Source organism: Cupriavidus sp. GW821-FHT07C08 (assembly GCF_059419025.1).
This window is the reverse complement of the sequence record NZ_JBWKQZ010000035.1, coordinates 57672-103029: the sequence shown is the minus strand read 5'-3', so window position 1 is coordinate 103029 and position 45358 is coordinate 57672. Positions and strand designations below refer to the sequence as shown.

The 45358-nt window shown below is 67.0% G+C and carries 47 protein-coding genes and 1 pseudogene; 27 read left to right on the top strand and 21 right to left on the bottom strand.

Annotated elements, in window-relative coordinates:
* Nucleotides 1-184: 184 nt before the first annotated feature.
* From AC07UK_RS32735 to AC07UK_RS32705, 7 genes are all read left to right on the top strand, one after another.
* Nucleotides 185-2236 carry a hypothetical protein gene (locus tag AC07UK_RS32735; RefSeq protein WP_494687342.1) on the top strand — a complete coding sequence of 684 codons (2052 nt, stop codon included), beginning with the start codon at nucleotides 185-187 and terminating at the stop codon, nucleotides 2234-2236.
* Between the two features lie 84 nt (nucleotides 2237-2320).
* Nucleotides 2321-2554: a hypothetical protein gene (locus tag AC07UK_RS32730; RefSeq protein WP_436223542.1), complete on the top strand. Its 234-nt coding sequence runs from the start codon at nucleotides 2321-2323 to the stop codon at nucleotides 2552-2554.
* A 49-nt stretch (nucleotides 2555-2603) separates the two neighbouring features.
* Nucleotides 2604-4760 carry a phosphocholine-specific phospholipase C gene (locus tag AC07UK_RS32725; RefSeq protein WP_494687341.1) on the top strand — a complete coding sequence of 719 codons (2157 nt, stop codon included), beginning with the start codon at nucleotides 2604-2606 and terminating at the stop codon, nucleotides 4758-4760.
* A gap of 148 nt (nucleotides 4761-4908) precedes the next feature.
* The gene (locus AC07UK_RS32720) at nucleotides 4909-5796 is read left to right on the top strand and encodes a LysR substrate-binding domain-containing protein (protein ID WP_436223544.1); all 888 of its coding nucleotides are present in this window, start codon (nucleotides 4909-4911) and stop codon (nucleotides 5794-5796) included.
* 124 nt (nucleotides 5797-5920) lie between these two features.
* On the top strand, nucleotides 5921-6622 hold the full coding sequence (locus AC07UK_RS32715; protein WP_436223545.1) for an HAD family hydrolase: 702 nt from the start codon (nucleotides 5921-5923) through the stop codon (nucleotides 6620-6622).
* A gap of 4 nt (nucleotides 6623-6626) precedes the next feature.
* Entirely contained in the window at nucleotides 6627-7649 is a 1023-nt protein-coding gene (locus AC07UK_RS32710) for a M14 family zinc carboxypeptidase (protein ID WP_436223546.1), read from the top strand.
* On the top strand, nucleotides 7646-8407 hold the full coding sequence (locus AC07UK_RS32705) for an alpha/beta fold hydrolase (RefSeq protein ID WP_436223547.1): 762 nt from the start codon (nucleotides 7646-7648) through the stop codon (nucleotides 8405-8407). Before AC07UK_RS32710 ends, AC07UK_RS32705 begins: the two co-directional genes overlap by 4 nt.
* On the opposite strand, the gene AC07UK_RS32700 is transcribed toward AC07UK_RS32705, so the two are convergent.
* The 4 genes from AC07UK_RS32700 to AC07UK_RS32685 form a co-directional block, all read right to left on the bottom strand.
* Nucleotides 8393-8980 carry a TetR/AcrR family transcriptional regulator gene (locus AC07UK_RS32700; RefSeq protein WP_436223548.1) on the bottom strand — a complete coding sequence of 196 codons (588 nt, stop codon included), beginning with the start codon at nucleotides 8978-8980 and terminating at the stop codon, nucleotides 8393-8395. The two genes, AC07UK_RS32705 and AC07UK_RS32700, sit on opposite strands and share 15 nt — an antisense overlap.
* 208 nt (nucleotides 8981-9188) lie before the next feature.
* The gene (locus tag AC07UK_RS32695; RefSeq protein ID WP_436223549.1) at nucleotides 9189-9659 is read right to left on the bottom strand and encodes a copper resistance protein CopQ; all 471 of its coding nucleotides are present in this window, start codon (nucleotides 9657-9659) and stop codon (nucleotides 9189-9191) included.
* A gap of 412 nt (nucleotides 9660-10071) precedes the next feature.
* A complete protein-coding gene (locus tag AC07UK_RS32690; protein WP_058697051.1) occupies nucleotides 10072-10638 on the bottom strand; it encodes a TetR/AcrR family transcriptional regulator in 567 nt (188 codons plus the stop codon).
* A 273-nt stretch (nucleotides 10639-10911) separates the two neighbouring features.
* On the bottom strand, nucleotides 10912-11307 hold the full coding sequence (locus AC07UK_RS32685; RefSeq protein ID WP_436223550.1) for a hypothetical protein: 396 nt from the start codon (nucleotides 11305-11307) through the stop codon (nucleotides 10912-10914).
* A 379-nt stretch (nucleotides 11308-11686) separates the two neighbouring features.
* On the opposite strand from AC07UK_RS32685, the gene AC07UK_RS32680 reads away from it, so the two are divergent.
* The 5 genes from AC07UK_RS32680 (at nucleotide 11687) to AC07UK_RS32660 (ending at nucleotide 14701) form a co-directional block, all read left to right on the top strand.
* Nucleotides 11687-12691, top strand: a complete 1005-nt coding sequence (locus tag AC07UK_RS32680; protein WP_436223551.1) for an alpha/beta hydrolase — start codon at nucleotides 11687-11689, stop codon at nucleotides 12689-12691.
* A 183-nt stretch (nucleotides 12692-12874) separates the two neighbouring features.
* Complete coding sequence (locus AC07UK_RS32675; protein ID WP_114130647.1) at nucleotides 12875-13159, top strand: hypothetical protein; 285 nt, start codon at nucleotides 12875-12877, stop codon at nucleotides 13157-13159.
* Between the two features lie 89 nt (nucleotides 13160-13248).
* A complete protein-coding gene (locus AC07UK_RS32670) occupies nucleotides 13249-13941 on the top strand; it encodes an alpha/beta hydrolase (RefSeq protein ID WP_494687340.1) in 693 nt (230 codons plus the stop codon).
* Nucleotides 13942-14001: 60 nt separating this feature from the next.
* Nucleotides 14002-14370, top strand: a complete 369-nt coding sequence (locus AC07UK_RS32665) for a hypothetical protein (protein WP_436223553.1) — start codon at nucleotides 14002-14004, stop codon at nucleotides 14368-14370.
* A gap of 97 nt (nucleotides 14371-14467) precedes the next feature.
* Nucleotides 14468-14701, top strand: a complete 234-nt coding sequence (locus tag AC07UK_RS32660) for a hypothetical protein (protein ID WP_436223554.1) — start codon at nucleotides 14468-14470, stop codon at nucleotides 14699-14701.
* Nucleotides 14702-14934: 233 nt separating this feature from the next.
* Here AC07UK_RS32660 and AC07UK_RS32655 read toward each other — a convergent pair whose 3' ends face one another.
* The 3 genes from AC07UK_RS32655 to AC07UK_RS32645 form a co-directional block, all read right to left on the bottom strand.
* Nucleotides 14935-15606, bottom strand: a complete 672-nt coding sequence (locus tag AC07UK_RS32655; RefSeq protein WP_494687345.1) for a DUF2827 family protein — start codon at nucleotides 15604-15606, stop codon at nucleotides 14935-14937.
* A gap of 284 nt (nucleotides 15607-15890) precedes the next feature.
* Nucleotides 15891-16685, bottom strand: a complete 795-nt coding sequence (locus tag AC07UK_RS32650) for a molybdate ABC transporter substrate-binding protein (RefSeq protein ID WP_494687339.1) — start codon at nucleotides 16683-16685, stop codon at nucleotides 15891-15893.
* A gap of 134 nt (nucleotides 16686-16819) precedes the next feature.
* Entirely contained in the window at nucleotides 16820-17083 is a 264-nt protein-coding gene (locus AC07UK_RS32645) for a LysR family transcriptional regulator (RefSeq protein WP_436223556.1), read from the bottom strand.
* Between the two features lie 122 nt (nucleotides 17084-17205).
* Here AC07UK_RS32645 and AC07UK_RS32640 point away from each other — a divergent pair, with 122 nt between their 5' ends.
* The 4 genes from AC07UK_RS32640 (at nucleotide 17206) to AC07UK_RS32625 (ending at nucleotide 21332) form a co-directional block, all read left to right on the top strand.
* Complete coding sequence (locus AC07UK_RS32640) at nucleotides 17206-18168, top strand: Bug family tripartite tricarboxylate transporter substrate binding protein (RefSeq protein WP_436223557.1); 963 nt, start codon at nucleotides 17206-17208, stop codon at nucleotides 18166-18168.
* 752 nt (nucleotides 18169-18920) lie between these two features.
* Entirely contained in the window at nucleotides 18921-19355 is a 435-nt protein-coding gene (locus AC07UK_RS32635; RefSeq protein ID WP_436223558.1) for a CopG family transcriptional regulator, read from the top strand.
* Between the two features lie 52 nt (nucleotides 19356-19407).
* Complete coding sequence (locus AC07UK_RS32630) at nucleotides 19408-20598, top strand: extracellular catalytic domain type 1 short-chain-length polyhydroxyalkanoate depolymerase (protein ID WP_436223559.1); 1191 nt, start codon at nucleotides 19408-19410, stop codon at nucleotides 20596-20598.
* Nucleotides 20599-20846: 248 nt separating this feature from the next.
* Nucleotides 20847-21332, top strand: coding sequence for a methyl-accepting chemotaxis protein I (locus AC07UK_RS32625; protein WP_436223560.1), 486 nt, complete (start codon nucleotides 20847-20849; stop codon nucleotides 21330-21332).
* On the opposite strand, the gene AC07UK_RS32620 is transcribed toward AC07UK_RS32625, so the two are convergent.
* Nucleotides 21239-22390, bottom strand: coding sequence for an AGE family epimerase/isomerase (locus AC07UK_RS32620; RefSeq protein ID WP_494687338.1), 1152 nt, complete (start codon nucleotides 22388-22390; stop codon nucleotides 21239-21241). The genes AC07UK_RS32625 and AC07UK_RS32620 overlap by 94 nt on opposite strands.
* 138 nt (nucleotides 22391-22528) lie before the next feature.
* Here AC07UK_RS32620 and AC07UK_RS32615 point away from each other — a divergent pair, with 138 nt between their 5' ends.
* The 3 genes from AC07UK_RS32615 to AC07UK_RS32605 all read left to right on the top strand — a co-directional run bounded on the left by AC07UK_RS32615 (nucleotide 22529) and on the right by AC07UK_RS32605 (nucleotide 23591).
* Nucleotides 22529-22777: a hypothetical protein gene (locus AC07UK_RS32615; protein ID WP_436223562.1), complete on the top strand. Its 249-nt coding sequence runs from the start codon at nucleotides 22529-22531 to the stop codon at nucleotides 22775-22777.
* Between the two features lie 239 nt (nucleotides 22778-23016).
* Nucleotides 23017-23295 (top strand): hypothetical protein, encoded by a 279-nt coding sequence (locus tag AC07UK_RS32610; protein WP_013952779.1) that lies wholly within the window; start codon nucleotides 23017-23019, stop codon nucleotides 23293-23295.
* Nucleotides 23296-23318: 23 nt separating this feature from the next.
* Complete coding sequence (locus AC07UK_RS32605) at nucleotides 23319-23591, top strand: DUF6566 family protein (RefSeq protein WP_211981222.1); 273 nt, start codon at nucleotides 23319-23321, stop codon at nucleotides 23589-23591.
* Between the two features lie 26 nt (nucleotides 23592-23617).
* Here the strand turns inward: AC07UK_RS32605 and AC07UK_RS32600 are convergent, their stop codons facing one another.
* Complete coding sequence (locus tag AC07UK_RS32600) at nucleotides 23618-25252, bottom strand: acyl-CoA synthetase (RefSeq protein WP_436223564.1); 1635 nt, start codon at nucleotides 25250-25252, stop codon at nucleotides 23618-23620.
* A 268-nt stretch (nucleotides 25253-25520) separates the two neighbouring features.
* Between AC07UK_RS32600 and AC07UK_RS32595 the strand changes: the two genes are divergently transcribed.
* The 5 genes from AC07UK_RS32595 to AC07UK_RS32575 all read left to right on the top strand — a co-directional run bounded on the left by AC07UK_RS32595 (nucleotide 25521) and on the right by AC07UK_RS32575 (nucleotide 31559).
* Nucleotides 25521-26225 carry a Crp/Fnr family transcriptional regulator gene (locus tag AC07UK_RS32595; RefSeq protein ID WP_436223565.1) on the top strand — a complete coding sequence of 235 codons (705 nt, stop codon included), beginning with the start codon at nucleotides 25521-25523 and terminating at the stop codon, nucleotides 26223-26225.
* Nucleotides 26226-26349: 124 nt separating this feature from the next.
* Nucleotides 26350-26991: an AraC family transcriptional regulator gene (locus tag AC07UK_RS32590; protein WP_436223566.1), complete on the top strand. Its 642-nt coding sequence runs from the start codon at nucleotides 26350-26352 to the stop codon at nucleotides 26989-26991.
* A gap of 192 nt (nucleotides 26992-27183) precedes the next feature.
* Entirely contained in the window at nucleotides 27184-28785 is a 1602-nt protein-coding gene (locus AC07UK_RS32585) for a hypothetical protein (RefSeq protein WP_494687337.1), read from the top strand.
* Between the two features lie 306 nt (nucleotides 28786-29091).
* The gene (locus AC07UK_RS32580) at nucleotides 29092-29727 is read left to right on the top strand and encodes a response regulator (protein WP_436223568.1); all 636 of its coding nucleotides are present in this window, start codon (nucleotides 29092-29094) and stop codon (nucleotides 29725-29727) included.
* Nucleotides 29727-31559 (top strand): ATP-binding response regulator, encoded by a 1833-nt coding sequence (locus AC07UK_RS32575; RefSeq protein ID WP_494687336.1) that lies wholly within the window; start codon nucleotides 29727-29729, stop codon nucleotides 31557-31559. Before AC07UK_RS32580 ends, AC07UK_RS32575 begins: the two co-directional genes overlap by 1 nt.
* Nucleotides 31560-31592: 33 nt before the next feature.
* On the opposite strand, the gene AC07UK_RS32570 is transcribed toward AC07UK_RS32575, so the two are convergent.
* From AC07UK_RS32570 to AC07UK_RS32550, 5 genes are all read right to left on the bottom strand, one after another.
* The gene (locus tag AC07UK_RS32570) at nucleotides 31593-31760 is read right to left on the bottom strand and encodes a hypothetical protein (protein WP_010812488.1); all 168 of its coding nucleotides are present in this window, start codon (nucleotides 31758-31760) and stop codon (nucleotides 31593-31595) included.
* A gap of 265 nt (nucleotides 31761-32025) precedes the next feature.
* Nucleotides 32026-32448 carry a VOC family protein gene (locus AC07UK_RS32565; protein ID WP_013952771.1) on the bottom strand — a complete coding sequence of 141 codons (423 nt, stop codon included), beginning with the start codon at nucleotides 32446-32448 and terminating at the stop codon, nucleotides 32026-32028.
* Nucleotides 32449-32477: 29 nt separating this feature from the next.
* Nucleotides 32478-33593, bottom strand: coding sequence for an NADH:flavin oxidoreductase/NADH oxidase (locus AC07UK_RS32560; RefSeq protein ID WP_436223570.1), 1116 nt, complete (start codon nucleotides 33591-33593; stop codon nucleotides 32478-32480).
* Between the two features lie 81 nt (nucleotides 33594-33674).
* Nucleotides 33675-35021, bottom strand: coding sequence for an MFS transporter (locus AC07UK_RS32555; RefSeq protein WP_436223571.1), 1347 nt, complete (start codon nucleotides 35019-35021; stop codon nucleotides 33675-33677).
* 236 nt (nucleotides 35022-35257) lie between these two features.
* Nucleotides 35258-36025, bottom strand: a complete 768-nt coding sequence (locus AC07UK_RS32550) for an SDR family NAD(P)-dependent oxidoreductase (protein WP_436223572.1) — start codon at nucleotides 36023-36025, stop codon at nucleotides 35258-35260.
* Nucleotides 36026-36188: 163 nt separating this feature from the next.
* On the opposite strand from AC07UK_RS32550, the gene AC07UK_RS32545 reads away from it, so the two are divergent.
* Both AC07UK_RS32545 and AC07UK_RS32540 read left to right on the top strand, forming a co-directional pair.
* Nucleotides 36189-36782: a TetR/AcrR family transcriptional regulator gene (locus tag AC07UK_RS32545; protein ID WP_436223573.1), complete on the top strand. Its 594-nt coding sequence runs from the start codon at nucleotides 36189-36191 to the stop codon at nucleotides 36780-36782.
* 104 nt (nucleotides 36783-36886) lie between these two features.
* Nucleotides 36887-38191, top strand: coding sequence for an MFS transporter (locus tag AC07UK_RS32540; protein ID WP_436223574.1), 1305 nt, complete (start codon nucleotides 36887-36889; stop codon nucleotides 38189-38191).
* Between the two features lie 26 nt (nucleotides 38192-38217).
* On the opposite strand, the gene AC07UK_RS32535 is transcribed toward AC07UK_RS32540, so the two are convergent.
* From AC07UK_RS32535 to AC07UK_RS32510, 6 genes and pseudogenes are all read right to left on the bottom strand, one after another.
* A complete protein-coding gene (locus AC07UK_RS32535) occupies nucleotides 38218-40071 on the bottom strand; it encodes an alpha-L-fucosidase (RefSeq protein ID WP_436223575.1) in 1854 nt (617 codons plus the stop codon).
* A gap of 18 nt (nucleotides 40072-40089) precedes the next feature.
* Entirely contained in the window at nucleotides 40090-41121 is a 1032-nt protein-coding gene (locus tag AC07UK_RS32530) for a porin (protein ID WP_436225309.1), read from the bottom strand.
* A gap of 137 nt (nucleotides 41122-41258) precedes the next feature.
* A complete protein-coding gene (locus tag AC07UK_RS32525; protein ID WP_436223576.1) occupies nucleotides 41259-41597 on the bottom strand; it encodes an L-rhamnose mutarotase in 339 nt (112 codons plus the stop codon).
* A 25-nt stretch (nucleotides 41598-41622) separates the two neighbouring features.
* Complete coding sequence (locus AC07UK_RS32520; RefSeq protein WP_436223577.1) at nucleotides 41623-42399, bottom strand: SDR family oxidoreductase; 777 nt, start codon at nucleotides 42397-42399, stop codon at nucleotides 41623-41625.
* Nucleotides 42400-42426: 27 nt separating this feature from the next.
* Nucleotides 42427-43305, bottom strand: coding sequence for an L-fucono-1,5-lactonase (locus AC07UK_RS32515; protein ID WP_436223578.1), 879 nt, complete (start codon nucleotides 43303-43305; stop codon nucleotides 42427-42429).
* Between the two features lie 2 nt (nucleotides 43306-43307).
* A pseudogene (locus AC07UK_RS32510) lies at nucleotides 43308-43934 on the bottom strand (enolase C-terminal domain-like protein); the annotation flags it as partial.
* 11 nt (nucleotides 43935-43945) lie between these two features.
* On the opposite strand from AC07UK_RS32510, the gene AC07UK_RS32505 reads away from it, so the two are divergent.
* Entirely contained in the window at nucleotides 43946-44323 is a 378-nt protein-coding gene (locus tag AC07UK_RS32505) for an IclR family transcriptional regulator domain-containing protein (protein WP_494687344.1), read from the top strand.
* Between the two features lie 121 nt (nucleotides 44324-44444).
* Here the strand turns inward: AC07UK_RS32505 and AC07UK_RS32500 are convergent, their stop codons facing one another.
* The gene (locus tag AC07UK_RS32500; RefSeq protein ID WP_494687335.1) at nucleotides 44445-45182 is read right to left on the bottom strand and encodes a helix-turn-helix domain-containing protein; all 738 of its coding nucleotides are present in this window, start codon (nucleotides 45180-45182) and stop codon (nucleotides 44445-44447) included.
* Nucleotides 45183-45358 lie beyond the last annotated feature (176 nt).

The window sequence follows — 45358 nt, the reverse complement described above, 5'->3', positions numbered from 1 at the left end:
TTCTTAGCACGCTGGCGCCACCCTTACCCCAAGAATCCGAATAGCCCCATCAGCATTCTTTGCCCCGCTGTCACCACGGTGACAACCCCGGTTCTTACTCTGCGAGCGCATTGCGGCAAACGCAATCGGCCATGCGGCACCTGCCGCCGGCACACAACAACGCAGATGAACAGGGGAATCAAAGATGGCAGGGAACCTTGCACCGGGCAGGCTGGCGGGGATGGCGCGCGGCCGTGTGCTGGCCGGCACCGTGATCGCCGCACTGGCAGCAACACTGGCCGGCTGCGGCGGCGGCGATGACGCCGCGCCGACAGCCGCACCGAACGACACCACCATCAAGACCCCGCCGCCTGTCGCTGCAGGCGGCCCGCGCGTGCTGCTGGTCGGCGTGGACGGCGCCACCTATGCCCAGGTGCAGGGCGCGCTCCTGCGGCGTGAGCTGCCCAACCTGGCCCGGCTGAACCTGGTGCCCACCGCCACCGGCGGCATGCCCGGCACCATCACCGCGCAGCCGCCGCTGGACGCGCCCAGCTGGGCCACGGTGCTGACCGGCGCCTGGGCCAACCGCCACGGCATCGAAGACGATACCGGCAGCACCGCACTGCAGGCCCCTACCGTATTCCGCTACCTGCGCGCGGCCGGCAAAGCCGGCCTGCAGCAAGCCGCATCCACCAGTTCGGGGGCGCTGCCGGGCCTGCTCAAGGCCGAGCAGGAAGCTGGCATGCTCGATACGCTGGTTGACTGCGCCGGGGTCGACAGCTGCGTCACGCAGAACGCCGTGCGGCAGGTGCAGTCCGGCTATGGCGTGGTGTTTGCGCAGTACAGCGCGCCGGCACAGGCGGCAGAAGCCGGTGGCTTTGGCAACGGCGCCTATGCCACGGCCCTCGCCGGCATCGACAAGGCGCTGGGCGAGCTGCTCGGCGCCGTCGCCGCGCGCCACCAGGGGCAGCCGGCCGAAGACTGGCTGGTGATGGTCACCACCAGCCACGGCCTGGATGCCACCGGCGCCACCACCACGGTGCCAACGGTGGAGAACCGCACCGCCTTCCTCGCCACCAACAAGACGCTCAACGGCGCGCTGGCCAGACCTGGCGCAGCAGCGCCGGACACCCCGGCGGACCTGTCCGCGCTGCCGACCGAAGCCGATCTGGTCCCCACCGTGCTGGCCCACGCCGGCGTGGTGCTTGACCCGGCCACCACGCGGCTGGACGGTTCGGCGCTGACCACCGCCACCGCGGGCGTGCGCGCCATCGGCGCGAGCATCAGCCAGTACAACGACGCCATCACGCTGAGCTGGCAAAACCCGACCGAAGCCTTCGGCGTCACCCGCGTCCTGCGCGACGGCGTGCAGATCGCCTCGCTGGGACCGGAGGTGCGGCAGTTCACCGACAAGGCCTTCAACATGGCCACGGGCCTGTACCAGTTCAACTACACGCTGGTGCGCAATGACGTGCCGGTGTCGTACCTGGCGCAGATCCACTACGTCAAGCCGGTCACGCTGGCGCCGACGCTGCTCAATGGCCTGGCCACGTACTTCAGCCTCGACAGCAAGCCGTTCGCCGACGCGAAGAACGCCGCCACGCTCGGCCCGTGGGTGGCAAGCCTTGATGGCGGCACGCTGGCTGCCGACAACTTCAGCGGCCAGTCGCTGCAGCTGGACTCGCGTGTCGACAGCTACAAGCTGGCTTACAACGCTGCCGATATCACGCAAAGCCCGCAATTCACCATCGGCTTCTGGTTCCGCACCGACTGCACCCAGGGCAACGGCACCGGCGAGCCCATCCTGTCCAACAAGAACTACATCTCGGGCGCCAACCCCGGCATTGCCGTCGCGCTGTTCGGCAGTTGCGAGATCCGCTTCAACCTGGGCAGCGGCGGCGGCAAGCGCGACGACATCAACGGCATGAAGGTGTCGGCCAACCAGTGGGCCTACCTGGCGCTGTCGGTCGATGCGGCAGCCAAACGCTTCAGCGCCTATGTCATCGATCCGGTGCTGGGCGTGCAGAAGACCGAGAACAAGGCCATCGCCAATACCGACGTTACCAAGCTGGCCGGGCTCGGCACCGGCTGGGGCGTGAACGACGATGCCACGCACAACTACGTGGGCAACAACCCCGGCGCGCTCAAGGGCGTGATGGGCTTCAACGACCTGGCGATGTGGACGCGCGTGCTGTCGCTGGACGAGCTGAAGGCCATCACCGGCGCACGCCAGCCGCTGTCCACGCTGAATCCATAAATCCGGCCGGAGCCCGTTTCGTCATGGAACGGGTTCCTAACAGAACCTTACCCTCCCCCGCCCGATCTGCAGGAGATTGACACCATGACTTTCCGACCTTCCACCCTGGCGCGGCCGCACTGGCTCGCCGCCGTGCTGATGTGCGCAGCGCTCACCGCCTGCGGCGGCGACTCCGGCGAAAGCCCCACCGGCTCGCCCAACGCGGCACCAACCACGCCGGGTGCCCCGGGCACCGGCGGCAACCCCGGCCAGGGGAATGGCAGCGACCGGCCGGGCGAGACGCCCGCCGTGAAGCCGCAACTGCGCTGCGCGCCCTGAAGCCGGGCCTGGCCCGTCTCCCCTCCCGAAACCACCCGGCACAGAATCCATGAACCCGCAAAGCAGACGCAACTTCCTCAAGCTCGCCGGCGGCAGCGCCGCCGCCACCGCCGCGCTGGCGGCCTTCCCGCCGTCCATCCGCCGTGCGCTGGCAATCCCGGCCAACAACGCCACCGGCACCATCCGCGACGTCGAGCACGTGGTCATCCTGATGCAGGAAAACCGCTCGTTCGACAATTACTTCGGCACGCTGCGCGGCGTGCGCGGCTTTGGCGACCGCTTCCCGATCCCGCTGGCAGGCGGCCTGAACGTCTGGCAGCAGACCTATACCAACGGCAGCACCACCCGCACCGTGCTGCCCTACCACCTCGACAGCAGCGCCGGCAATGCGCAGCGCGTCAGCGGCACGCCGCACTCGTACCCGGATGCGCAGAACGCCTGGGACCTGGGCCGCATGAACAAGTGGCCGACCTACAAGCAGACCCAGTCGATGGGCTACTACACCGAGGCCGAACTGGACTTCCAGGTGGCGCTGGCCAATGCCTTCACCCTCTGCGACGCCTACCATTGCAGCTTCCATGGTGGCACCAACTCCAACCGCCTGTTCCACTGGACCGGCACCAACGACCCCGGCGGCGCCAACGGCGGGCCGGTGATCGACAACAGCGGCGACTCGTTCACGGGGTCGGCCCCGCCCTACACCTGGAAGACCTACCCGGAGCGCCTGGAAGCCGCCGGCGTGAGCTGGAAGGTCTACCAGAACATGCCGGACAACTTCACCGACAACCCGCTCGCGGGTTTCAAGCAATACCGCGACGCCAACGCCGCGCGCGGCAACCAGGCCAACGGCAGTCCCTACCCGGCATACACCAGCGCCGACGACGCCATCAGCCCGCTGCTCAAGGGCGTGGCCAACACCATGCCTGACGGCGGCTTCCTGCAATCGCTGCGCGACGACGTTGCCGCGGGCAAGCTGCCGCAGGTGTCGTGGATCGTGGCGCCGGCGACGTACTCGGAGCACCCCGGGCCTTCCAGCCCGGTGCAGGGCGCCTGGTATACGCAAGAGGTGCTGAATGCCCTGACCGCCAACCCGGCGGTGTGGAGCAAGACCGTGCTGCTGATCAACTTTGACGAGAACGACGGCTACTTCGACCACGTGCCGCCGCCGTGCGCGCCCGCCTACGACGGCGACACGCTGGCTGGCGCCACCACGCTCGACCCGCAACAGGTCAGGCCGGAATACCACGTCGACAGGCACCCCTACGGCCCCGGCCCGCGCGTGCCGATGTACGTGGTCTCGCCATGGAGCCGCGGCGGCTGGGTCAACTCGCAGGTGTCCGACCACACCTCGGTGCTGCGCTTCCTGGAAGCCCGCTTTGGCGTGGCCGAGACCAATATCAGCAGCTTCCGCCGCGCGGTGGCGGGCGATTTGACCTCGGCCTTCAACTTCGTCAGCCCGAACACCAACCCGCTGCCCACGCTGCCCAGCCGCGACAAGGCCAGCGCCGATGCCATCCGCACCGCGCAAGGCGTGCTGCCGCAAGTGCCGCTGCCATCGGCCAGCAGCCAGCAGATGCCGCAGCAGGACCCCGGCACGCGCCCGTCGCGCGCCCTGCCCTATGAGCTGCACGTGAGCGCCCGCGAAGACGCCCGCGACCAGCGCGCGGTGTGGCTGCTGTTCAGCAACACCGGCACGGCGGCGGCAGTGTTCCACGTCTACGACCGCCTGCACCTGGACCGCGTGCCGCGCCGCTACATGGTCGAGCCGGGCAAGGAACTGCATGGCAGCTGGGACGTCTTTGCCAGCGACGACGGCAAGTACGACCTGTGGGTGCTTGGCCCCAACGGCTTCCACCGCGCCTTCCGCGGCAATGTGGGGGCCGTGACCGCGGCGGGTGCCAGCGCGCCGGAGATCCGGGTCTGCTATGACATCGCCAATGCCGCGGTGTACGTGGACATGATCAACACCGGCAGCGCCCCCTGCACCTTCACCGTGCAGCCCAACGCCTACCGCACCGACGGTCCCTGGACCTACGAGGTGCCGGCCGGCATGCAGCTGCAGCAGCACTGGCCCGTGGCCCGCCAGGGCAACTGGTACGACTTCACCGTCACCACCGCGCAAGGCGGCTTCACGCGCCGCTTCGCCGGGCGCATCGAAACCGGCAAGGACAGCGTGTCCGATCCGGCGATGGGCCTCAACGGCTGACGCGCGAGTCGCCTGACGGGCAGCGCTGCGCCCGCCCCCGGCCGCTCCGGCCGCGGGCGGGCGTAGCCGTTTTGTCATATTGGCCCGCTAGACTGCGCGGTCGTCCGGGACCTGTCCGGGCTGCCCCCCAACTTACCTGCGGATGACCATGCTCGGCGACCTGCTGATGACCTTTTTCGAAGTGGCGCGCCAGGGCAGCATCACCATGGCGGCCCGCCAGCTGCGCATCAGCCAGCCCACCGTCACCGGCCGCATCCGCCAGCTGGAAGAGACCTACGGCGTGGAACTGTTCCACCGCCGCGCCAGCCGCGTCGACCTGAGCGACGTGGGCGTGGCGCTGATGCCGGTGGTCGAGCAATTGATGCAGCAGGAAGGCAATGCCGACTACCTGCTGCGCAACGCCGGCAACCTGCGCTTCGGCAACCTGCGCATCGGCGCCACCGGCCCCTACTACATCCTGCGCGCGGTGGCGGCGTTCCGGCAACGCTACCCGGCGATCGACGTCAGCCTGGACATCGGCAATTCGCAGCAGATGCTGGAGGCGCTGTTCGAGTACCGCATCGACGCCGCGGTGTCGTCGCATCCGGTGGACGATGACCGGCTTGCCTGCATCCGGCTGGCGTCGGACCCGATGGTGCTGGTGGTCCATCCGGACCATGCGCTGGCGCGGCTGCCGCAGGTCGAGCTACCGCAACTGCGCGGCTGCCACCTGCTGGTGCGCGAGCACGGCTCGATGACGCGCAAGGCCACCGAGACGGCGCTGGCCGCGTGCGGGCTGGAGCTGCCGCCGCACACCGTGATCGGCAGCCGCGAAGCCATCTACGAGGCCATCCGCCAAGGCCTGGGCGCCAGCGTGGTGCCGCTGGGCGAGGTCCCGCGCGACCCGCTGCTGCGCGTGGTGCCGTTCGCACAAGGCGCGCCGGTGCTGCATGAATACCTATACTGCCTGCAGAGCCGGCGCGAGACGCGGCTGGTCGGCGCCTTCCTGGACTGCGTGGCGCTGGACGAGCCGACCGCCGCCCCCCACGCCGCCTGACACCCGCATGCTTGCCGCGCCAGATAAAGCGCCAATGCCGGTATTGGAAAACTTGGGTCCTTCATCACCGCGCGGTCACCACGCCGCGCCAAGCTTGCCGGTTTCGCCAACTGAGCTATCGCGCATGCCCGCTGCCCCCCGCCTTGCCCTGTTTGACCTCGACCACACCCTGCTGCCGCTGGACAGCGAGTATGAATGGGCCCGCTACCTCGTCGCCGTGGGCGGCGCCGAGGCCGCCGAGATCGATGCGCACAATGCGCGCTGGCTGGCCGCCTACCAGGCCGGGCGCCTGGACTTTGCCGCTCATGCCCGCTTTGCCCTGGGCCTGCTGGCACGCCACCCGCGCCAACGCCTGGCGCAATGGCGCGCGGACTTCATGCGCGAGGTGATCGTGCCGGCCATCCGGCCCGACGCGCTCGACCTGCTGGCACGCCATCTCACCGCCGGCGACCTGTGCTGCATCGTCACCGCAACCTGCCGCTTTGTCACCGAACCGATCGCGCGCCAGCTGGGCGTGCCGCACCTGCTGGCGGTAGAGGCCGAACACGACGCCCACGGCGAATTCACCGGGGCGCTGGCCGGCGTGCCGGCCTTCGGCCCCGGCAAGGTGCTGCGGGTGCTGGCGTGGCTCGATACGCTGGGCATTGCGCACACGGCGCTGGCGCAGGCCACCTTCTACAGCGACTCCCGCAACGACCTGCCGCTGCTCGAAAGCGTTGGCCACCCGGTCGCCGTCAATCCCGATTCGGCGCTGCGGCACGCGGCCGAGGCGCGCGGGTGGCCGGTCTTGCACCTGTTCGGCACGGCCGGCGTGCCGACCGCCTGAGCCCATGCACCCGCACGCCGGCTTCCCCGAGTACGACCAGCTGCTGGCCTTGCTGGATACGGGCAGCCACGTGCTGGATACGCGGGTGATCTGCGAAACCATGGTGCAGGGCCGTCGCTTCGGCGTCCATGTCGCCACGCTCGGCAGCCGCGATCCGGGCGCGCCGGCGATCGGCATCTTCGGCGGCATCCACGGGCTGGAGCGCATCGGCACGCAGCTGGTGCTGGACTACCTGCGCTCGGTGCTGAGCCGGCTGGCGTGGGACGAGCTGCTGCACCGCGAGCTGCAGTCGGTGCGGCTGGTATTCATGCCGATCGTCAACCCCGGCGGCATGTGGGCCGGCACCCGCGCCAACCCCAACGGCGTCGACCTGATGCGCAACGGCCCGCAGGATGCCGATGCGCGCGTGCCCTTCCTGGCCGGCGGCCAGCGCATCGGCGCCTGGCTGCCCTGGTACCGCGGCCCGGCGGGGGCGCCGATGGAAGCGGAAAGCCGCGCGCTGCTGCGCGTGGTGCAGGAAGAACTGCTGCCACGCCCGCTCAGCTTTGCGGTGGACTGCCATTCAGGCTACGGCTGGCGCGACAGCATCTGGTTTCCGTACGCGGGCACGCGCCGGCCGATGGCGCACCTGCCGGAGATGTACCTGCTCAAGACGCTGTTCGAGCAGGCCCACCCGCACCACGGCTACACCTTCGAGCCGCAAAGCCACCAGTACCTGCTGCACGGCGACCTGTGGGACCACGCCTATGACCTGACGCCGCATGGCAACCTGTTCCTGCCGATGACGCTGGAACTGGGCTCGTGGCTGTGGATCAAGAAAAACCCGCGCCAGCTGTTCTCGCGCGAGGGCATCTTCAACCCGATCAAGGCACACCGCACCGCACGCGTGCTGCGCCGGCATGTGAGCCTGTTCGACTTCCTGGGCCGCGTGGCCTTTGCGCCGGATCGCTGGCTGCCGCGCGGCGCGCAGCGCGACGACCTGCTGCTGCAGGCACGCGCACACTGGCAGACGGAGGCGCCGCCATGAGCCGATGGGTATTCTTGCGGGGACTGACGCGGGAATCGCGCCACTGGGGAAGCCTGCCGGCGCGTTGGGAAGCGACCGGGCTGGGGCGGCCATTGCTGCCCGACCTGCCCGGCAACGGCGCGCTGTCCGCACAGCCGGCACCGTGGAGCGTGCCTGAGATGGTCACCGCGGTGCGGCGCCAGTTGTCTGCCGCCGGCGCGCACGGACCCTACCGCGTGCTGGCGATGTCGCTGGGCGCGATGGCCGCGACCGAGTGGGCCAGCGCCTATCCGGAGGAAGTCAGCGGCCTGGTGCTGGTCAATACCAGCATGCGGCCGTTCTGCACGCCGGCGCAGCGCCTGCGCCCGCGCAACTGGGGCAAGCTGCTGCGCGTGGCGCAGCGCTGGCAGGACCGCGCGTACTGCGAGCGGACCATCCATGCCATCACCTGTGCGCGCACCGATACGCTGGCGCGCGATCTCGAGACCTGGCAGGCCATTGCCGCCGACGCGCCGGTGAGCCGCCAATCCGCGCTGGCACAGTTGCTGGCCGCGGCCCGCTATCGTGCCCCCGCCAGTGCGCCGCGCTGTCCGGCGCTGCTGCTTGCCTCGGCGGCAGACCGCCTGGTCAACCCGGTGTGCTCGGCGCGCATCGCGCAAGCCTGGGACGCCCAGTTGCTGACGCACCACTGGGCCGGGCATGACCTGCCCCACGATGACCCGCAGTGGCTGTGCAATGCCGTCGCCGGTTCGGTGATACTGACACTAGGCCGCGGCTAAGGCCTGCTCCGCCGGCATGGCACTGGTCAGCAGCGCCGCCGCGGCATCCAGCCGGTCCGGCGTGCCAAACAGCCGCGCACTGGTCAAGCCGTTCTGCAATGCCCCGAACACCACCTGCGCCAGCTGCTGCGGCGGCGCCGGATAGGGCGCCTTGCGCTGCGCGGCGGCGCGCTCGAACAAACGGGCCAGCCATTGCTCATTGAGGCGGATAAAGTCCTGCATCGCGGCGCGCACCGCATCTGGCAGCATCAGCACGTCGGCCGACAGCATGCCCACCAGGCAGGCCTGGTCGGTGCCGGCACCCGCGAGCAAAGGTGCAAGGTATTGCCGCGCCTGCTCGGCAGGAGGCAGGCTGGCGTCGATCGCATCCAGGCGCGCCCGCCTGCGGGTGCCGTATTCGCGCACCGCTTCCAGCACCAGGTCGTCCTTGGACGGGAAGTAATAATGGATGCTCGAGGTCTTGACCCCGACCAGGTCGGCCAGGTCGCGGTAGCTGAAGCCGTTGAACCCCCTGCGGCGGATCAGCACCAGCGCATGTTCGACCAGTTGCTCGCGTACGGATCGGGTGTTCATGGCATCAACTCCATCGTCTTGCTGCCGCGCCGTTCAGGCCGGCAGCGTTTGTGCGATCAGCGTGATGAGGGACCCGCTTGCGAAGCAAAGCCCTACCCATCCGCCAAGGATCAGCGCAGTGTCACGCCAACGCATGATCAACTCCTGAAGACGGGCCGCACGCTGGCGGCCCGGCGGGTTTCAATGGCCAGCATCATGCCGGCCGCTCTCAGGCGATGGCGCCGTCGGTATAGGGGTCAGCCTTGCCCACGCGCGCACCATCGGTGTACGGGTCGAAGCTGCGCGACGGTTGAGCCGAAACACCGCTGCGGTCCAGGCCGGCTACCGTGCGGGCACCGTCGGTGTAGGGATCAGGCTTGCCAACGCGGGCACCATCGGTGTACGGGTCGAAGCTGCGCGACGGTTGGGCCGAGACACCGCTGCGATCCAGGCCCGCTACCGTGCGGGCACCATCGGTGTAGGGATCGGCCTTGCCAACGCGTGCGCCTTCGGTGAACGGATCAAACTTGCCGGTGCGGGCGCCTTCCGTGAAGGTGTCGAACTTTCCGGTGCGGAAGGTGTAGCCGTACTTGTCGCCGGTGAAGGTGCTGTCCTGCACGCTGGCCGCTTGCGCAACACCGCCCGCGAGCGCGGCGGCAAGGGTGGCGGCGGTAATCAGGGTCTTGGTGATCTTGGTCATGATGGGCTCCAGGGTGCGATGTTTCGGGATCGCGTCAGTTCGGTATCAGTGGCTGTGGCAGATCGCTCTTTCGATCCCGCATCTACTAGTAGATAGATACTCGGTCTCGAAAAAATGACCGCCTCCGGTCATGCAATGGGACCGCCACGTTTTCGCCTTGTCTTGCTTGTTGCCGGCGGTGCAGCGCTTCCATGAGTCAAATACTATCTACTACTAGGTAGATAGTCAAGGAAAAACATTTCTATCGGCCCGATAGCCTATGCCTTTTCTGGCTCTATCTCGTTGTTTTAAAAGCGCTTATCACCGATTCCGAAGCGCCGGCGGCCGACCGGCTGGCTGCAAATAAAAAAGCCGCCATGCAGCTTGCGCCACATGACGGCTTCAGACGCGCCACTGATACTGCGCGAAAACCTTAGCCGGCGACGGCGGCCATCAGCGTATCCGCAGCGGCTTCCACCCGGTCGGAGGTCCCGAACAGGCGTGCCGCAATCAGCCCGCTCTGCAGCGAGCCAAACACCACCTGTGCCAGCCGCGCCGGCGGCACCGGGAACGGCGTGCTGCGCTGCGGCTGAGCTCGCTCCAGCAGGCCGGCCAGCCATTGTTCGTTCATCAGGAAAAAACCCTGCAGCAGCTTGTGCACGGACTCCGGCAGGCACAGCGTCTCGGTCGACAACATGCCGCACAGGCAGATCTGGTCCGAGCCGCAGCTGGCGCGGAACGGCGCCAGGTAGATGGCCGCCTGCTCGGTGACCGGCAGGCTGGTGTCGATGGAGCGGATGCGCTCGGCCAGGCGGGCGCTGTATTCCTTCACCGCCTCCAGTACCAGGTCCTCTTTGGACGGGAAGTAATAGTGGATGCTGGAGGTCTTGACCCCCACCAGTTCCGCCAGGTCGCGGTAGCTGAAGCCGTTGAAGCCGCGGCGGCGGATCAGGACGAGGGTGTGCTCGAGCAGTTGCTCGCGTACTGATTGCGTTTTCATGAAAGCAGTGTATCTACGCGAAGATAGGCGCTCAAGCCGAAATGCCCCGGGGCTGGGGTAATTCCCTAGCCCTGGGGCATCTGAGGCATGTGCTTTAACCAGGCAGGACCTGCGCGGCGAAGGTGATCATCGAGCCACTCGTCACGCAAAGCACCAGCCATCCGCCAAGCAGCAGGATACTGTCACGCAAACTCATGATGGACTCCATCGGACGGCAGTCAGCGTGACCGCCGCCGTAAAGTTGTTGGCCGCCGGCCTCCCAGCCGGCAGCAATCAGGCGCGGGCGCCGTCGGTGTACGGGTCAAACTTGCCGACGCGCGCACCGTCGGTGTACGGGTCGAAGCTGCGGGCCGGCCCGGCCGACACGCCACTACGGTCCAGGCCAGCCACGGTGCGGTAGCCGTCCGTGTAGGGATCGGTCTTGCCGACGCGGGCGCCGTCGGTGAACGGGTCAAACTTGCCGGCGCGGGCGCCTTCCGTGAACGGGTCGAACTTGCCGGTGCGGGCACCTTCCGTGAAGGTGTCGAACTTGCCGGTGCGGTAGCTGTAGCCGTACTTGTCGCCAGCCGAGGTGTTGTCTTGAACGCTGGCGGCTTGCGCCACGCCACCTGCCAGTGCGGCGGCAAGGGTGGCGGCAGTGATCAGGGTCTTGGCGAACTTGACATTCATGATGGGCTCCTGGGTGCGATGTTTCGGGATCGCGTCAATTCGGTATCAGTGGCTGTGGCAGGTCGCTCTTTCGATCCGCATCTACCAGTAGATAGATGCCAGGTGCTAAAAAAATGACCGTGCCGGTCTTGCGATGGGATCGCCACTTTTCCGCCCGTTCTTGCTTGCTTTCGGCGGTGCAGCGGTGCCATGGACTGAATGCTATCTACTACTAGGTAGATAGTCAAGGCAAAAGTTTTCTATCGGCCCGATAGCCGCCTGCCGACGCTGCACGACATGGACGCAAATCCACTTGAGGCACCCATGCGAATGAACTTTTCTTCACCCGGACGCTGATGGCCTGCTAGCCTGAAGGGAACGTCCTCCCCGAAACATCGCCATGTCTGAAGGTCCCCGCCCCGCTCAGCCGGCATCCCGCCACCGCTGGCTCGCCACCGCCGCGGCACTCGCCGTGGCCGCGGGTGTTGCGCGGCATCTACTGTTTCGTGCGGTGGAACGCAAAGCCTTTGTCACGCCGACGGATGAAACAAAGGATGCGGCTGCGCCCGACATTTCAGCCCTGACGGTGCGCCATGCCACGTTCGCCAGCGGCAATCGCATCCTGCACGCCGCCTTCATGCCCGCCGCGGACCCCGAAGCGCCAGCGCTGATGGTGTGCCACGGCGACAATGAGAGCCTGCCCGACTGGGCCCCGGTCCAGGCCATGCTGGCCGGCGCGGGCATCGCCTCCTACGTCTTCGACTACAGCGGCTACGGCCGCAGCAGCGGGCGGCCAAGCGTGCGCCGCCTGCGCGAGGATGCGCTGGCCGCTTACCGGCAATTCCTGGCAACCACGCCGCAGGCGAAACGGCGCGTGGTGCTGGGGCATTCGCTGGGATCGGGCATCCTGCTGGAGGTGGCGCAGCGCTTCGATCCGCAGCCCGATGGCTATGTCATTGCGGCGGGCTTCAGTTCGGCGCGCCTGGCCGCGGTGCAGACCGGGCGCATCCCCGCATGGGCCGCGTGGCTGCTGCCGGATCCGTGGAACAACGCCGCGCGTGCCAGCCGGCTGGAGCGGCCGCTGCTGGTGGTGCACAGCCGAGACGACGCGGTGATCGTCCCACCCCACGCTGAACGCGTGGCCCGTGCGGCCAGGCATCTGCATGCGCTGGTGATGCTGGAAGCCATGCCGCATGACGCAGCCATCCTGCCGGAACATATCGATGCATTCTGGCCGCCGATCCTGCGCTTTGTGCGCGCGCAGGACGGCGATGCCGTGCAGGCACTGTTGGCAGGAAACGACGCGAAATATGAAGGCGATCCACCTGGAAACACGGATCAGGCAGGCACACCGGGCATTCGCACAGGCGCGTTGGCGACAGCAAGCGGCAAGCGCGGGCAGTAGGTTCGCGGGACGGCCGGACCCTGGCCGGACAATCTACCGCAGACGTCCGCCACCGGCAATCATCCTTGTGGGCGAGGCGCCACGGCGAGGTGCCTGAGAGACTTTCTTCCGGATTCTTGTCTATATTGGACCCCATGGCACGAGCATCGCAATTTCGCCATTGACAGCACTGGAGGTACTGCCATGCGTAGGCTTGCAAACCTGTTCAGTCCGCCGACCCCGGAGAAAATCGCCGAGAGGGAACTGCAAGACATGAGGCTGACGCTGTTCCAGGCCGAAAGACGCTTGCTCGAAGCGCAAATGCAGGTGGCCTACTACCGCGACATGGTGGCTTTCCTGGAAGACGTTGCGGCCAAGGGCGTGGAAGACGTGGTCGACAAGCGCCGCGCCACGCCGCCTGCCATGCCGGAGCTGCCGGCACGCTCGCCCGGCCTCACCACGGTACCGATCGTTCCGTCCGCGGCCTGACGCAGCCGGGGCTGGCCCCGACCTGTGCGATACTCGCGCTGCCTGGCGCCCGTGCGGCGCGCAGGCGCACTATCCACAGGAACCAGCCCATGAGCGAACTGCTGCCCGCGATCGAATTCGAAACCGCGCCCAATCCCGCCTGCGCCGTCATCTGGATGCATGGGCTGGGCGCCGACGGCAGCGATTTCGCCCCGGTCGTGCCTGAGCTGCGCCTGCCCGCATCGCCCGGCGTGCGCTTTATCTTCCCGCACGCGCCGGCTATCCCCGTGACCTGCAACGGCGGTTATGTCATGCCAGCCTGGTATGACATTTATTCCCTCGATGAATCCGGCCGATGCGCCGATGAAGCCGGCATCCGTGCCTCTTGCGAAGCCATTCGTGCACTGATTGCGCGCGAGAACGCCCGTGGCATCCCCACGCACCGCATCGTGCTGGCAGGCTTCTCGCAAGGTGGTGCGATTGCCTACACGGCCGGGCTGAGCCATGCCGAGACGCTGGCCGGCATCGTCGCGCTGTCCACGTACATCCCTGCGCCGGCAGCGGTGGCGGCCGAGGCCAACGCCACCAACGCCACCACGCCCGTGTTTGCCGCCCATGGCACGCAGGACGACGTGGTGCCGCTGCAGCTGGGCGTCGCCGCCCGCGATTTCGTGCAGGCGCGGCAGCACCCGGTGACCTGGCACACCTATCCGATGGGCCATTCGGTCTGCCTGGAAGAGATCGCCGCCATCGGCGCCTGGCTGGCAGCGCGCTTTGCGCAGGCAGCCACCGCGCAGTCCTGATCCGCTCCCTGACAAGATGATTGCCGGCCGCTGCGCCGCGCATCGCACCACCCCGCTAGCATGACCCTCACCCCACTGCCCAGGATCGATTTCAATACCCGCAAGGCGCTGCTGTTCGCGCTGGCCGCCGAACGGCTGTCGGCCTACTACGAACACCGCCAATGGATGACAGACGCCCAGGGAGCGACGCTGGCCGGCGAATGGCTGTCGCGCTCGAAGCTGCAGTTGCCGCTGTCCGAGCGGCGCCTGTTGTCGGAACTGAGCGACCAGTTCGCGCGCCAGCTGGCTGAATCGCTGTCACGCGAGGCCGGCCTGTATGCTGCGCATGAAATGATGGAAGCGCTCGATCCCAATTACCAGTCGGCCTTCGCCCACGACATGCTGGATGAATGCGAACGGCTGCTGCATGAAAACGGCGTGACGGAATAGCGGGCCCGGCGGCCGGCGGCGTTTGCAAAGATTGACAGTTGCATTGCGCGCGGGCGCGTAAACTTCGCGCACTGATGACGCCCCCCTCCCGCCTACCATGGAACGCAAGCACTGCCTGGCCTGGATCGCGCTGAGCATGATCGCAGCAGCCTTGCTGACACTGCTGTGCCTGATCCTGAATGACCACGCCGAGACCCAGGCCGCCAAAAGGGTCGAACAAATGGCCGTCCGGGTGAAGCCCGCGGGCGCAGGCCTGATCCAGACCCACGCTGCATCCCCGGCCGCTCAACAGCCGGAGCGGCTGTCGCAGGCCCTGGGCGTGCGGCGCTGAGCCGCAGCGGGTGCGCCCCGGCCCGTAACTTCAGAACGACGACCAGTGGTTAAGAAGAACAACAGCACGGGCCGGAGCGCGGGCTTGAGTGTAGGCGCGGTGCCCACAGACGACTGCAAAGAATTGATAAGAGTGCCGTAGCAGCTACGCCACTGCCGGCGCAAGGCCTGCACCGCCACAAACGCCGCGCAGCAGCGCGTCATAGGCCGTCACATTGCCGGTATTGCGGATGCTCACCCCATCCAGCAACGCCTGGCACGCCTGCTCGTATTCCTCCGCCGCGCATCGTGCTGCCGCACCGCCTCGCGCAGGGCCCTGGCCCCGTCCTGGGCATCGAAGGACGCGTACTGGTAGCCAAAGCCGGTCAACAGGTCCGAGTTGTGGACCAGCGGATAGCGGCCATAGGCGGCATCGTAGTAGAGGTAGTTGAGCCCGTTTTCCCACTGGTGCGTGACGACGATGTCGGTGAAGCGCGCAAGAAAATACGGCATGCTGTAGCGCGCCTCGAACGAGGCCTTGCCCGCCTGCACGATATCCAGCCCGAGCGCAAACCGCTCAAAGGCTTCATGCCGCTTCAGGTCGATGGCATTGGTGACAAAGATGTCGCCAATACCGGACGGATCCTGCCGATAGGCCGCCTCACATACCAGCATCGGATAGAGGGCGGTCTTCACGACATTGATATTGGGCTCGAAGATCGCAATGCGCTTGTCCTGCGCGCCCGGCGCATAGCCGAAGCGCAGCCCGGGCGGCAGTTCTCCGATCAGCTTGTCGATAAAGAATGAATCCCAGATATGCGGCACGATGCGGACCGGGCAGCGGTAGACGGTCTCGAAAAAACTGCGGCAAGTGCGCGCATGCTGTGGATTGGTCCAGATTTCATCAAAGCGCACGCCGTTGAAGATGCCGGTGCCGTACTTGCCGCCGACGCTGGAAAGCCAATGCTTTCCCGAACGTATCGAGCCCCGGCATGTGGCAAGGCTCCCGAGCCCGAAGAGACAGCTAACTTCCCGACTCGAATCCGTCAGATCACCATCCAGGAGCGGGCATCCGGGGAATCAGCCTAGAGGTGATCTCGATCGTAACCCTCCTTTCTGACGTTCATCCCGCCCAACCCAATGCATGTCAAGCCTGCACTACAAGGTGAACCGAATCACGATGGCGGAAAAACGGTGTCGATCCGGATTGATCAAGGACTCGCGCGCTCCAAGCCTTTGTTATGTAGCACAGTGGTCGCTCCAGGCTCCATGAGATATCGAATCAACGATCTCGATGCTTCGGCGTCCGCTGAGCGTGTGCCGACACCGGCCGCATATATCGTTTCATGCTGAAGTTCCCGAGGGAGCAGACCGACTAACCTGACCCCTTGGATGTCAACGATGTTTGGAGCGGTAATGACCGTCGCGTCGGCCAGGCCTTTCGCTACGGCATCGACCACTTCTCCTCCCGGCACCGGCACCAGACGGGGCTTCACCGTCTGCGCGATGCCAAGACGGTCGAGAAGACCAACGAGATATGCTCCGCTGGCGCTTTCCGGTGACCACGAGAGCGAGTGGACGCCAAGCAGCGCTTTCTTGACTGCGTCTACCGTACTGATATCCGAGGGCGGCAGATCGGTGCGCATCGCCATGCCGACCATTGCTTTCGCGATGTCATTGCGCGTACCCGCAATGACCCTGCCTTGTCCGATCAGATCATCGACCTGCGCAGGCAAGAGGATGATTACATCGAATGGTTCTCCCGCCTCTACCTGCCGCTTCAGTGTCGCCGCATTGTCAAACCGGGTGACAAGCCGGTGGCCGGTTTGCTGTTCAAATGCGGGCGCTAGTTCATGTAGGGCTGACTTCAAAGTGGGCGTGCTCAGTACCCTGATATCGCCGGCCCATCCCATCGCGGCGTGGGTACACGCAAGCAGCACAGCCAGCCAAATGAGCGCACGGAAACGGCCTCCCCTGGCAACCTCCTCTTTCGATTTCTTCGCCAATAATCTCGTTACTTCTCAATGGCATTGCGCAAGCGCGGGCCCCGGTCGCGGTGTCGGCAGGCTCTTGCGGACCCTCTGCCTGAACAAATTGAATTTGAGGCCAAAATAGGTGCCCGCGTTGAAGTGTGGCCTCGTCACCGAGCCGGATACCGCTTATCAAGGATATCCAGAACTGCGCGTGCTTCCTCCAGGAATTGCCTACCGATGTTTGACGTTTCCATGCGCCGTGTCGTGCAGTCCAGCAAGCGGGAGCCGGGGGACTTTTCCAGTTTCTCGATCCGCCGGCTGAGCGCGGGCTGCGAGATGTGAAGTGCTTCGGCGGCCATACGGAAGCGTCCTTTCTCGGCGATAGCGACAAACGCCTGCAGGTCTTCCATTGCGAAATTAATGCGTGACATGCATCAGATCATCAAAATATTGCAATTCACAGATTAGTCGTCTCCGAATACCCTTGCAATGCCGACCGGGACGTTGTGACGTGCCGCAAAGCGCACACAAAGATTGATCCCGGAGACTTACCTTGAAATTCGCCGTTCGCCATCTCGCACTCGCCCTTACCCTGACTGCATGCACCTTGACTGCCTGGGCTGAAACCTGGCCCGCAAAGCCAGTAAAGTTCGTCGTACCGTTTGGTCCCGGCGGCGCCAACGACCTGGTTGCGCGTGCCGTGGCCGACGCGGCATCCAAGCAACTGGGCCAGCCCATCATCGTGGAGAACAAGCCTGGTGCCGGTTCGGTACTGGGTGCCGACTTTGTGGCCAAGTCTGCGCCGGACGGCTATACCTTCCTGGCACCGGCAGCCGGCGTGATCACCAACGGCATGATCAAGGCCCACCTGCCGTACAAGGAGCAAGACCTGGTGCCCGTCGCCATGCTGGCCGTCAGCCCGTCGGTCATCGTGGTGCCCGCCGACTCGCCGATCAAGGACCTCAAGGGTCTGGTTGCCAGCGGCAAGGGCGGCAAGAGCCTGAATTTCGCTACGGCGGGCACCGGAAGCACGCCGCACTTCGTCGCAGAAATGCTGAAGCTGGCGACCGGCGCAAAACTTGAGATCATTCCCTACAAGAGCGGCTCCGAAGGTATGGTCGCCGTTGTCGGCAAACAAGTAGACGCGACCTCCGAAGCCAGTGTTGTGGTCCTTCCGCAGGTCAAGGGCGGCAAGCTGCGCCCGATCGCTTCCACCTGGAATACCCGCATTGCCGCGATGCCGGATGTGCCCACCACCGCAGAACTCGGCTATCCCAGCGTATTCATCGGTCACTGGTCCGGCGTATTCGCACCGCGCGGTACCCCTGACGCGATCCTCGACAAAATGAACAAGGCTATCGACGCCGCTATCAAGTCACCTGAACTGCGGGCCAGGCTGATCCCGCAAGGTATCCAGCCGATGGGCGGGACGCGGGCGGACTTCACTAAGTTCCTGGCAGGCGAAAAGGCTCGCCTCGGCCCGATCGCGCGCGCAGCCAATATGAAAGAAGACTGATTGTCAGCGCGGTCCGTAGCTGTGAATAAGCTAATGGCGGCAGTTCGCACCGTAGCCGGATCAGCTCTTCGATCAACACGTTGATGATGTCAGGCAATCATCGTAGCCATACGGTCGCGCAACGTTTCGGTCCATGGGCGATTACGTGACCGGGCGGGACAGCGTCATGATTGAGGCGCTCGAAGTCATTTTCCACCACGTCCAATCAGGAACTCGATAGCCGCGCGAGCACCGGCGCGGTCTATTGGCAGGGCGCGGTGACCGCATTGCCGGGAGGCAAGGCGGTCGGACGGAGTTACCTTGAACTGACCGGGTACATAGTCCAGGCGGTCTCCAGACTCGTAGAGAGGGCGCCCCAATGAGGTCCACGGGCACTAGTTGTGCTGCCATCTCCCCATTCTGGCGGTCTGATCGGATCGCAGCTCTGACGGGGCATGCATGGTTGCGCCCCGATGCGGTGCCCCTTCGTCATCTGCCGACGCCTGAGGCCGGCATCGGTCGAGGCTCCGCCTCCTCTCCCTCAGATGATGTGATCCCACGCCACGCCGACCGGCGTTGCCGATAGCAACCGCTTTGTGCCCTTCGGACCGCACACATGAGAACTCTGGAACACATCCTGCCTTTTGCCTTGCGCCCGCTCCGTCCTTCACCTATTACTTAACCATCCATATAGATGGTCCATGGATGGCAACTAGATGGTTTATAGATGATATGACCGCGCCTTCCATCGCTTGCCAACGCTTAACGACGAAATGGCCCCCCACAAAACCGAAGCGGCACCTCTGACGAACAAACCGAAGGCAGGTGATACGGAAAAAATCACCATCAACCTCGGACCGGTAGACCTCGGGCAGATCGACCTGCTGGTCGAAGAGGGCTTTTACTCGAACCGCTCAGATCTGATCCGGACCGCCATCCGGAACCAACTCGCCGCGCATGCGGTGGTCATCCGGGAAACGGTGAGCCGTCGGGCGTTGGTACTCGGGCTGCAGCACTTTACGAAGAAGGATTTGGAGGCTGCGCGCGCGGCCAATGAAAGACTCAATATCCATGTGCTGGGCCTAGCCAGCATTGCCTCGGATGTCAGTCCTGAGCTTGCGCTGGCGACCATCGAATCCATCGTGGTGCTGGGCGCCTTTCACGCGCCGGCCGCAGTCAAGGCTGCGCTGGCCGGGCGCATACGGTAGTTCGCGGCAATTCCGCTGCCCCCTGGTTCGCCAGGGTTGTCTGGAAACAAGCATGAAAATGAATGACGCGTTCCTCGCCTCGATGCATGAGGCCATGCAGTTGCTGCAGACCGCAGGCCCGATGGAGGCCACCGAGGCCATCCAGCGGGCACTGCGCCAGCACTCGTCCGTGGAAGTGAGAGCCGCTACGGCGGCGCCGATGCCTGCACAGGTGGTTGAACGCCTGCTGACGCACGGCAAGGCTGCGGCCCAGACCGGCGGTGTCGCCGGTGAACCCGCCGATGCCGCCGCGGTGCATGCCCGCGGCACCGGTACCGCGGGCCCGGACAGCGCAGCGGCGCGCGCGCTTGCTCCCCAATCCCCGCCCGCCAGTGCTACTGCGCAGGCCAGGCACTTCAGCCAGCGGACCTTCGCAAACCACGCGGGCACCCGCTCGTACAAGCTCTACATACCGGCCGGCAGGCACAGCGAGCCGATGCCGTTGGTCGTGATGCTGCATGGATGCACGCAGGATGCCGACGACTTTGCCGCCGGCACGCGCATGAACGAGCTCGCCGACAGGCTGGGCTTTGTCGTGCTGTACCCGATCCAGCCCGCCGACGCCAACGCATCGAAGTGCTGGAACTGGTTCCGGCCGGGTGACCAGCAAGCCGAGCGGGGCGAGCCCTCGCTGATCGCCGGCATGACGCGCGAGGTCATCGCCAGCCACGGCATCGACGCCCGGCGCGTCTACGTGGCCGGCCTCTCCGCCGGCGGCGCGATGGCGGCAGTGCTGATCCAGCGCTATCCCGGACTGTTCGCGGCGGCGGGTATCCATTCGGGCTTGCCCGCGGGCTGCGCGCACGACCTGCCGTCCGCGCTGGGCGCGATGCGGGGCGGCAAGGGCATCGGCAGGTCAACGGCCGGAAGCGCGCCGCTGATGGCGCCGAGCCGACCGATGATCGTGTTCCACGGCGATGCCGACAAGACCGTGCGCCCGTCCAATGGCAGCCGGCTGGTGGCACCTTTCGAGCAAGGCGAGGCGCGCACGGACAAGCAACGCGAGACCGTGCGCGCGGGCCACGACTACACGCGGCACAGGATGACGACGGCTGCCGGCATCGATGCCGAGTACTGGGTGATCCACGGTGCCGGACATGCGTGGTCGGGCGGCAGCCGCCGCGGCACCTACACCGATCCGAAGGGGCCCGACGCCAGTGCGGAAATGCTGCGGTTTTTCCTCGCACATCCGCGTGCGGACTGAAGCGCGCAGGGGGCGGAAACGCGCCGGTTTCTCGCTCCAGATCCGTGGATCGCGCCCCAACCGAGGGCATTTATGCTCCCCGTTAGAGCGTCATCAAAGACTTTGCCGAACGCCCTTTAGCCCTCGGGATCACGGCCGATAGGAGGGGAATCCAAGCCCCGATCATCGACCCCACGACCTCCGTTTTTTGCACCGCCGAGCCCCTGATGACGCGCCTGATTATCAACTAGAAGCTCACGCTGATCGCGGTGCTGTTCCTGGTGCCGCTATGTGGCGCGATGCATGTCGTGCTGAGCGCTTCCGCGCATTCGATCCGTGCCACCGATAGTGAAATGCGCGGCCTTTCCATCGTCGGGCACGCGCTCGACTTCATGCGCGAGACTCAGGTGCGTCGCGGCGCCGTCAATGCGGTGCTGGCGGGCGATGCGAGTTTCCGCCCGACCTTCGATGGCGCGGACAACAAGGCTGCCGCCAACCTGGCGCAGTTGATCCAGACCACCGTGGAAACCCCCGCCTTCGACCTCGATGCCGGAGCGCGCAAGCTGGAGACGGCCTGGCAACAGATCCGCGCGCTGGGCCTGAACTTCCCAGCCGGGCCGCTGTTCGAGCGGCACAGCGCGCTGGTCCGGCAGACGCAGCTTTACATCGGCGACGTGGCCGACCGCTCCGCTGGCGGGGTTGGCCACACCGCGCCGGTCAGCGCGGCCAGCGCACTGTATGACGTGGCCAGGTGATAGGGCGAAGTCGACGGCAACTCCGCGCGCACCACTTCCCCCGAGCGCGCCACGCATTCATGCCAGCCTTTTTCCTGCAGGAAGCGGCTGCGGAACTGCTGCGTCCAGGCTTCCAGCGCCGCCATAGACTCCGGCGCGCCATGCACGGCGAGCGCGCGCGCGTACTCGGTCTGCGCCCAGATGCGCTGGGTATCGTCCAGCATGGAGCCATCGGCGTTCAGTGCCGCGCTGACGCCCTGCGTCGACGGCACCACGCCGTGCCGCTGCGCAAAGGCAAAGGCCTGGCGCAGCGTCTCGGCCAGCGGCAGGTCGCCGAACAATGCCGGCCTGCCTGACACCAGCGAGAACCACTCGAACTGGTGGCCCGGCTCGATGCGGTTGCCGGCGCTGCCTTGCGGAAGCTCGGCAATGCAGCCGCTGGCCGGATCGACAAAGCGCTCATGCACGGCCATGGCGATCTCGCGCAGGCGTTCGGCATACCACTCGTCCCCGGTCGCATCGAGCGCGGCCAGGTAGGCCTCGGTCAGGTGCATGATGGGGTTCTGCAGCACGCCGGCGCCCTTGGGCCGGAAATGCTCGGTGAGCGCGGCCTGGTACAGGCCCGCGCCGTCGGCGAAGCGGTCCTCGACGATGTCGACGGTTTCATCGAGCACATCGAGCGCATCAGGGTTGCCGCGCCGCGCGCGGTAAGTGGCGCAGGCAAAGATCACGAAAGCATGGGTGTAGAGGTCGCGCGTGGCATCGAGCGGCGTGCCGGTCGGGTCGACGCTGTAGATCCACGCGCCCTCGCCATTGCCGAAGTAGGCCTGCAGCGAACCGAAGAGCGTATCCGCATGCACATGGTTGCCGGCCAGCGAGAACACATAGAGCTGGCGGGCGCACGCCATGGCGCGATAGCGGGCCGGCGGCAGCGGCGCGGCACTGGCGCCGTCGAGTGCCTCGTAGGGCAACAGGAGGTCGGCGTTCCAGCCGCTGGCGGTCCACAGCGGCAGCACGGTGGCGTCGTAATGTGCCGTCAGGGCGGCGACCTGTTGGATGAGCTCAGGCGAGATGGGCATGATCTGGCAGAGGAAGTACAGGCGCGGCGGAGGCCGCAAAGGCCGTATCTTGCCATGCCGCGGCCGCAAGACAGTCATGGCATTTGCGGCGTCGACTTGCTAGCATCAATGGCGCCCCCCCGCGAAAGGGAGATACCCATGTCGACTTTGCCCCTCACGCTGACTGACGATCACCGCACATTGGTGCTTCACGTCCTGGAAGATGCTCCCGGCCAGTTCACCTGGCGCATCGTCATGGAAGAACGCTGTGGCGCCGCCGACGAGGATTGCACCGTCGCAGCGCCCTCCACCTACGGCTCCCGTGCAGAGGCCGAGGCCGCCTGCTGGGCCGCCGGCAACGGCATACTGGACGGTCCGCGCGCCGCAGGCGAACTGCGCGCCACCTGAAGCGTCCGCGGCGTCGCGCAATACTTGCACTACGTGCCGCGTGTCCTAGTCTGGAAGCGTGGCAGTGGCAACGCGGGGTATGCATTTACCCGCGGTTTTCCGTTCCGGCCACGCCCGGGCAACGTATGCTGCCCGGGGCGCTTCCTGCCACCTGCCTGTCATATTCCTGGCCTTAACTGACCTGGTCGCCGCGCCGCCCCTAGAAACGGGCACGGTGGGCAAGGCCGCAGGAGCATGCAATGGATAAGCCGGTCGTCACGCCCCAGCGCTTCGTTGAACTGATGAACGAGCGCCTCGCCAAGCACCCCCTGTTCCGCGAGGGCATGCGCGTCTATGCCATCCCGCAGCACACCGACCATCCGCGCAGCCTGGTCTGCGTGGGGCCGCGCGGCACCGAATGCGTATGCGCCACCATTGAAAACATCGTGCGGGGTGAATGTGAAGTGTTCCCCGACATCGATCAGGACTGGCACCGCCCGCCCAAACCCGGCACCCCCGCCGAGATGCGGGCGCGCTGAGTTGCCCCGCGCGCCCGACGCCTATGCCCAGCGGATGGCATGACCAGAACGTGACGTACCGCGGCCACCGCATCCATGTCGCGGCGCTGCGCTATGGCGGCCAGCATGACGGGTGGTGGACGCTGCGCGCGGAGATCTGGCATCACGGCAACAAGCTGGCGCTGCCCTGCCCGGCCGCGCAGACGCGCTTTGGCTGCGCCACCGACGCCACGCGCGCGGGCGTAGCCTGGGGGCGCGAGGCCATCGACACGCACATCGCCGGCCAGCACGATGCCGAAGACGCGGCGCTGCACTAGTGCTTTGCTCCTGGCGCTTCAACCCATCAAACGTCGATCGCCGAATCCGACTTCACCTTGCGGCGCAGTTCGAACTTCTGGATCTTGCCGGTCGAGGTCTTGGGCAGCGGCCCGAAGTAGACCGCCTTGGGCACCTTGAAGCCCGCCAGCAGCGTGCGGCAATGCGCGATCAGTTCTTCCGCGCTGACGCTGGCACCGTCTTTCAGTTCGACAAACGCGCATGGGGTCTCGCCCCACTTGGCATCGGGCTGCGCCACCACCGCGGCAGCCAGCACCGCGGGATGCCGGTAGAGCGCGTCTTCCACCTCCACGCTGGAGATGTTCTCGCCGCCGGAAATAATGATGTCCTTGCTGCGGTCCTTGATCTTGATATAGCCGTCGGGCATGCACACGCCCAGGTCGCCGGTATGGAACCAGCCGCCGGCAAAGGCCTCGCGCGTGGCCTTCTCGTTCTTGAGGTAGCCCTTCATGCAGATATTGCCGCGGAACATGATCTCGCCGATGGTCTCGCCATCGGCCGGCACGGGCTGCATGGAATCGGGATCGAGCACCGCCACCTGCGACTGCAGGTGGTAGCGCACGCCCTGGCGCGCCTTCTTGACGGCGCGGTCCTGCTCGGACAGCGTGCTCCAGTCATCCTGCTCGGCGCAGACCGCGGCCGGGCCGTAGACCTCGGTCAGGCCATAGACATGGGTCAGATCGAACCCCATCGCCTCCATCTGCGCCAGCACCGCGGCCGGCGGCGGTGCGCCGGCCACCATGCCGCGCACCGGGCCGCGCACGCCCTCGCGCCAAGCGGCGGGCGCATTGACCAGCGCGGTATGCACGATCGGCGCGGCGCAGTAGTGGGTCACGCCCTCTGCACGCATCAGGTCGAACACCAGCCTGGGCTCGAACTTGCGCAGGCACACGTTGACGCCCGCGCGCGCCGCAACGGTCCACGGGAAGCACCAGCCATTGCAGTGGAACATCGGCAGCGTCCACAGGTAGACCGGGTGCTTGGGCAAATCCCACTCAAGGATATTGGACACGGCATTGATGGCCGCGCCGCGGTGGTGGTAGACCACGCCCTTGGGGTCGCCGGTGGTGCCCGAGGTGTAGTTCAGCGCGATGGCTTCCCACTCGTCGGCCGGCATGTGCCACGCGTAGTCCGGGTCGCCCGAGGCGAGGAAGGCTTCGTAATCGGTGTCGCCGAACGGCGCCTCTTGCGGGCCCAGCACGTCATGCACGGCGATGACCTTCAGGCCGGGGATCTCCAGCGCCATCTGGCGTGCGAGGTCGACAAACTCGGTATCGGCCAGCAGCACGCGGGCCTCGCCATGGCGCAGCATGAAGACCAGGTTGGCGGCGTCGAGGCGGATATTCAGCGCATTGAGCACGGCACCCGCCATCGGCACGCCGAAATGCGCCTCCACCATGGCCGGCGTATTGGGCAGCAGCGCGGCCACGGTATCACCCTTGCCGATGCCGGCCCGCGCCAGCGCGCTGGCCAGGCGCCGCGCGCGCGCATAGGTGTCGCGCCAGTTCTGGCGCAGCGGGCCGTGCACGATGGCCAGGCGCTCGCCGTACACCTCGGCGGCGCGGACCAGGAAGTCGATGGGCGTAAGCGGCACGAAGTTGGCCGCGTTGCGGGCCAGGCCGCTGTCGAAATCGGTGGGCATTGCTTGTGTCTCCGCGTATCTGGCGGCGTTGGCGGCGGGGCCGCGCAACAGGCCGCGTGATGCTGTCAATGCGCTGCATGGGTGCAGCGATGTCCGGGGCGAGGTGACCATTGTCCGCGCCATCCGGCGCTGTCACTTTTTCTGGCACAAGGCTATCATCGCACACGCTGGCGCACTGTCGCCCAGACGACAAACCTGCCGCAAACCCGCGCCAGGCAAGGCTTACACGATTCTTACAGGGACCCGGCCCGAGCCGCGCGTCCATGCCATGAGCGAACCTGCAGACCCGATTTCCGCCCCTGCCGCAGTCCTTGCCGGCCATGCCTGGTTCGGCGCACTGGCGCCGGAACACCAGGCGCTGGCCGCGCGCGAAACGCTGCTGCAGTCCTTTGCCGCGGGCGCCTTTATCGCCCGGCGCGGCGAGCCCTCGCGCCACTGGATCGGGGTGGACAGCGGCCTGATCAAGCTGGCGGTGTACACCCCCGACGGGCGCGGCTGCACCTTCTCCGGCGTGCCCGCGGGCGGATGGTGCGGCGAAGGCAGCGTGATCAAGCGCGAAGACCGCCGCTATGACGTGATCGCGATCCGCGACTCGCAGGTGCTGCTGGTGCCAGAGCCGGTGTTCAACATGCTGCTGGCGCAGAGCCTGCCGTTCGCCAGCTTTGTCGTGGGCCAGCTCAACGAGCGCATGGGCCAGTTCATCGCCACCGTGCAGAACGACCGCCTGCTGGGCGCCGATGCGCGCGTGGCCCAGGCCATCGCGCAGCTGTTCCACCCGGACCTGTATCCGCGCACCAGCCCCGTGCTGGAGCTGTCGCAAGAAGAGATCGGCCTGCTGACCGGGCTGTCGCGCCAGCGGGTCAACCAGGCGCTGCGCCGGCTGGCCGATGCCGGCATGGTCCACCTGTCCTACCAGAGCATCCGCGTGACCGACCTGCCCCGGCTGCGCCACTTCGGGCTGTCCGAGCTGTAACGCCGCCGTCACCGGGCGCCGTGAACGATCGAACGGACGATGTCCGCGGCCTTGCGCGGCCCGTGGAATCCTGCGACAGTTACCGGCCGCACCCCCTCCGCTCAGCTTCCGGGTTGTCTTCCGCATGCCGCTTGTCAGCCGTCACCACGTCCGCTTTGCCCGCCTGCGCTTCCCCTTTGCTGTGCACGTGCAAGCCCTGCACGGCACGGCCAGCCTGCGCGACGCCAATGCGCGGCGCGAGGTGCGGCCCGGCGACCCGTTCGTGGTCCACGCCTTTGCCCACTTCGACTGCGACTTGCCCGGCACGTGGCAGCACCCCTGCGCCATCGTCCTGACCGCCGTCCCGGACAGCGAATGCCCCCGCCTGGCCGGCAAGCCCGGCGACAGACCCTGGTCGCGCCGCCTCGCCGGCCTGGTCTTTTCCCGCCCCGATACCGACTGGAACGTCGAGCGCCTGGCCGCGCAATGGCAGGTGCCGGCACGCCAGGTGCGCGCCCGGCTCTTCGCCGAAGGCGAGGCCCTGCACCCGCTGCTGCGCGAGCAACGCGCCGCCCATGCCCTGCACGCGCTGGCCGCCGCCGGCCCGGTGTGCTCGCTGGACGTGCTGGCGGCGCATGCCGGCCTGCGTTCCGGCAGCGCGCTGGCGCGCAGCTGGCAGAACTGGTTCGGCATCGATGCGGTGCGCCTGGTGGAGGATTGCCGGGCTGGCAGCCGCATCACAGTGCCCGCCCCCACCTGGCCTGGCCTTGTGCCGACAGCCGCCTGACTTAGCGGCGTCCGCGTCACACCGCGGGGAATTTGTCAACCACCGTAACGAAGGTTGGCTTCATTTGCGCGCTTCCCGCAGAATCGCGCCCGCAGGGCGGGCCAGCCACCCTGTGGGCGGGGTCCTGCATGAGCCAGGTGTCCAACACCGCAGCGCCCTGCCATAACAAAAACCAAAGAAAGCAATACAGGGATGAAAACAAGACATCTGTTTTTGACGGGTCTGGCTGCAGCCGTGCTGTCGGCATGCGGAGGCGGTGGAGGGGAATCGACGGCGCCTGCCGCGACCAAGATCAGCGGCACCGCCGCAGTTGGCGCTGCGCTGGGCAATGCCGCCGTGCAGGCCAAGTGCGCATCGGGCAGCGGCACCGCCACCACCGCGGCGGACGGCAGCTTCACCATCAGCATTGCAGGCGCCACGCGCCCCTGCGTACTCAGCGTCAAGGCGCCTGACGGCACCACGCTGCACTCCGTGGTCGAAGCCGGCACCGGCACCACCGCGACGGCGAACATCACGCCGCTGACCGAACTGGTCACCGCTTCGCTGGCACAGGGCAACACCGACGCCTTCTTCGAGCAGTTCGACGCGAACGCACAGGCCAGGCTCTCCACCGACAACGTGAACGCCGCCATCGGCGCCGTGCGCCTGGTGCTGACGGGCGTGGTCGACTTCTCCAACATCGACCCGGTCAAGGACCCGCTGGTGGCCGCCAACGGCGCCAACGCCGGCAATGCACAGGACAAGCTGCTGGACCAGCTGGGTGATCGGCTGGAGGCGTCCAAGACAACGCTGGCCGAGCTCTCTTCGGCAGTCGCTGCCAATGCCGGCGCGACGGCGGTCCAGACCGTACTGCAACCGGCAGCGGCCAGCTGTGCCGGGTTGAAGACCGGCAAGTACCATGTGGTCGGGCTGGGCACCGCGGCCGCTGAAGCCGGCGAGATCGATGCTGCCGCGCTGAAGCTCCAGATCGGCGCCGAGGTGATCCCCTTCACCGCCGTCACGGCGGATGCCTGCCGCTTCACGGTGCCGGGCGAGAACAGCACAACCAACACGGCGCTGGTCTCCAAGTCGGGCCTGGGCGTAGTGCTGCCGCCGGCAGGCACGCTGTCGGAATTGCCCACCCTGCTGGTGCCGGCCCAGGCCATTGCGCTGACCGACCTGGCCGGCGACTGGAACGGCCTCGGCATGGAGCGTTACGACAACACGACGCCGTATGCACCGCGTCGCGTGACCTTCAGCATCGATACCGCGGGCAAGGTGACCAAGGGGGCGGACTGCTCCGGCATTGACACCTGTGAAGCCTGGCTGCCGAATGAACTGCCGACGGTCAGCGCCAACGCCGACGGCAGCTTCAAGATCACCGACAGCTTCGGCGTCCAGTTTGCCTACGCGTTCAAAGGCACCGATGGCCAGGTGACCGTCATCATCACGCACGACGACGGCTTCATGATCGCCGCCAAGCAGATCGCACGTGCGCTGCCAGCGGTGGGCTCGGGCGGCTCGTACTGGGACTCGATCCTGTACTCCGGCATGGCCCCCGTATTGAACGGCCCGACGGCGTGGTCGACCACGATCGCCTCGGTGGACGCCCAGACCGGCACCTACACCCGCAAGCGCCTGGAAGACAACCGCCTGGACGTCTGGAAGGTGAACAGCCCGGCCATTGGCCTGCGCCGTCGCGCAGCAACCAGCAATGCATCGGAAATGATTTCGCTGATCCCGGGCAATACCGGCCTGACCCTCGGTATCGCCGTGAACGGATCGTTCTACGATATCTCGGTCGGCCGCCCGTAACCTCGCGGCCAACCGTGAATCCGGGCACCCCGTGCCCGGACACGAAGCAAGCCGGTGCCGCCCTGCGGCACCGGCTTTTTTCTTTCCCGCTCCGACCGCAGGCAAAAAAATACCCACCGCCGGGTGGTAGTGGGTAAGGAAAAGCGGTGTAGGCACGTCGCGGAACTGCCCACGCCTCGAATCTTCGCATCGCCACGCCGCGCGGCAAATAATCTTTCCGGACTAGTCGCACGCACGCACTTTGTGCATGGACAAGCGCCCGGGATTCTTGTCCAATGGCTTTCGCCCGCTGCCCGCCCTTCGCCAATGTCCCGCGCCCGCCTGCTGCTGATCGACGACCATACCTTGTTCCGCACCGGCCTGCGCCTGGTGCTGGCCGACAGCCCCAGCGTGGCGCATATCATCGAGGCCGGCTCGGTGATGCAGGCGGTGCAGGACCATGGCGGCGCGGCCGTGGACATCCTGCTGCTCGATATCCAGATGCCGGGGCTGAACGGCATCGAAGGCGTCAAGGTGCTGCGCCGGCATTTCCCGACCGCACGCATCCTGATCGTGTCAGGCACGTCGGGCCTGGAGATCATCCCGGCCGAGGTGCGGCGCGACATCGCGGGCTTCCTGCCCAAGTCCGCCGATGCCCGCGAGATCGAGGAAGCGATCGCCTGTTGCCTGGCAGGCGGCACGCATTTTTCCGGCGATGCCGATGCCGGCACCCAACCGCCGCCGGCGCCCTATGCCGCCAGCGCGCTGACGCCGCGCCAGCTGGAGGTGCTGCACCAGCTCACGCTCGGCCGCTCGAACAAGGTCATTGCCTACCATATGGGCCTGTCCGAAAACACCGTGCGCGTCCATGTCGCGGCCATCCTCAGTCATCTTGGCGTGGTCAGCCGCCTGGAAGCCATCCTTGAAGCCCAACGCCGCGGCCTGGTGCAGGCGGCGCGGTGATGGCGGACCAGGCGGCATCGTCACGCATGCGGCTGCCGTGGCTGCCCCGCTACGACGAGCCGCGGTTGCTGGCCGCGCAGATGTCCCTGATCGACCAGAGCTTCAGCAGTGCCATGCTGGGCTGCTCGCTGGCGGCCTTTATCCTGGCGACGGGCCTGACCCTGACCGGCAACCGGCCCGGCGCCCTGCCCTGGGCGTGCGCGATGGCCCTGGCCTGTGCGATTGCGTATTTCGGCCGGCTGCGGCTGCCGGGACGGCTCTCCGAAACCGGCGCGGGGCGCTACGCGCGCGGCATGACCGCGATGCTGACGCTGATCGGCGCGCTGTGGGGCCTGGTGGCATGGCTGTACCTGGACGTGCGCCAGCCTGCGGTGGTGATCTGCGTGTTGTCGCTGATCGCCGGCATGAGCGCGGCGGCGCTGGCCGTGTTCTCGGCCTGCCTGCCGGTGGCAATCGGTTTCTTCCTGCCTGCGATCGTTCCGGTCTGGATCACATTCCTTGCCACCGGCGATATCGAGTACCTGCCGATGTTTCTCGGCACGCCGCTGTACCTGTGCGTGCTGCTGGTCTTTGCCCGCAACTACGCGCGCGTGGCGCGGCACGCGATTGCGCTGCAATTCGAGAACGTGGAGCTGATCTCGCAGTTGCGCGAGCAGACCGCGCGCGCCGAGGCCGCACAGCATGCGGCCGAAGACGCCAGCCGGGCCAAGTCAGTGTTCCTGGCCTCCGCCAGCCATGACCTGCGCCAGCCGCTGCATGCAATGGGACTGTTCCTGGTATCGCTCGGGCGCACCGGGCTGGATGAACGCCAGCGCCAGCTGGTGGCGCATATTGAAGCCTCTTCCGGCGCGGCGCGCGAGATGCTGAACTCGCTGCTGGATTTCTCCAAGCTGGAGGCGGGCGTGATCACGCCCCAGGCGCGCGCCTTCCGCCTGCAGCCGCTGCTGCACAAGCTGGAAAACGAGTTCGCGCCACAGGCCGACGCACGCGGGCTGGTGTACCGCACGCGCGATACCACCGCCATGCTCTACGGCGACCCCACGCTGGTCGAACTGGTGCTGCGCAACCTGATCGCCAATGCCATCCGCTATAGCCGGCAAGGCGGCGTGCTGGTGGCCTGCCGCATGCGCCGGCTGCACGCCGTGGTCGAGGTATGGGACACCGGCATCGGCATACCCGCCGCGCAGCACCGTGACATCTTTCGGGAATTCCACCAGCTCGGCAATCCGGAGCGCGACCAGCGCAAGGGGCTGGGCCTGGGCCTGGCCATTGTCGACGGCCTGGCGCGCACCATGCGCACGCGCGTGACGCTGGGCTCACGGCCCGGGCGCGGCTCGGTGTTCCGCTTCAACATGCCGCTGGCATGGGGCACGCCGGAAGAAGCGCCACGCCCGCCGGCGCCGCACAGCCTGGACGGGCTGCGCGTGCTGGTGATCGACGACGACGCCGCCATCCGCACCGCCATGTCCGAACTGCTGGCGGCGTGGCAATGCGAGTGCCGCACGGCCGAATCCGAGGAAGTAGCGCTCTCGCTGCTGCCGTCCTTCACCCCGGCCCTGATCCTGGCGGACTACCGCCTGCGCGGCCACCGCACCGGCCAGGAAGCGCTGGACGCGATCCGCCAGCGGCTGGGCCGGCACGTGCCAGCGATCATCATCACGGGGGATACGGCGGCAGACCGGCTGCGCACCGCGCACGCGTCCGGCACCGCGCTGCTGCACAAGCCGGTGGTACCGCAGGAATTGCAGGCAGCGATCGATGCGCTGCTGCGCGACCCGGCCACGCAGGGCGAAGCCAACCCCGACTGTCAGGCGACGGCCGTGGCAAGGTAAGCAGCACCCCCGGACAGCCGGGGGCCGGCGGCGTCAGCCGCCCGAGTGCAGCGGGGACAGCGAATAGGCGAGTACCAGCCCCGCAACGATCGCCGGGGAACCCAGCCGGATCGCGGTGCTGCGGGATAGCACGCCCAGATACACATACAAACACACCAGCACCATCGCAGTCACATACAGCAGGCTGTCATAGACTTGCATGGATGTCTCCCTTGCCATTGTTCTTATTGCTTTACTTCGGTGGGCTGCCGACGGGGCGCGATGCGGGGGTCTTGCGGGAATGCGTGGGGGGCGCTCCGTCGCCAGCATGCTATGGCTGTCTGTTGAAATGATAGTCACCACTTCGACGGAGCGTGGCAATCATGGAAATCCCTTTGCGGCACCGCACCAGTCATGATGCAGCGCCGCAAAGCAATGTCTTAACACAAGGGATTCAGGCGTGCGCAAGGCGCGCACCGCGCCGGTTTCAATCCGCGGGCAGCATCTCGGGATTCCACGCGATTTCCCACAGATGCCCGTCGGGATCCTGGAAATAACCGGCGTACCCGCCCCAGAACGTATCCTGCGCCGGCTTGACCACGCTGGCGCCCGCCGCCAGCGCCTGGGCCATCACCGCATCCACTTCCGCCTTGTCGCCGACGTTATGCGCCAGCGAGAAATCCGTCTGCGCGCGCGGCGTCACCGGCAGTCCGGTGTCATGCGCAAGACTGGTGCGCGGCCAGACTGCCAGCTTCAATCCGGCCTGCAAGTCGAAGAAGGCCACGGCGCCGTGCTCGAACTGCTCGCCGACGATGCCTGCGGTGGGCAGGCCCAGGCCGTCGCGGTAAAAGCGCACCGCACGCTGCAGGTCATCGACTCCCAGCGTGATCAGCGTAATCCGGGGTTTCATTGCGGGACCCTCCTGTTTCGACCGGCAGCCTAGCGCTGCCCGAAAGCCGCATCGGCGAACAGGTCCTTTAGTTCGCGCGGCTGCGACCGCCAGTATTGCTTCGGCGCCTGCACGCTTGCGCCGAGCCGCGCGGCCGCATGCCAGGGCCAGCGCGGGTCATACAGCATGGCGCGGGCCAGCGACACCGCGTCGGCTTCATGGTTGGCGATAATGGCCTCGGCCTGCTCCGGCTCGGTGATCAAGCCCACCGCAATGGTCGGCAGGCGGACCTCGGCCTTCACGCGCTGCGCGTAGGGCACCTGGTAGCCGGGCCCGAGCTTGATCGCCTGCTGCGGCGACACGCCGCCGGTGGTCACATGAATTGCCGCGCAGCCGCGTGCCTTGAGCGCCTTCGACAACGCCACCGTTCCTTCGATATCCCATCCGCCCGGCACCCAGTCGGTTGCGGAAATACGCATCCACACCGGACGCTCAGCCGGAAAAGCCTCACGTACCGCGTCGAATACCTCGATCGGGAACCGCATGCGGTTCTCCAGGCTCCCGCCGTATTCATCGTCACGATGGTTGGCCAGCGGCGACAGGAACTGGTGCAGCAGGTAGCCGTGCGCGGCATGGATCTCGATCCCATCCAGCCCCAGCCGCGCCGCACGCCTTGCCGCCGCGACAAAGTCATCGCGCACCTTGTCCATGCCGGCACGATCCAGCGCGACAGGCGCGACTTCTTCCACGCCATGCGGTACCGCGGAAGGCGCCACCGCATGCCAGCCACCCGGCGCATCCGGCGCGATCTGCTGCCCGCCATCCCACGGCGCCTGGCTCGACGCCTTGCGGCCGGCGTGCCCCAGCTGGATCGCAATGGCGATCGGCGAATGCGCGCGCATCGCCTTGACCACGCGGCCAAGCGCCGCCTCGTTTTCGTCGGAATACAGGCCCAGGTCCTGCGGCGTGATGCGCCCCTCGGGCGAGACCGCCGTGGCTTCCACGATCAGCATGCCGGCGCCGGACAGCGCGAGCGAACCAAGATGGATCATGTGCCAGTCGCCCGCATTGCCGTCCTGCGCGGAATACTGGCACATCGGGGCGATGATGATGCGGTTGGCGAGGGTGAGGTCGCCGATGGCGAGCTGTTCGAACAGATGGCTCATGCGTGCTGCTCCTTGCTGGGATCGGACAGGGAATATCGATTCTAGGCCGGCGCCGGAATTGCTGCCGGCCCGGCCACGCCGCTACGCCGCCGCCAACGGATCGCGCGCTGCCAGCCGCAGCCAGCTCGCGATCGCGGCCAGCCCGGCGAAGCCCGCGCCCAGCGCCAGGGCCAACCCCGGCCCGTGGTCGCCAGCGATGCCAAAGCACAGCGCCACCAGCGCCGCACCGCTGGCCTGCCCCAGCAGCCGCGCCGTGGCCACCACGCCGCTGGCGCCGCCGCTGCGCTCGCGCGGGGCGCTCGTCATCAACGCCTTGAGGTTGGGCGACTGGAAGAAGCCGAAACCCGCGCCGCAGATGCACATGCGGATGCCAATATCGAGCGCGCTGGGGTCGGCCGGCAGCATGGCCAGCGACAACATGCCGGCGCTGAGCACCGCCAACCCCACGCCGCCGAGCACGGCCGGCGGATAGCGGTCAGACAGCCGTCCGGCAAGCGGCCCGATCAGCGCCACCACGACGGACCATGGGGTCAGCAGGAAACCGGTCTCGACCTGCCCGCGCCCGAGCACGTGCTGGAAGTAAAACGGCAGCGACACGAAGGCCAGGCCCTGCGCGGCGAAGGAGCACACCGCGGTCAGCGTCGACAGCGCGAACATGGGCCGCCGGAACAGGTCCACCGGCAGCATCGGTGCCGGATGGCCGCGCTCGCGCCACAGCAGCAGGCCGAACGTCACCACGAAGATGCCCGCCGCCGCCAGCGACAGGTGCAGCGGCGCGCGCTGCGCGCCTTCACCCAGCGCAAGGACCAGCGCGGCAAAGGCAACCACGCTGAGCCCCGCCGCGACGCGGTCGAAGCCGTGCGTGCTGCGCGGCGTCTGCGGCAGCGAACCGCGCCCGATCGCCAGCGCCAGCAGGCCGATCGGCAGGTTAACGGCAAACAGCCACGGCCACGTGCCGAACGAGAGGATCACCGAGGCCACTGTGGGGCCCACCGCGAACGACACGCCTACCACCAGTGCATTGAACCCCAGCCCACGCCCGAGCCGGTGCGTGGGGAAGAGCGCGCTGATCAGCGCCGTGTTGACGCTCATGATGGCCGCCGCGCCGATGCCCTGCAGCACCCGCGCCGCCGCCAGTGTCGGCAGCGACCACGCCAGCGCGCACACCACGGAGGCGGCGGTGAACAGCACCACGCCGCCAAGGTAGATGCGCCGGTGGCCCAGCACGCCGCCCAGCGCCGCGAACGGCAGCAGCGTCGACACCATGGCCAGCTGGTAGGCATTGATCACCCACACCGACGCGGCCGGCGTGGCGCGCAGGTCTGCCGCGATCGACGGCAGCGCCGTGTTGGCGATCGCGGTATCCAGGGTGGCAAGGGCGACGGCGATGAGGATGGCGGCCATGCCGCGGCGCTCGCGCGAAGTCATGGCGGCGTCCGCGGTCGAGGCGGATTGGAGGGGGGCTGTGCTGGACAATGTCTTTACCGGTTGCCGCCATGCCGGGACTGGTGGTGCAAGGGTTGCACACAAGGCATGGTGATCGTCAGGTCAAGACGATACGGGAAAACCCTTCAACGTGCTGAAGACGCGTTCATATGTATGTACATATCGCCCCCCTGCCCGGCCAATGACAATGGGCACTGGCCGGCGCTACGCTCCCGCGGTTACTGCACCGACAGCCCCCCATCCACGCCGATGCTCTGCCCGTTGATAAAGCGCCCGGACGGTGCCGCCAGCAGGAGGGCAAGACCCGCGACATCGCTGGCCTCGCCGATGCGCCGCATCGGCACGCCGGCAGCCAGCCGCGCCTCGCGCTCCGGATCGCCCCACAGCGCGTCGCGGGAGAACTCGGTGCGCACCGGGCCGGGATTGATTGCGTTGACGTTAATGCCGGACGGCCCCAGCTCCAGCGCCAGGCTGCGTACCGCCTGGTCAATGGCGGCCTTGGTCACGCTGTACATCCCCAGGAAGGCAGAGCCACGCTTGGCGGCAATGCTCGACATGAAGATGATGGAGCCGTCGCGGCGATCGATCATCTGCGGCGCCAGGGCGTTCACCAGCACCAGGTTGCCGCGCACATTGCCCGACATGGCAGCATCGAACACCTCGGGTCCCTGGCTCAGCATCGACCCGGGCTGGCCGCTCGCGGCGGCATTGAGCACCAGTGCATCGACGCGCCCGTACGCGGCCAGCGCCTGCTCCGCAAAGGCGCGCACGCTGTCAACATCGGCGATATCGCAGGCGATGCCGGTAGCGCGGATGCCCTCGGCCTCCAGCTGGCTGGCGGCGTCGCGCGCCGCGCCTGGATCGCGCCCGGACACCACCACGGCGGCGCCGGCACCGCCAAGCGCGCGCGCCATTTCCTGGCCCATGCCGCGCGTGGAGCCGGTGATGACGGCAACGCGGCCGTTAAGGTCGAATAGGTTCTGCATGACTGATCACTCCTGTGAGGATTGGGAGCCGGCACCTGGACAGCATATCGGCACAAATGCGGCGAAAGGGAGACTTCTCATAGATGATGCTTATCATCTATTGAATAAAGTATGGTCATCATCTAAACTCCGGTCAAGGCAGAAATCCCGAAGAGGTCTTCAGATGGCACGCGCATCACGCGAACAAACCGACAAGAACCGCGAGGCGATCGAACAGGCGTCGTCGCGCCTGTTCCGCGAACGCGGCCTGAATGGCGTGAGCGTGGCCGAGTTAATGGCCGACGCGGGCCTGACCCATGGCGGCTTCTATGGCCACTTCGCCTCCAAGGACGCGCTGGCCGCGCAGGCCTGCAAGCGCGCGTTTGAAGAATCGACCGCCCGCTGGGAACGCCGCCTGGCCCGCGCCGACGGCGACCGCAAGGCCATGCTGGCCAACCTGGTGGAGCCTTACCTGACCGCCGCGCATTGCGCCAACCCGGGCGTGGGCTGTGCCGCCTCGGCGCTGGCCGTGGACGTGGCCCGTGAGCCCGCCGGCAAGCCCGTGCGCCAGGCCTACGTGGAAGGCTTGCGCGTGATGGTGGACGACCTGGCACAGACCGTTGAATCCGATGACCCGCGGGTGCGCCACGATGAAGCGCTGGTGCGCATGGCGCTGCTGGTCGGCGCCCTCACGCTGGCGCGTGCCACCGACGGCGATCCGCTCTCCGACGAGATGCTGAACGCCGTGCGGAGCCAACTGCTGGGCAGCACCGCCTAAACTCCGTTTTCCCAAGCCTGAAACACACCCGCCGCCAGACGCAGCGGGGATGGCTTCGCATTGCCCTTTGCCTACGCCTCCCAGACCCTGACAACGAGACCCCCATGTTCGCGCAAGCCCTTTCCAGCCGGCTCGACCGGCGCGGCATCCACTACTCGTGGCTGGTCGCCGCCCTGACCTTCCTGGTGATGCTCACCACTTCGGCCGCGCTTGGCCTGCCTGGTGCGTTCCTGAAGCCGCTGACACAGGAGATGGGTTGGAACACCGACCAGATCTCATCGATCCTGGCCTTTCGCTTTGCTTTGTTCGGGCTGATGGCGCCGTTCTCGGCGCTGCTGATGGATCGCTTCGGCGTGCGCAACGTGGTCTGCGCCGCGCTGGCGCTGATTGCCAGTGGCATGGCGCTGGCTACCGTGTCGACTGAGTTGTGGCAGCTCTTTGTCGCCTGGGGCCTGATGCTGGGCGTCGGCTCCGGACTGACCGCGCTGGTGCTGGCGGCTGTGGTCGCCAACCGCTGGTTCAGCGCGCGGCGCGGCCTGGTGATCGGCATCCTGACCGCCAGCGCAGCAACGGGGCAACTGGCCTTCCTGCCGGTGGCCGCCTGGCTGATCGAGCATATGGGCTGGCGCGTGGCAGTGCTGCCGGTGCTGGCTGCCTGCGCGGCACTGGCGCCGCTGGTGTTCGGCCTGATGCGCAACCGGCCCGCCGATGTCGGCCTGGCGGCGTTCGGCGAAGTCCCGGCCCTTCCAGCCACGCCGCCCGCCGCACAACCCGTCACGCCGTTCACGCTGCGCGGGCCTTTCATGGTGCTGCGCGATGCCGCCAGTACCCAGACCTTCTGGGTACTGGCCAGCACCTTCTTCATCTGCGGCCTGAGCACCAACGGGCTGATCCAGACCCATTTCATCGCGCTGTGCGGCGACTTCGGCATGAGCCCGGTGCCGGCCGCCTCGGCGCTGGCGATGATGGGTGCGTTCGATTTCGTCGGCACCATCCTGTCGGGCTGGCTGTCGGACCGCTACGACAGCCGCAAGCTGCTGTTCTGGTACTACGCGCTGCGCGGCCTGTCGCTGTTCTGGCTGCCGCATTCGACCTTCACGCTGTACGGCCTGTCGATCTTTGCGATGTTCTACGGCCTGGACTGGATCGCCACCGTGCCGCCCACGATCAAGCTGGCGGCCACCGCCTTCGGGCGCGAGCGCGCGCCGATGGTGTTCGGCTGGATCTTCGCGGCCCACCAGATCGGCGCGGCCGTGGCGGCGTTCGGCGCGGGGATGAGCCGTACGCTGCTGCTGACGTATACGCCGGCGCTGTATGCGGCCGGTGCGGCCTGCATGGTGGCGGCGTTGCTGGCGCTGATGGTCAGCCGGACACGCACGGCGGCAGCAACCGAGGCAGCGCGGGCCTAGTGTCCTGCGCTGCCTCGGTGCCAGCCTCAACCTCCCTTCGCGTAAGCCACGAACGAATACAGGCTCGGCGGCCGCTGGTCGCGCGACACCACGTTGATGCGCAGCGCCGAGGCCACTACCGGGCCGGGCAGCGACAGGAAGCGGTTCTGCCCGATGTCGCTGCCGCTGGCCACCACCTGCCACTGCCCGTTGACATTGGCCTCCACGGTGAAGCGGCCGGTCCGGTAGTCGGACTCGCCCGGATCCAGGTATTCCGCCAGCTGCACCAGTTGCACCGACGCGGGTGCGGCAAAGACCTGTGTCAGCGTCGCGCTGGGCGCCTCGGACGCCCAGCGCGTGGCCGGGTTGCCGTCGATCGCCATTTCAGGGCCATAGCCGGGATCGCGTGACCACGTCGAGGTAGCCGTCGCCGTGGCCTGGCGCGACAGGTTGACCAGCACCGGCACGGTGGCATCGAGCTTGAGCACCAGTGGCTCGCGCGGGGTGCGTGCTGCCGACGACAGATCGATCTGCGTGGTGCCGGCCGCGTCATCGCGGCGCACCGGCAACGCGGTGGCGCCGGTCAGGGTGCTGGCGCTGCGCACTTCGGCCAGCGCGGTGGGCAGGCTGATCTGGGTGGCCGCGGCATCGCGCACGAACAGGTAGAGCCAGGTCTTGCCGTCCGGGCCGGTACGCTGTGTCGATTCCAGCCCCATCACGCCCGCTCGGGTGCCATACACTGCCTCGGCATTGCGGCGCATCCAGGCGCCGACCGCGCTGAACTCCGTGCCCAGGGCATCCTGCCAGCTGCCGTCAGCACGCGGGCCCACGTTCAGCACGAAATTCTTGCCCGCCGAGATGCTGCCGATCAGCTGCTCGAATACCCACTCGCGCGGCCGGATGCCGGCGCCTTCCACATAGCCCCAGGTCCCTCCCGGCGCGCTGCCGGTCTGGCTGGTATCGACAGTTTCGCCGGCCTTGTCGGCATCGCCCGCGGCACCGCCGCGCTCGCCGATGGTGAGGTCGTCATCCACGCCTTCGCTGCTCAGGCCGATGCCGTGGTTGTTGCCGATCAGCGTGCCCGGTTGCGCCTGGCGGATGGTGGCGTACAGGTCCGGCAACTGCCACAGCGACTTGTCGTTCTGCGCCCAGTAGCCGTCGAACCAGATCCCGGCAATCTGGCCATACTGTGTCAGCAGCTCGCGCAGCTGGGTCTTCATGAAGGTACGGTAGCGGTCCCAGTTGCCTGCCTGGTTCTCATAGACCCGCAGGTGCGGCTGTCCCGGCGGCGAGCTGGCCACGGGATAGTCCGGATGGGTCCAGTCCAGCAGCGAGTAGTACAGCACCAGCTTGATGCCCTGCTTCTCGGTTTCCTGCGCAAAGCGCCTGACCATGTCGACATGCGCACCTTGCTTCTGGCTGTTGAAATCCGACGAATACGCATCGGCCTTCGTGTTCCAGAGGCTGAAGCCGTCATGATGGCGTGTCACCAGCACGATGTACTGCATGCCCGTGTCCTTGGCCAGCGCAACCAGCCGGCGGATCGCCGCCGGATCCGGATCGAACTGGCTGGCGTATGCCTTGTAGGCGTCAACGCCGGCCTGCTGTCCGTCGTTGAACTGTGGCAGGTTGCTCAGCGCCCATTCCCCCTTGGCAATGGGGCTGTACAGGCCCCAATGCACGAACATGCCGAACTTGGCGCCCTTGTACCACGCCAGCGTTTGCTCTCGCGTTGCCGTGGCAGGCGCCATCACGTCGTCGGCTGCTGCAGGCGCCTGCAGGGATGCCGGGCTGGTGGCGGATTGCATGCCGTCCGCACCTGAGTCGCCACCGCATGCGGCCAGCAGCGAAGCACTGGCAGCCAGCGCACCCAGCTGCCATAGTCGTAAGGATCTTTGCATTGCTGTCTCCCAGTCCCTTCAGAACGAATGTGCGATGCCCGTGTACGCGCCCAGCTGGTTGCGGCCCGGTGCCGGGTTGTTGTTGGTGGCTTCCACCGAGAAATTCGCGGTGGCGCTGTTCTGCACCGTGCCGACGCTGGCATAGAGCAGCGTCCGCTTGGACAGGCTGTAGTTGGCGCCAAGCATGTACAGGTTGGCGTTGCCGCCACCCTGGTTCACCGTCACCCGGTAGAACGCGCCGATCAGCGTCAGCGCGGGCGTGAGCTGGTAGTTGGCGCCGACCCAGTAGTGGTTGGCCCGGGTCGGCGAGCCTGCGGGACTATCCGGCGCCGACAGATTTTCATAGCCGGCAAACAGCTTCAGGGCGCTGATCGTCACCGTGCCGCCGAGCGTCAGTTCCTTCGAGGTCGTGAACAGGTCGCTGTACTTGCCGCTGGCATCGCGCGCCACGTCGTAGATCGCGCGCAATTCAAATGCCGGCGCGGTATAGGTCAGCGACAGCATGTCCTTGCGCAGCCGCGTGGCCGAGCCAGGGTCCTCGCCCAGGCCGGTCAGCACCTGCGCGCTCAGGCCGCCGAAGCTTGGGGTCTCATAAGAGACCATGTTGTTGTGGCCCTGCCAGTTGCGCCCGCGCACCAGCGTGGCCGTGCCGATAAACTGCTGGCCGGTAGGATCCAGCGCCCACAGCGCATCCGCCAGCGGCTGGTTCTTGCCCATGGTCAGCGTGCCCCACCCGCCTTGCACCCCCACGTACGCGCGCCGGTTGAACAGCGCGTCGCCGTTGGTGCGGCCCTTGATGGCGCCAAAGCCCGATTCCAGCTGGAACAGGGCCTTAAGCCCGCCACCCAGGTCTTCGTTGCCGCGCAGCCCGAACATGCTGGTGCCCCACTGGTTGTCAGCGCCGCGCCAGAGCGTGCCGGACCCGCCATCCGGGGTCTGCACATTGGTCTGGACATCGACGCCGGCCACCACGCGGCCGTATAGCGTCACATTGCTTTGCGCGCAGGCGGGCGCGGCGCACACGCCGAAAACGGCGGCGCCGGCCATCATTCTTGCCAAGTTGTTCACTGCTTGTCTCCTCGTCCGGATGCGCGGCCGTTGCGGCCGGCTCCTGGCTTTCAACCCCCTTCGGTCTTTTTGCTTCTTGTTTGCGGTGTCGCTCCCTGGGTCGGTCCTTTCCTCCTTTGCTATGACTGCTGCAGGTCAAAGATGCACGTCATCGGCACCCACTTCACGCCAGACGGCGTCCACGGCGTGGGTGCCTGGAAGGTCCACATCAAGGCCTCCCACTCGCGGATGCGGGCATCGCTTTCGCCCGCGCGCGCAAACGCGTCGGGGTCGTAGCGGGCATCGTCGGTGTCCATCACCATCACCAGGCGCGTGCCCAGGCGCCAGATCTCCATGCCGGTCACGCCGTGGCGGCGCAGGTGCTGCGCCACCTCCGGCCAGATGCGGCGGTGATGGGCTTCATAGGCGGCGATTTGCCGCGGGTCGTCCTTCAGGTCCAGTGCCAGGCAGTAGCGCATGTCGTCCTCGCGGGGTTGGGGTGGCTTACGTCAGCGCGCGGTCCAGGTGGGTATAGCCGCCGTCGACGAAGACCCATTGCCCCGTGGTATGCGAGGCGCGCGCCGACAGCAGGAAGACCGCGCTGGCAGCAATCTCGTCGGCAGTGGTCATGCGGCGGCCCAGCGGAATGTGTGCGGTGATGCCGGCCAGCTTTTCCTGCGGCGCTTCGAATCCCTCCAGCCAGCTCTGGTACAGCGGCGTCATCACCTCGGCCGGCACGACCGCATTCACGCGCACACCGTCGGCCGCAAGCGCTGCAGCCCATTCGCGCGTCAGCGCCAGCTGCGCGCCCTTGGCAGCGCAATAGCCGCTGGTATTGCCCTGCCCCGTCAGCGCGGTCTTGGACGAGATGTTGACGATGGCGCCGCGGCTGGCGCGCAGGTGCGGCAGGCAGTAGTGCGCCATCACGTAGTAGTGCACCAGGTTCCGCTCCAGCGACCGCACGAAGGCATCGCGCCCTGCCTCGAGGCCGATGCCGTCATTGACACCGGCGTTGTTGACCAGGCCGTCGATACGGCCGAAACGCATCGCCACATCGGCCACCATGTCGCGGCAGGCCGGCTCATCGGTCAGGTCGAACTGGTAGAAACGCGCGCGCGGCTGCAGCGCCATCAGGCTGTCGCGGAACGCCGGCGTCATCGCCGACTTGCCGCAGATCACCGGCACCGCGCCCTCGCTGGCCAGTTCCAGCGAAATGGCCGCGCCGATGCCGCTGGCGCCGCCGGTGACGATCACGATCTTGTCTTGCAGATGCAGGTCCATGTCTGTGTATCCCGAAAGGCCGCTTTGTCAGGTGGTTTGCAGGCCGTAACAGAGTGCCGCCGTGCCGCCCCAGAATGCGTATTGCTCTTCTGCGCTCAGGCGCAGGTCCGCCCAGCGCTTGACGATGCCGTACACGCCGCCGTAGGGCGCCGCGAGGGTGCAGACCGGCCAGTCGGAGCCGAACATCAGCCGCGCCGGGCCGAATACGTCCAGCGCCACGTCCAGGCAGGCATCGATGCACGTCATGTCAGCCGCCTGCAGGCGGGCGCGCCAGTCCGCCTCGGTGACCAGCCCGGACAGCTTGCAGACCACATGCGGCAGTGGCCGCAGTGGCCGCAGCGCCGCGCGCCACGCCGCAAGCGCGGACGATCCGTGCGCCGCCCCGGCAATCGGGGGCTTGCCAAGGTGATCCAGCACCAGCCAGTGCCGGTCATGCCGTGCGCAGAACCTGGCGGCCGCATCCAGCTGATGACTGAAGACCAGCACGTCATAGGCATAGCCGAGCGACTGCAGCCGGCCCATGGCATGGGTCACGGCGTCCAGGCCAAGGTATTGGGAAGCATCGGCCTCGTCCTGCACCTGGTGCCGGAAGCCGCGCAGCTTCGGCGCCGCGGCCCAGCGCTGCAGGCGTTGTGCGAAATCCGGCGCACGCAGGTCTTCCCAGCCCACCACCGCGGCAATCCACGGATACTGGTCGGCCAGTTCGAGCAGGAAGCGGGTTTCGTCGGTGCCGGCGCGCGCCTGCACGGCGATGGCGGCATCCATGCCATGCGTGCGCAGGTGCGGCAGCAGGTCGTCCGGCATATGGTCGGCCGCCAGGGCCTGCAGGTCCGGACCGATCCACGGATACGCCTCGGGCCGGTAGCGCCAGAAGTGCGTGTGCGCGTCGATGCGACGGGTTGCCATCGCTAGCCCCGGAAGCGGTGCAGCGCCAGCGAGGCCGGCTTCATGGTGATCGAGAAGCCCGGCGCCTGCGGCGGCATGTAGGCCGCGTTGCGGACCACGCAGGGGTCGACGAAGTGCTCGTGCAGGTGGTCGACATACTCGATCACGCGCCCTTCGCGGGTGCCCGAGATGCAGACATAGTCGATCATCGACAGGTGCTGCACGTACTCGCACAGCCCCACCCCGCCGGCGTGCGGGCATACCGGCAGGCCATACTTGGCGGCCAGCAGCAGCACGGCCAGGATCTCGTTGACGCCGCCCAGCCGGCAGGCGTCGATCTGCACCACATCGATGGCGCCGCGCGTGATGAACTGCTTGAAGAGGATCCGGTTCTGGCACATCTCGCCAGTGGCGACCTTGACCGGCGCCACGCCCGCGCGCACGGCGCGGTGCCCTTCCACGTCATCCGGGCTGGTGGGCTCTTCGATAAACCACGGCCGGGCGAAACCCAGCTCGCGCACCCAGGAGATCGCCTCATCGACTTCCCAGACCTGGTTGGCATCAATCATCAGGTGCCGGTCCGGGCCCAGCACTTCGCGGGCGATGGACACGCGCCGGATATCGTCCTGCAGGTTGCGCCCGACCTTGAGCGCGCGTCAGCCTGATCGATACCGGCTCAGGCCACGTGCTGCTGGCCTGCCAGACCGATACGCGGCGCCAGCAGATGCTGGACGAACACCATGCGGTGGAGGGGGAAGTGCAGATCCCGCGCGAGGAACTGGAGCAGACCTTCGCGTCGATCCGGGAGCTGGGCTACAAGCAGCGCGACAGCCTGCAGTCGTTTGGCGTCACGGATATCAGCTGCCCGATCCTCGACCCCAAGGGCCATGCGATGGCGGTGCTGACGTCGCCGTATATCCGCAGGATCGACCGGCATGTCGGACCCACGCTGGATGAAGCGCGCGCGCTGCTGATCCGCACGGCGCAGGCGCTGTCGGTGAACCAGCAAGCGGAAGAGAAAGAAGAAGGAAAAGCCTGAAGGGAAACCGCTGGTTCTGAACGACCGATTGCGCGCTCCCTCTCCCGTGTGCGGGAGAGGGTTGGGGTGAGGGCCGGGCTTGCCAACGAAGTGCAAGGCAGTGGTATGCCCGCGCCGACCCTCACCCCTTGCCCTTGCCCCTGGTCGCGGCGGCTTTCCCCTGCGACCGCCCGGCGGTCCGTTTTGGCACCGCCTCCGGCTTCGCCGCCTGGGCCGACTTCATGAAGTTGCTTTCGCTGGTGGTCACACCCACGATCCGGGCGAGCTGCCGGCTTACGCTGATGTAGGCGTGGCCCATGCGGGCATCGAAATACAGCGCGTCGCCCCGCGCCAGGCGCAGCTTCTCGCCGTTGTCGAAGTGGATTTCGATCTCGCCGCTGAGCACATAGACAAACTCCTCGCCGGGATGGCGCGAGAAGTCACCGGGGCCCTCTATGCGGCGCGCATGCACGGTGCCGACCACCGGGCTCATCTGCTTGCCGACGGCCTCCGCGCCAAGAAATTCATAGGTCAGCGACGATCCCCGGTAGGTCACGCCCGCGCCGGCCCGGGTCACGACCGGCCCCTGCAACGGTGAGGTCTTCGTGCCGGCACCCGCGAACATCGAGCCCATGTCCATCTGCAGCGCCTGGCCCAGCGCAGCAAAATTCTCGTAGCCCAGCGCCAGTTGCCCGCGCTCCGCACGCGAGATGGTGGTGATCGAGACGCCCGACAGTTCGGCGAGGTGCGCCAGCGTCCAGCCGAAGGCCTTGCGCGCCGAGCGCAGGCGCTTGCCAAAGGCTTCGCGGTCGAGCGTGCGCGACTCGTCGTCATCGATGCCGATGCCGCTGCCGCGCCTCTGGGCGGTGTGTGGTTTCAAGCCTGCGTCCTTTTTTCCTTTGGACGGAATGCTAACAGAGCAGACCGCGCCAAGGCTCATCCTTGGCGCCCACCTTAGCGCAAGATTTGCGTATCCGCAATTTGCATATACGCAAATTCTTGCCTACACTCACTCCCATTCCGAATGCACGAGCGCCCCGCAGGCGCTCTACTGCC

Coding starts and splice junctions, on each gene's coding strand:
- AC07UK_RS32735 (WP_494687342.1), top strand. CDS start 185: ATGGCAGGGAACCTTGCACCGGGCAGGCTGGCGGGGATGGCGCGCGGC.
- AC07UK_RS32730 (WP_436223542.1), top strand. CDS start 2,321: ATGACTTTCCGACCTTCCACCCTGGCGCGGCCGCACTGGCTCGCCGCC.
- AC07UK_RS32725 (WP_494687341.1), top strand. CDS start 2,604: ATGAACCCGCAAAGCAGACGCAACTTCCTCAAGCTCGCCGGCGGCAGC.
- AC07UK_RS32720 (WP_436223544.1), top strand. CDS start 4,909: ATGCTCGGCGACCTGCTGATGACCTTTTTCGAAGTGGCGCGCCAGGGC.
- AC07UK_RS32715 (WP_436223545.1), top strand. CDS start 5,921: ATGCCCGCTGCCCCCCGCCTTGCCCTGTTTGACCTCGACCACACCCTG.
- AC07UK_RS32710 (WP_436223546.1), top strand. CDS start 6,627: ATGCACCCGCACGCCGGCTTCCCCGAGTACGACCAGCTGCTGGCCTTG.
- AC07UK_RS32705 (WP_436223547.1), top strand. CDS start 7,646: ATGAGCCGATGGGTATTCTTGCGGGGACTGACGCGGGAATCGCGCCAC.
- AC07UK_RS32700 (WP_436223548.1), bottom strand. CDS start 8,980: ATGAACACCCGATCCGTACGCGAGCAACTGGTCGAACATGCGCTGGTG.
- AC07UK_RS32695 (WP_436223549.1), bottom strand. CDS start 9,659: ATGACCAAGATCACCAAGACCCTGATTACCGCCGCCACCCTTGCCGCC.
- AC07UK_RS32690 (WP_058697051.1), bottom strand. CDS start 10,638: ATGAAAACGCAATCAGTACGCGAGCAACTGCTCGAGCACACCCTCGTC.
- AC07UK_RS32685 (WP_436223550.1), bottom strand. CDS start 11,307: ATGAATGTCAAGTTCGCCAAGACCCTGATCACTGCCGCCACCCTTGCC.
- AC07UK_RS32680 (WP_436223551.1), top strand. CDS start 11,687: ATGTCTGAAGGTCCCCGCCCCGCTCAGCCGGCATCCCGCCACCGCTGG.
- AC07UK_RS32675 (WP_114130647.1), top strand. CDS start 12,875: ATGCGTAGGCTTGCAAACCTGTTCAGTCCGCCGACCCCGGAGAAAATC.
- AC07UK_RS32670 (WP_494687340.1), top strand. CDS start 13,249: ATGAGCGAACTGCTGCCCGCGATCGAATTCGAAACCGCGCCCAATCCC.
- AC07UK_RS32665 (WP_436223553.1), top strand. CDS start 14,002: ATGACCCTCACCCCACTGCCCAGGATCGATTTCAATACCCGCAAGGCG.
- AC07UK_RS32660 (WP_436223554.1), top strand. CDS start 14,468: ATGGAACGCAAGCACTGCCTGGCCTGGATCGCGCTGAGCATGATCGCA.
- AC07UK_RS32645 (WP_436223556.1), bottom strand. CDS start 17,083: ATGTCACGCATTAATTTCGCAATGGAAGACCTGCAGGCGTTTGTCGCT.
- AC07UK_RS32635 (WP_436223558.1), top strand. CDS start 18,921: ATGGCCCCCCACAAAACCGAAGCGGCACCTCTGACGAACAAACCGAAG.
- AC07UK_RS32630 (WP_436223559.1), top strand. CDS start 19,408: ATGAAAATGAATGACGCGTTCCTCGCCTCGATGCATGAGGCCATGCAG.
- AC07UK_RS32620 (WP_494687338.1), bottom strand. CDS start 22,390: ATGCCCATCTCGCCTGAGCTCATCCAACAGGTCGCCGCCCTGACGGCA.
- AC07UK_RS32615 (WP_436223562.1), top strand. CDS start 22,529: ATGTCGACTTTGCCCCTCACGCTGACTGACGATCACCGCACATTGGTG.
- AC07UK_RS32610 (WP_013952779.1), top strand. CDS start 23,017: ATGGATAAGCCGGTCGTCACGCCCCAGCGCTTCGTTGAACTGATGAAC.
- AC07UK_RS32605 (WP_211981222.1), top strand. CDS start 23,319: ATGCCCAGCGGATGGCATGACCAGAACGTGACGTACCGCGGCCACCGC.
- AC07UK_RS32600 (WP_436223564.1), bottom strand. CDS start 25,252: ATGCCCACCGATTTCGACAGCGGCCTGGCCCGCAACGCGGCCAACTTC.
- AC07UK_RS32595 (WP_436223565.1), top strand. CDS start 25,521: ATGAGCGAACCTGCAGACCCGATTTCCGCCCCTGCCGCAGTCCTTGCC.
- AC07UK_RS32590 (WP_436223566.1), top strand. CDS start 26,350: ATGCCGCTTGTCAGCCGTCACCACGTCCGCTTTGCCCGCCTGCGCTTC.
- AC07UK_RS32585 (WP_494687337.1), top strand. CDS start 27,184: ATGAAAACAAGACATCTGTTTTTGACGGGTCTGGCTGCAGCCGTGCTG.
- AC07UK_RS32580 (WP_436223568.1), top strand. CDS start 29,092: ATGTCCCGCGCCCGCCTGCTGCTGATCGACGACCATACCTTGTTCCGC.
- AC07UK_RS32575 (WP_494687336.1), top strand. CDS start 29,727: ATGGCGGACCAGGCGGCATCGTCACGCATGCGGCTGCCGTGGCTGCCC.
- AC07UK_RS32570 (WP_010812488.1), bottom strand. CDS start 31,760: ATGCAAGTCTATGACAGCCTGCTGTATGTGACTGCGATGGTGCTGGTG.
- AC07UK_RS32565 (WP_013952771.1), bottom strand. CDS start 32,448: ATGAAACCCCGGATTACGCTGATCACGCTGGGAGTCGATGACCTGCAG.
- AC07UK_RS32560 (WP_436223570.1), bottom strand. CDS start 33,593: ATGAGCCATCTGTTCGAACAGCTCGCCATCGGCGACCTCACCCTCGCC.
- AC07UK_RS32555 (WP_436223571.1), bottom strand. CDS start 35,021: ATGACTTCGCGCGAGCGCCGCGGCATGGCCGCCATCCTCATCGCCGTC.
- AC07UK_RS32550 (WP_436223572.1), bottom strand. CDS start 36,025: ATGCAGAACCTATTCGACCTTAACGGCCGCGTTGCCGTCATCACCGGC.
- AC07UK_RS32545 (WP_436223573.1), top strand. CDS start 36,189: ATGGCACGCGCATCACGCGAACAAACCGACAAGAACCGCGAGGCGATC.
- AC07UK_RS32540 (WP_436223574.1), top strand. CDS start 36,887: ATGTTCGCGCAAGCCCTTTCCAGCCGGCTCGACCGGCGCGGCATCCAC.
- AC07UK_RS32535 (WP_436223575.1), bottom strand. CDS start 40,071: ATGCAAAGATCCTTACGACTATGGCAGCTGGGTGCGCTGGCTGCCAGT.
- AC07UK_RS32530 (WP_436225309.1), bottom strand. CDS start 41,121: ATGATGGCCGGCGCCGCCGTTTTCGGCGTGTGCGCCGCGCCCGCCTGC.
- AC07UK_RS32525 (WP_436223576.1), bottom strand. CDS start 41,597: ATGCGCTACTGCCTGGCACTGGACCTGAAGGACGACCCGCGGCAAATC.
- AC07UK_RS32520 (WP_436223577.1), bottom strand. CDS start 42,399: ATGGACCTGCATCTGCAAGACAAGATCGTGATCGTCACCGGCGGCGCC.
- AC07UK_RS32515 (WP_436223578.1), bottom strand. CDS start 43,305: ATGGCAACCCGTCGCATCGACGCGCACACGCACTTCTGGCGCTACCGG.